At 62.0% G+C, this 57,671-nt stretch carries 53 protein-coding genes and 1 tRNA gene (1 of these 54 running past the window's edge); 23 read left to right on the top strand and 31 right to left on the bottom strand.

All coding sequences use genetic code 11. The features are described from left to right. Positions 1-131: 131 nt before the first annotated feature. The 18 genes from NZ740_01640 to NZ740_01555 all read right to left on the bottom strand — a co-directional run bounded on the left by NZ740_01640 (position 132) and on the right by NZ740_01555 (position 18,069). Positions 132-338, bottom strand: coding sequence for a hypothetical protein (locus NZ740_01640; protein ID MCS6770711.1), 207 nt, complete (start codon positions 336-338; stop codon positions 132-134). A 66-nt stretch (positions 339-404) separates the two neighbouring features. Then, positions 405-572, bottom strand: a complete 168-nt coding sequence (locus NZ740_01635) for a hypothetical protein (protein ID MCS6770710.1) — start codon at positions 570-572, stop codon at positions 405-407. Positions 573-1,387: 815 nt separating this feature from the next. Next, positions 1,388-1,819: a hypothetical protein gene (locus tag NZ740_01630; GenBank protein MCS6770709.1), complete on the bottom strand. Its 432-nt coding sequence runs from the start codon at positions 1,817-1,819 to the stop codon at positions 1,388-1,390. A 231-nt stretch (positions 1,820-2,050) separates the two neighbouring features. Beyond that, the gene (locus tag NZ740_01625) at positions 2,051-3,010 is read right to left on the bottom strand and encodes a magnesium transporter CorA family protein (protein ID MCS6770708.1); all 960 of its coding nucleotides are present in this window, start codon (positions 3,008-3,010) and stop codon (positions 2,051-2,053) included. A gap of 830 nt (positions 3,011-3,840) precedes the next feature. Continuing rightward, positions 3,841-4,893: a sigma-70 family RNA polymerase sigma factor gene (locus NZ740_01620; GenBank protein ID MCS6770707.1), complete on the bottom strand. Its 1,053-nt coding sequence runs from the start codon at positions 4,891-4,893 to the stop codon at positions 3,841-3,843. Positions 4,894-4,949: 56 nt separating this feature from the next. After that, on the bottom strand, positions 4,950-5,639 hold the full coding sequence (locus NZ740_01615; protein MCS6770706.1) for a hypothetical protein: 690 nt from the start codon (positions 5,637-5,639) through the stop codon (positions 4,950-4,952). 31 nt (positions 5,640-5,670) lie between these two features. After that, positions 5,671-6,675 carry a porphobilinogen synthase gene (gene hemB / locus NZ740_01610; protein ID MCS6770705.1) on the bottom strand — a complete coding sequence of 335 codons (1,005 nt, stop codon included), beginning with the start codon at positions 6,673-6,675 and terminating at the stop codon, positions 5,671-5,673. A 104-nt stretch (positions 6,676-6,779) separates the two neighbouring features. Further along, on the bottom strand, positions 6,780-8,516 hold the full coding sequence (locus tag NZ740_01605; protein ID MCS6770704.1) for an NADH/ubiquinone/plastoquinone (complex I): 1,737 nt from the start codon (positions 8,514-8,516) through the stop codon (positions 6,780-6,782). 1,166 nt (positions 8,517-9,682) lie between these two features. Further along, on the bottom strand, positions 9,683-11,200 hold the full coding sequence (locus NZ740_01600) for a monovalent cation/H+ antiporter subunit D family protein (protein ID MCS6770703.1): 1,518 nt from the start codon (positions 11,198-11,200) through the stop codon (positions 9,683-9,685). A 150-nt stretch (positions 11,201-11,350) separates the two neighbouring features. Further along, positions 11,351-12,847 carry an oxidoreductase gene (locus NZ740_01595; protein ID MCS6770702.1) on the bottom strand — a complete coding sequence of 499 codons (1,497 nt, stop codon included), beginning with the start codon at positions 12,845-12,847 and terminating at the stop codon, positions 11,351-11,353. Continuing rightward, positions 12,844-13,227: a cation:proton antiporter subunit C gene (locus NZ740_01590; protein ID MCS6770701.1), complete on the bottom strand. Its 384-nt coding sequence runs from the start codon at positions 13,225-13,227 to the stop codon at positions 12,844-12,846. The genes NZ740_01595 and NZ740_01590 overlap by 4 nt, the downstream gene beginning before the upstream one ends. After that, the gene (locus tag NZ740_01585; protein MCS6770700.1) at positions 13,224-13,958 is read right to left on the bottom strand and encodes a sodium:proton antiporter; all 735 of its coding nucleotides are present in this window, start codon (positions 13,956-13,958) and stop codon (positions 13,224-13,226) included. The genes NZ740_01590 and NZ740_01585 overlap by 4 nt, the downstream gene beginning before the upstream one ends. A gap of 1 nt (position 13,959) precedes the next feature. Further along, complete coding sequence (locus NZ740_01580) at positions 13,960-14,220, bottom strand: DUF4040 domain-containing protein (protein ID MCS6770699.1); 261 nt, start codon at positions 14,218-14,220, stop codon at positions 13,960-13,962. Next, positions 14,217-14,519 (bottom strand): monovalent cation/H(+) antiporter subunit G, encoded by a 303-nt coding sequence (gene mnhG, locus NZ740_01575; protein ID MCS6770698.1) that lies wholly within the window; start codon positions 14,517-14,519, stop codon positions 14,217-14,219. The genes NZ740_01580 and mnhG overlap by 4 nt, the downstream gene beginning before the upstream one ends. Then, positions 14,516-14,794, bottom strand: coding sequence for a monovalent cation/H+ antiporter complex subunit F (locus tag NZ740_01570; GenBank protein MCS6770697.1), 279 nt, complete (start codon positions 14,792-14,794; stop codon positions 14,516-14,518). The genes mnhG and NZ740_01570 overlap by 4 nt, the downstream gene beginning before the upstream one ends. Then, positions 14,791-15,321: a Na+/H+ antiporter subunit E gene (locus NZ740_01565; GenBank protein ID MCS6770696.1), complete on the bottom strand. Its 531-nt coding sequence runs from the start codon at positions 15,319-15,321 to the stop codon at positions 14,791-14,793. The genes NZ740_01570 and NZ740_01565 overlap by 4 nt, the downstream gene beginning before the upstream one ends. 72 nt (positions 15,322-15,393) lie before the next feature. Next, complete coding sequence (locus NZ740_01560; protein MCS6770695.1) at positions 15,394-17,658, bottom strand: heavy metal translocating P-type ATPase; 2,265 nt, start codon at positions 17,656-17,658, stop codon at positions 15,394-15,396. A 105-nt stretch (positions 17,659-17,763) separates the two neighbouring features. After that, complete coding sequence (locus tag NZ740_01555; protein ID MCS6770694.1) at positions 17,764-18,069, bottom strand: RNA-binding protein; 306 nt, start codon at positions 18,067-18,069, stop codon at positions 17,764-17,766. Between the two features lie 259 nt (positions 18,070-18,328). On the opposite strand from NZ740_01555, the gene NZ740_01550 reads away from it, so the two are divergent. From NZ740_01550 to NZ740_01525, 6 genes are all read left to right on the top strand, one after another. Then, entirely contained in the window at positions 18,329-18,787 is a 459-nt protein-coding gene (locus tag NZ740_01550; protein MCS6770693.1) for a hypothetical protein, read from the top strand. Continuing rightward, positions 18,784-19,968: a glycosyltransferase family 4 protein gene (locus NZ740_01545; protein ID MCS6770692.1), complete on the top strand. Its 1,185-nt coding sequence runs from the start codon at positions 18,784-18,786 to the stop codon at positions 19,966-19,968. Before NZ740_01550 ends, NZ740_01545 begins: the two co-directional genes overlap by 4 nt. 9 nt (positions 19,969-19,977) lie before the next feature. Next, positions 19,978-21,042, top strand: a complete 1,065-nt coding sequence (locus NZ740_01540) for a glycosyltransferase family 4 protein (protein ID MCS6770691.1) — start codon at positions 19,978-19,980, stop codon at positions 21,040-21,042. A gap of 115 nt (positions 21,043-21,157) precedes the next feature. Next, complete coding sequence (locus NZ740_01535) at positions 21,158-21,739, top strand: sigma-70 family RNA polymerase sigma factor (protein ID MCS6770690.1); 582 nt, start codon at positions 21,158-21,160, stop codon at positions 21,737-21,739. Position 21,740: 1 nt separating this feature from the next. Next, positions 21,741-22,016 (top strand): hypothetical protein, encoded by a 276-nt coding sequence (locus NZ740_01530; GenBank protein MCS6770689.1) that lies wholly within the window; start codon positions 21,741-21,743, stop codon positions 22,014-22,016. Between the two features lie 47 nt (positions 22,017-22,063). After that, on the top strand, positions 22,064-23,929 hold the full coding sequence (locus NZ740_01525) for a sugar phosphate nucleotidyltransferase (GenBank protein ID MCS6770688.1): 1,866 nt from the start codon (positions 22,064-22,066) through the stop codon (positions 23,927-23,929). A gap of 10 nt (positions 23,930-23,939) precedes the next feature. Here the strand turns inward: NZ740_01525 and NZ740_01520 are convergent, their stop codons facing one another. From NZ740_01520 to lysA, 3 genes are all read right to left on the bottom strand, one after another. After that, on the bottom strand, positions 23,940-26,297 hold the full coding sequence (locus NZ740_01520; GenBank protein MCS6770687.1) for a DUF2961 domain-containing protein: 2,358 nt from the start codon (positions 26,295-26,297) through the stop codon (positions 23,940-23,942). Positions 26,298-26,534: 237 nt separating this feature from the next. Continuing rightward, positions 26,535-27,254, bottom strand: coding sequence for a sugar phosphate nucleotidyltransferase (locus NZ740_01515; GenBank protein MCS6770686.1), 720 nt, complete (start codon positions 27,252-27,254; stop codon positions 26,535-26,537). A gap of 68 nt (positions 27,255-27,322) precedes the next feature. Next, a complete protein-coding gene (gene lysA / locus NZ740_01510) occupies positions 27,323-28,573 on the bottom strand; it encodes a diaminopimelate decarboxylase (GenBank protein MCS6770685.1) in 1,251 nt (416 codons plus the stop codon). A gap of 200 nt (positions 28,574-28,773) precedes the next feature. On the opposite strand from lysA, the gene NZ740_01505 reads away from it, so the two are divergent. The 5 genes from NZ740_01505 (at position 28,774) to NZ740_01485 (ending at position 37,741) form a co-directional block, all read left to right on the top strand. Then, positions 28,774-32,928 carry a carbohydrate-binding protein gene (locus NZ740_01505; protein MCS6770684.1) on the top strand — a complete coding sequence of 1,385 codons (4,155 nt, stop codon included), beginning with the start codon at positions 28,774-28,776 and terminating at the stop codon, positions 32,926-32,928. 117 nt (positions 32,929-33,045) lie between these two features. Continuing rightward, a complete protein-coding gene (locus tag NZ740_01500; GenBank protein MCS6770683.1) occupies positions 33,046-33,690 on the top strand; it encodes a hypothetical protein in 645 nt (214 codons plus the stop codon). Next, entirely contained in the window at positions 33,687-34,823 is a 1,137-nt protein-coding gene (locus NZ740_01495) for a cytochrome c biogenesis protein ResB (protein MCS6770682.1), read from the top strand. The genes NZ740_01500 and NZ740_01495 overlap by 4 nt, the downstream gene beginning before the upstream one ends. Before the next feature lies 1 nt (position 34,824). After that, on the top strand, positions 34,825-36,717 hold the full coding sequence (ccsA, locus tag NZ740_01490; GenBank protein MCS6770681.1) for a cytochrome c biogenesis protein CcsA: 1,893 nt from the start codon (positions 34,825-34,827) through the stop codon (positions 36,715-36,717). 88 nt (positions 36,718-36,805) lie between these two features. Continuing rightward, positions 36,806-37,741, top strand: a complete 936-nt coding sequence (locus NZ740_01485) for a radical SAM protein (protein ID MCS6770680.1) — start codon at positions 36,806-36,808, stop codon at positions 37,739-37,741. On the opposite strand, the gene NZ740_01480 is transcribed toward NZ740_01485, so the two are convergent. After that, positions 37,720-38,253, bottom strand: a complete 534-nt coding sequence (locus NZ740_01480; protein MCS6770679.1) for a putative molybdenum carrier protein — start codon at positions 38,251-38,253, stop codon at positions 37,720-37,722. The genes NZ740_01485 and NZ740_01480 overlap by 22 nt on opposite strands. A 139-nt stretch (positions 38,254-38,392) precedes the next feature. Here NZ740_01480 and NZ740_01475 point away from each other — a divergent pair, with 139 nt between their 5' ends. The 5 genes from NZ740_01475 (at position 38,393) to rsmI (ending at position 45,298) form a co-directional block, all read left to right on the top strand. Then, positions 38,393-41,017, top strand: a complete 2,625-nt coding sequence (locus NZ740_01475) for an extracellular solute-binding protein (protein MCS6770678.1) — start codon at positions 38,393-38,395, stop codon at positions 41,015-41,017. Next, positions 41,014-42,714 carry an ABC transporter permease subunit gene (locus tag NZ740_01470; GenBank protein ID MCS6770677.1) on the top strand — a complete coding sequence of 567 codons (1,701 nt, stop codon included), beginning with the start codon at positions 41,014-41,016 and terminating at the stop codon, positions 42,712-42,714. The genes NZ740_01475 and NZ740_01470 overlap by 4 nt, the downstream gene beginning before the upstream one ends. A 69-nt stretch (positions 42,715-42,783) precedes the next feature. Further along, complete coding sequence (locus NZ740_01465; protein MCS6770676.1) at positions 42,784-43,830, top strand: PAS domain S-box protein; 1,047 nt, start codon at positions 42,784-42,786, stop codon at positions 43,828-43,830. Next, positions 43,827-44,507: a response regulator transcription factor gene (locus NZ740_01460; protein MCS6770675.1), complete on the top strand. Its 681-nt coding sequence runs from the start codon at positions 43,827-43,829 to the stop codon at positions 44,505-44,507. The genes NZ740_01465 and NZ740_01460 overlap by 4 nt, the downstream gene beginning before the upstream one ends. Beyond that, entirely contained in the window at positions 44,504-45,298 is a 795-nt protein-coding gene (rsmI, locus tag NZ740_01455; GenBank protein ID MCS6770674.1) for a 16S rRNA (cytidine(1402)-2'-O)-methyltransferase, read from the top strand. The genes NZ740_01460 and rsmI overlap by 4 nt, the downstream gene beginning before the upstream one ends. Here the strand turns inward: rsmI and panC are convergent. Together panC and NZ740_01445 are read right to left on the bottom strand one after the other, a co-directional pair. Further along, positions 45,295-46,140, bottom strand: coding sequence for a pantoate--beta-alanine ligase (panC, locus tag NZ740_01450; protein ID MCS6770673.1), 846 nt, complete (start codon positions 46,138-46,140; stop codon positions 45,295-45,297). The two genes, rsmI and panC, sit on opposite strands and share 4 nt — an antisense overlap. Before the next feature lie 31 nt (positions 46,141-46,171). After that, entirely contained in the window at positions 46,172-47,299 is a 1,128-nt protein-coding gene (locus NZ740_01445) for a polysaccharide deacetylase family protein (protein ID MCS6770672.1), read from the bottom strand. A 206-nt stretch (positions 47,300-47,505) separates the two neighbouring features. Here NZ740_01445 and rpmI point away from each other — a divergent pair, with 206 nt between their 5' ends. From rpmI to nagB, 3 genes are all read left to right on the top strand, one after another. Further along, on the top strand, positions 47,506-47,700 hold the full coding sequence (gene rpmI / locus NZ740_01440) for a 50S ribosomal protein L35 (protein ID MCS6770671.1): 195 nt from the start codon (positions 47,506-47,508) through the stop codon (positions 47,698-47,700). An 18-nt stretch (positions 47,701-47,718) separates the two neighbouring features. After that, the gene (gene rplT / locus NZ740_01435) at positions 47,719-48,078 is read left to right on the top strand and encodes a 50S ribosomal protein L20 (protein ID MCS6770670.1); all 360 of its coding nucleotides are present in this window, start codon (positions 47,719-47,721) and stop codon (positions 48,076-48,078) included. A 128-nt stretch (positions 48,079-48,206) separates the two neighbouring features. Then, on the top strand, positions 48,207-48,989 hold the full coding sequence (gene nagB / locus NZ740_01430) for a glucosamine-6-phosphate deaminase (protein MCS6770669.1): 783 nt from the start codon (positions 48,207-48,209) through the stop codon (positions 48,987-48,989). A gap of 120 nt (positions 48,990-49,109) precedes the next feature. On the opposite strand, the gene NZ740_01425 is transcribed toward nagB, so the two are convergent. Together NZ740_01425 and thrC are read right to left on the bottom strand one after the other, a co-directional pair. Then, positions 49,110-49,832 carry a YdcF family protein gene (locus tag NZ740_01425; GenBank protein ID MCS6770668.1) on the bottom strand — a complete coding sequence of 241 codons (723 nt, stop codon included), beginning with the start codon at positions 49,830-49,832 and terminating at the stop codon, positions 49,110-49,112. Positions 49,833-49,837: 5 nt separating this feature from the next. Then, positions 49,838-51,217 (bottom strand): threonine synthase, encoded by a 1,380-nt coding sequence (thrC, locus tag NZ740_01420; protein ID MCS6770667.1) that lies wholly within the window; start codon positions 51,215-51,217, stop codon positions 49,838-49,840. A gap of 538 nt (positions 51,218-51,755) precedes the next feature. On the opposite strand from thrC, the gene NZ740_01415 reads away from it, so the two are divergent. The 3 genes from NZ740_01415 (at position 51,756) to NZ740_01405 (ending at position 53,948) form a co-directional block, all read left to right on the top strand. Further along, a complete protein-coding gene (locus NZ740_01415) occupies positions 51,756-52,067 on the top strand; it encodes a hypothetical protein (GenBank protein MCS6770666.1) in 312 nt (103 codons plus the stop codon). Continuing rightward, positions 52,064-52,468, top strand: coding sequence for a hypothetical protein (locus tag NZ740_01410; protein ID MCS6770665.1), 405 nt, complete (start codon positions 52,064-52,066; stop codon positions 52,466-52,468). Before NZ740_01415 ends, NZ740_01410 begins: the two co-directional genes overlap by 4 nt. A gap of 115 nt (positions 52,469-52,583) precedes the next feature. Next, positions 52,584-53,948, top strand: a complete 1,365-nt coding sequence (locus tag NZ740_01405; GenBank protein ID MCS6770664.1) for an MATE family efflux transporter — start codon at positions 52,584-52,586, stop codon at positions 53,946-53,948. Here NZ740_01405 and NZ740_01400 read toward each other — a convergent pair. From NZ740_01400 to serC, 3 genes are all read right to left on the bottom strand, one after another. Beyond that, positions 53,935-54,561, bottom strand: a complete 627-nt coding sequence (locus NZ740_01400) for an HAD family phosphatase (GenBank protein ID MCS6770663.1) — start codon at positions 54,559-54,561, stop codon at positions 53,935-53,937. The genes NZ740_01405 and NZ740_01400 overlap by 14 nt on opposite strands. 49 nt (positions 54,562-54,610) lie before the next feature. Next, positions 54,611-54,687 (bottom strand) — tRNA-Arg (locus NZ740_01395). A gap of 126 nt (positions 54,688-54,813) precedes the next feature. Then, complete coding sequence (gene serC / locus NZ740_01390; GenBank protein MCS6770662.1) at positions 54,814-55,899, bottom strand: 3-phosphoserine/phosphohydroxythreonine transaminase; 1,086 nt, start codon at positions 55,897-55,899, stop codon at positions 54,814-54,816. A gap of 134 nt (positions 55,900-56,033) precedes the next feature. Between serC and NZ740_01385 the strand changes: the two genes are divergently transcribed. Next, on the top strand, positions 56,034-57,125 hold the full coding sequence (locus NZ740_01385) for an FAD:protein FMN transferase (GenBank protein MCS6770661.1): 1,092 nt from the start codon (positions 56,034-56,036) through the stop codon (positions 57,123-57,125). On the opposite strand, the gene NZ740_01380 is transcribed toward NZ740_01385, so the two are convergent. Together NZ740_01380 and NZ740_01375 are read right to left on the bottom strand one after the other, a co-directional pair. Further along, entirely contained in the window at positions 57,102-57,521 is a 420-nt protein-coding gene (locus NZ740_01380; protein MCS6770660.1) for a DUF2752 domain-containing protein, read from the bottom strand. The two genes, NZ740_01385 and NZ740_01380, sit on opposite strands and share 24 nt — an antisense overlap. Then, on the bottom strand, positions 57,518-57,671 hold the final stretch of the coding sequence (locus tag NZ740_01375; protein ID MCS6770659.1) for a hypothetical protein. 443 nt of this gene lie beyond the right edge of the window; 154 of the gene's 597 nt are visible here — the last part of the coding sequence; its start codon lies off the right edge, out of view — the gene reads right to left on this strand; it ends in the stop codon at positions 57,518-57,520. Before NZ740_01375 ends, NZ740_01380 begins: the two co-directional genes overlap by 4 nt.

Raw genomic sequence — 57,671 nt, 5'->3', positions numbered from 1 at the left:
AGGCGCTTCATCGCGTTTTCGGACCGATGCGAATTGAAGACGGGATGCCGAATAAACGGCGACGATCGAATCAGATTTTATTGGAATGCAAGGTCTTGTGAAATCTCGACCCTTTTGATATCGATCATAAGTCAATTAAAGTCTTCTGCGGGCGCATCCACCACATCCTTCACGTCATCGAGCGAAATCATCTCATCGAATGCGACGCGTATACCCTCTTCCGATCTGCTGAACTGAAATTGATTTTTCTCTTTGCGGACGCCCGATAAATTCGGTCCGGATCGACGCCCTGCGGAACGGATAAAGAGGGTGCTAAAGAAATACGGTTTCGCATTCACAAATCCTAAATTTTGCCGCGAAGTTTAGGATTCGTGTCTTGTGATTTCTGTCTGAGGCTATTGATTTCAGCCCATCGGGTCCGTTTCGACCATCGCGCCAAACGCGCTGCGATCGAGTTCCGCTGTTCGGAATTCGCCGACCAGCAGCTCAATGACCAACGATACCGCGCGGCCTCGCAAGACATCCAGAGTCATGGGAAACACCGTATCCGCAACAAAAAATCGGCGGCCCATTTCTTCCCCTGACTTACGCTGATGAATGCGATGCAGCTTCGCCATTGCTTTTGCTCGGCCGTACATTCATCGAGCAATAAAGCATTATCGACCTTCATGCCGGTTATGTCGCATATTTTCATTTGAAAATTCAGCCGCGCTACTAGGCGCCATAGCGCGATTTCGGACTGGTGCGGCGTTAGATGTAACCAACTCGGATTTGACAGCACGCAGCGCAGGATGACCGGCAGAGTGACCGTGCCGTAGTATCCGAGTCGCATGTAGGAGGGATATAAAATGTTTTTGGGCGGCGCTGATAAAGCCGCGCAATTTATGTTGCTTCCGACTCACCCGAGTTTGGGCGAATGGGCTATTTGCATCGAATCGATTCTGGAATTGATTCCTAAATGAATTGATCGATGAAGAGACCACGACGGCCCTTAGCATCTCATCGATGTCTTGTAGTCGCGGCCCGATATTGCGCCGCGCATATAATCGAGACGAGATACGTACTTGTCGATAGACTGCGTCTCAATCCCAGATTTATTGTCAATAAAGTGACGGCGTTAGATCCGATCCTTTCGCCTCATTGATGGCTTATTTGCTTTATGCAAGGCCAACGGAGCCCACCAATCTAATTATAGTGCCGGAATCATTGGCGGTCTCCGTGTTTTCTGTAGCCCAGGCCGGTGGTATTCGAATTTGTTTGGATGCAATTTCCAATCGATGACGGATCTGACGGCAATAGACACTAGATTTTGAATTAGATTCCCAACATCATCGAAACGAAAAAAAGCATAGAATTCTATAGCTGAATACTCGACATCGAGTCACCGCTACTCGATAAAACCGGCGCTTTTACCGTTGACGCGGACCTCGTATCGCCCCGGCGGAGGATTCGGGATTTCAACACTCCCTTCGAAGTTTACGAGGACTTGGATGCAAACAACGTTGGGATCCACCAGGCTATAGACATCGACATCGATTTTCTGTGCCTCATTTGGCGGATTAACGACAGCGCGCCATGAATGGCAAGGCGTCGGCAGTGCGCCTTTGATTAGGACGTTATATTTGGGCGGATATGTCTTGAGCATCAACAGATCGGCGGAGTTGATATAAACAGGTCCTTTGGTGAGCTCTTCATCACCCGGCCTGGGTAGATAATCCCGTTCGTCAGCCGAATCATCGCTGTCCTCGCACCCTGATACCGCGAAGAGCACCGCTATACCCATCAGCATAGCAATTGTTCTAAGAATTATAGTTTTCATGATAACTGCCCGGTACAAATATCAGGAGTATTCCACAATAATATACGTATATTGGGAAAGCGCATTATCAACTTATCACAATACGTCACACTCAATCCAAGCACCTGAGCGGTTGAAGGCGGAACATTTGCCGGCCTGCCGACGGCCCGTCCGAGCTACGTGGCAACTAGATCCATCATACACTCAAGCGTCCAACCTGTATCATCCTGGCGATAGGATCCGACCTCTGCGTTACGACTTGAATCGGCGTTTATTCATATTTCCCCAGCGATCGATCGCCCTCACCAACCATAGCCACGTTAGAAGGCCGAGAACGATCATCGCAAGCATGAAGACAGAATACGAAATGCGCCAGTCGATGCCCTCCGTCATCATTGTAAATTCGGACATACCGCCGATGCTCGCGATAAGATTCAGCGGGAGAAATACTACATTAATTATCGTTAAATTTTTAAGAAGAACGTTCATATTGTTATTAATAATAGTCCCGCGAGCATCCATGAGCCCAGACAATACAGAGCTGTATATACGAGCCTGTTTGGCGGCCTGCTGATTTTCAATCATCACATTCTCAAGCTTCTCAATTTCATTCGAATTGAATCCCAGCCTCTCCGCCATCGCGCGCATTTTATGAAGAATCGTGTCGTTGCTCTCTAAAGCGTTGAGATAATAAACAAGGCTTTCACCGATGGCAAACATCTGTAGAAGATATCGATTCTCCATCGAATGCATCAGTTTGCTTTCCAGGTCATTCGCCATCATCTTAATCGTCTTCAAATGCCCATGATAATGGTGGATCGTGCTTAGCATCACATGGAGGCAGAAATCGAGCGGGCTTGACATCCGCCTGAATTCTTTCCCCATGAGAGAAAGCTCTGATTTTGGGGTCACTACCACCGCTTTGTCCTTCTTAAGGATCAATCCGATAGAGGACACCTCGAACTGGATGACCCCGGCCAGCGACACATTGTCGGGTCTTTTCCAGATAATGAAAGTGCGTTCCGGTGAATAATCGATTCGAGGTACTTCATCTGGATCAAATATTGCATCGACCTCTTCGGGTTCTAAATTCCATTCAGCTACGAGTTCGGTGCGCTCTATCTCGGATGGGTTGTTGTAGTGAATAATCACGGCCTGTTCGATGGCGGCCGCCTCCAGATTCCCGTTTGAGATGATGTAGGATGATTTCATTGTCTTGATCCCCTATAAGAATTATCAACAGAATATTGTGACTAAACATCTTGTTAATGATGTGTTGTCATGATGGTTCAAACGTCTCTGTAAGGCGTTTCATACGCATGTGGCATAAGTAATACTTCTGGAACGCTGCCACAAGACAGATGCGCTGAAAATACATCATGGCTAGGCCGCTAGAATCCTCCTCTCCAGCCCATTTTGAGCGAAGAAGGCGTAGATCCTTTTTTCATCAGGGAAAGTCTTTTATGTGTATCAGATTCGATTTGCGCGTGTTTTAAAAAACAGAGGTCGATCCCCGCGCGAGCGGGGAGACATTGTATTAATCACGATGACACATTGCTCAAAGGGTCGAGCTTCGCGCGAGGGACGCTGGATTTGTCCGCGGCCACTGGTGTCCCAAAACAGCTGACGTAAAGGTCATAGACAGAGGGTTCCCCCGGGATATGGCGGCATGATATCGATTTGGTGAGTCACCCTCTGCCAGATCGGTGTTACCGTCATGCTCTTCAGGGTCAGTTGGATCGACATCAACCAGCCATTCTGGTTGAATCACACACGACAAAAAAAATAAGGGATCTCCTGGTCATAACCTTTTTTGAATATCATTGGGTTTAACTCGCGAACCGATTTGTAGGTTACAAGAGTAGCATCAAGAGGTAGTGATCCGATTGAAACTTTTCGCACTCTGTCCCAAATTTGACTCCAACAGGCTATAAACTTTAGCTGAGGGCTTACTTGTCGAAGATTTCTCCGCGTGCTTTCCGCGAGTTCTCCGAGAATTTTTGACGGGCGCTCCTGATGAATTGCACCCGATGGGCTGGGAATCACGAGCCTTCTTTCAGCAGTGCTCGCAATTTTTTGAGGGCGGCGTCTTGGATCTGTTTGATCCGGGCGCGCGTCAGGTTCAACAGGCGCCCGGTCTCCTCCAAGGTGCGACCTTCGATGAACCGAAGCTTCATAATATAGCGCGCGCGCTCGGGCAGCTTCTCCATCGCTTTCCAAACCTCCGAAACCTCCGCGCCCTGCGAGGCTTCAGGAGCCAAGGGGTCCTCTACGACTTCATACAGACTTCCCCCGTCCTCCGTCATCAGCGCGTCGAGGGAAACCGGCTGATTCGGCATCCGCTCCCACTGGGACACGTACATCCGAACCTTAGCGACTCGCTCGACCGGCAGGTCCGCGATCTTCGCAACCACCTCGTCCGACGGCATCTCCCCATAGTCCCGTTTCCACGTGTCGATGATGTTTTTCACCAACTGCATCTCCCGGCTGGGCCGGATGCCAAAACTGCCCGACCGAACGTGGTCCCGGAAAAAATTGCGAAGCCGGTTCTGGATCGCCTTCTGGGAGTACGAATAAAACGGGGTCCCGCGCGTGTAGTCGAATTTGCGCACCGCGTTGGCTAGCGCCTTGGAGCCCTCCTGCAGAAAGTCAGAAACCCACACCGACCCGATCCAGAAATACGGCTTGATGCAGTTGACGATGAGCCGTCGGTTCGCAATGAACAGCTCCTCCTCCGCCGCTTCAATCCGCGAGATCAGACGTCGCGCCTCCACGAGGGCCGCTCGGGCGGCTGCGGCCGTCTTATACCGTTTTCGGCTCAACGCGCGGATCCTCGAACAGCACCAGTGGATTTCGACAAACAACTGTTGCGTCTGCTCAGCCCCAAGTAGCTCCACGGTGCCGCGCTCCACGAGAAAGCGGCCGACCGCCTGCATCGATTTGTCGGGATCAACGTAGGTTCGCGGCTGCCGCACACACGGGGGCACGAATTTCGGATCCCTGAATTCCGGCTGCTCGATGACCGGAAAAGGAAGGTTGTCAGCTAGCGCGCGAAGTTCGGCGACGAGGCTCGCAAGTTGTTCAGAACTGCCCACGACCGCTCGATCACACTGCTGCCCAGTTCCCGCTGGCCACGTTCGATGACATGGTTTCAGGGAAATTCGCGCATTGGAGGGTTCACCGCCGCAAAACGGACCCGCAAATTCAAAAGCTGCACCCGGCGCAACGCATCGGGGTCCCGATCGACGTCAAACATCCAGACGGCGCGGCGACCTTCCATCCGGTCCGCATTTGCCTCCAGAATGTCTGCCGGCGTCTCCACCGCCAGTTCCGCCCGGAAACCTTTCAAGGCCTCCCGGAGCGACTCCTGCAGATCCAGCGCGGCCGGCTGGATGGGCGGCGCAATCTGCGCGAACTCCATGGAGCCGTCTTCCAGGCGCCGCAAAAGAATCTGTCGATCCGACAAAAACTCGGTGCGTGCAAGGGCGTTGAGCGACTCAAACCAAATCCTCAATTCAACCTCCTTGCGGCCCTCTGTTTCGCGGACCGCGACATGCTCCAGTCTAATACCCTGAGCCTCATAATCTTTAAAATCCTCCCGTATCTGAGACTCATCGAACGAGAATTGAACCGGACCCTCGCCCTCTCCTGCCTCCGACCCCGCCTGCTCCTCAATCGCCCGAATGACCTCGAGGGGCGCGGAGTAAAAGGCGTGGAATTCACCGCTGCCATCCGCGTGAAGGGAAATCATCTGCCTCACATGGAAACAGCCACAGGTTCCGAAAAGAAGGATCCCCAGAGCCGCCCGGCGCCACAGCCGCGCAAAAATCGCCGCGTTCATGCAGCCAGTATCGCAGGGCGCAAAGGGTCGGTCAACTTGCGGACGCCTTTCGGGGTCCCTGCAGGAGCCGTGCTGCAACTGGCGCAAAATACGTGAAAATGATGTCGGCCCCCGCGCGCCGAATCGCCGTGAGCGATTCCACGATGCAGGCCTCTTCCTGCAGCCACCCGCGACGGGCGGCGGCCATGATCATCGAATATTCTCCGCTCACCTGGTAGGCAGCCACTGGCAGGTGGACCGCTTCCCGCACGGCGCGAATGACGTCCAGATAGGGCAATGCCGGTTTGACCATCACGATGTCGGCGCCCTCGGCGACATCGAGCAACACTTCGCGGAGAGCCTCGCGCGCGTTCGCCGGATCCATCTGATAGGTCTTCTTGTCGCCGAATCTTGGAGCGGAATCGAGCGCGTCGCGAAAGGGACCGTAAAACGACGAACAATATTTCGCCGCATAGGACAAAATCCCAACCGACGAGAAGCCCGCCTGGTCCAACGCGGAGCGGATCCGCCCCACCCGCCCGTCCATCATGTCGCTCGGCGCCACCATGTCCGCACCTGCGCGCGCCTGCGCAACGGCCATCTCGGCAAGGATGTCGAGCGTGGTGTCGTTATCGATGCGGCCCTTCTCATCCACATACCCATCGTGGCCTTCGCTGGAATAGGGATCCATCGCCACATCGGTGATCACACACAGTTCAGGGACCGCCTGCTTTAATGCGCGCACCGTTTGTTGAAGGAGCCCGTCCGGGTTGACCGACTCGGTCGCCAGAGGGTCCTTGAGTTTGGGCGGAATCACCGGAAACAGCGCGACGGCGCGAATGCCGAGGCGGAACGCGGCGCGGGCCTCCTTCACGACGAGGTCGCGGCTCATTCGGTAACACCCCGGCATGGACGAGATTGGCGAACGGCGATTTTTCCCCTCGCATACGAAAATAGGCCACACCAGATGCGAGGGTGTGAGTTCCGTTTCACGCACCAACGCGCGGATCGCCTCGCTCGTCCGGTTGCGGCGGGGGCGGATAGGCAACGCATTCATAATAAAACTATGCCATATCGCGCCGAAGCCCGCACGCCGGAAACGAGACTGACCGTATGCCCGAAGAACCTAACCTTGAGTGCGTCCCGAGCAGCTTCGGCAAGTCAGGGGGCCAGGCGCCAGATCGTCAGGGCCGCGAGCAGGGCGAGGGCAAAACCGGCCACGGCGAGAGTCCGCAGATACCGCTCGGCGCCCGCCAATCCGCGGAGCGCTCCCTTCATCCCATCGCGCGCGAGCGAACGCGCCTCCTCGGCCGCACGGATTCCACGGCCCAGCGAAGGCCGCTGAAGTCGGTAAAAGCTGGTCAGCCTGGAGACCGCCCACGCAGGTATCGCGAGAACATCGCCCGCAGGAATTTCCGGCGCGCGGCTAGAGAAGGCATAGCGAGCAGCCATCGCGGCCAGGGCGCCAACCACCACAGGCACAGCGAGCGTTCCGGCGTACTTCATCGAGAGCGCCTGCGCGGTTTTCTCCGCATGGAGAGCCTGCGCGAACCACCACGGCAGCAGGATGACCAGAGCCAACAGGGCCGTCCACGGCATCCAAATAGATCTCGACGCAGCATGATGGGAATCCGGAGTCGAGTCGATCGCTGCCCTCAATGTCCAGAGGAACCGCGCCATCAACAGGGTCGTGCCCACGGCTCCGCAGGGCAGCAGCCAGGCAAGGCGATCGGGCCACTCGCCGGGCGCAGCCGCAGCCACCGCTTTCAGGAAAACCTTCGCGACCGCTCCGCTCGTGAGCGGGGCGCCCGCCAGCGCCAGCCCACAGATCGCCAGTCCGATCCATAACGCGATGCGCCCGATGTTGGCGCGGGGAGCGCTCGCGGCCATGCCGACGCCTAGGAACAGCGCACACTTTGCGAGCGCATGGTGAAGCGCATACAGAAATACGGCAGGTAGGACGTAGCGCGTCGCCTCCGGACTTGCGAGGGCGATTCCTACTGCGAGGATCATCAGCCCCATTTGGCTGATACTCGAATAAGCGAGTACCGTCTTCGGCTGCCGCTGCGTGACGCCCACCAGAGCCGCGCCGAACACACCCAATAAGCCGGCAACCATCAGCCCCTCTCCCAATGCGGGTGCCGCCATTCCTCCAAGTGGGAGCAGATTCAGCCAACCCAAAAGGCCGGCCTTAATCATCGAGCCGCTCAACACCGCGCTGGCCGGAGTCGGCGCGACCGGATGCGCGAGCGGCAGCCAGACGTGCAGCGGTACAAGTGCGGCTTTGATGCCGAATCCCGCGATCACCATCCCGAGCAACCAGGGCCGGTAGGGCGATTCCGTCAACGCCGAACGCGCGGCCGGAAACGTCCATCCGCCCGCCTGAGAGGCGATGACCGAAAACGCTGCAAACTGAACGACCTCACCCAGCAGGGCGAGCGCAAGGTACACGCGACCGGCCCGACGCGAAATGGTACGCCCGTCGTGGATCACCAGCGGATACGACGCGAGGCTCATCAGCGCGAAAAAGAAGTAAAAGGTGGCAAGGTCCTGCGCGAGGATCAGGCCGATATTTCCGGCCATCGCAAGCCGGTGGAACACATGATAGCGATTCGCGTGCCCGTCGTGCGCCATGTAGTGCCGCGCGAACCACGTAGCGGCGGTCCAGAGGCAGCCGGCGATCAGCAGAAAGGGGGCGTTGACCGTACTCACGCCGAATCTCGCCCCCAGCAGGAGTTCGCGGAAACCGACCTCAAACGGCTCCGCAAACGCCAGGCCGATCGTGGGGAGTGGCGCGAGCGCGGCGAAAATCGTCGCTCGCGGCGCGGCCGCGGCCAGTAGCGGCGCAACCAGCGCCAAGGCAAGCAAACCGTGATTGACCAATTCTGAACCTATCATAGCCCCGCGGGCACCAAGGCCCGCAAACATAAACGACCCGTACCGCGAGTCAAATCCTCAAGATCCGCGTTCTCATCACGCTCTGAAAATGTCTCCTTGCACATCCGTAGGTAATGATCCACGGCAGAGGAGGGCGCAACGCTGTGAGCGGACAACTTTGAAGGCGTTAAAACAGGCGAACGAGGCTGAAGGTCAAGACACCGTTCTTCAGAAGATACAGATCACGAAAGCAGCGGTGACGCGGATCGGCACACAGAGGTCAGACATGTAGGAGTCTGCGTGATCCAATTCCCAACGAGGCCACGCAATCTCTGAAATGCTGGATTCAGAGTCCTGATCTATTCATCCGCTTACTCTCCTTGGGCGCACATGACCGTGCGCCCTTGATCAGGTGCGCGTTTGGGGCTGGAAAAGGGTGAATTTTGCAACTCCACGATTGGCGGACGAGGTGGAAGTTGCCCCTTCGCGATTCCAGGCGGGGCGGGACCAGCTTTTACAAAAATAATAAGGCGAGGTAGAACTCGCCCCTTCAAAAATTGAGCGCGGGTTGGAATTCGGACTTCCACATCCGAACGCGTTGAAGGGCGATGTTCATTCCGCACCTTTTGTGGAGAGCGCCGTTCCACCGGCGCCAAATTCATCCCTTCCTTGGAGAGCCCGCTTCCACGCGGGCCCCTTTGCAGCAGGCCAGAACCTGTCCTTCCGAAGGTCGGCGTGATAGCCGACCCCCAGATGGTAGGCCGTGCCCACGCACTCCTCTTACCCTGAGAGGGACTTTATAAATAGTTTCAACGATCCTTAGCAACTCAGCCCTTCACAGAGAATTTGAGCCGTTTGGGCCTACCACCCGGAGATCAAATCGCCCCGTTCGGTCAAAGGAGAAGGAGCTTGTTAGAGCCCTACTTCTAGCCGGGTCCGCGCTATCGGAAAAACACTCACTTTCCTCGATTTACACAACCGCCGTTTCGAATATTCGAAATTTCGGCAACTCTTAGATCTATACCAGATTTGAGTTACAAAAAATCATCTCGACTTTCTTAGTTCGCGCACAATGAACCGCCTCGCATGAGTCGGAGTAAAAACAGCCGCCACGGTGTTCTCCTGCTGTAGGCGCCGGAACTTCGTGTAGCCCAGCAGGGTTGTCAGACGTTTCGTGTTTCAAACCCCTAATCAGACAGCCCGGGGGCCGGGTACTCCTGGCGGGTGATGATCTGCACCCAGCTCAACGGGCTGAAGGGGTGGCCGGCAAAAAGTCCCGCGATCAGCACGAGCGCCGCCGTCGCCACCGGTGGGAATAGCAACCACCACGAGATTTCGAGTCGGCCAGAGTGGGGATGCTCATGCGGCCACGGGTGCCGCTGTGGCTTGAACCAGGCGCGGTAGAGGATGGGGAGGAAATACGCCGCGTTCAGAAGGCTGCTGGCGGCCAGAACGCCGAGCGCCCAATACTGTCCGGCCTCGGCCGCTCCCCAGCCGAGGTACCACTTACTCACAAAGCCCGCCAGCGGCGGCACGCCGATCATGCCGAGGGCGGCAATCGTGAACGAAGCCATCGTGCCGGGCAAACGGCGCCCCACCCCGTCAAGCTCGCTAATCTTGTGTACACCCAGCGCCTCTGCCGCGTTGCCCGCGGCGAAAAACATCGTAATTTTCATGATCCCCTGGTGGACGAGATGCACAAGACCGCCCATGGTTGCCATCGGCCCGAACAGGCTCACCCCGAGCGTGATGTAGGAAACCTGGCTCACCGTGGAAAAGGCGAGTCGTCGTTTGAAATCGTCCTGCGCGAGCGCGCGGAGGGATCCATAGAGGATGGTGATGGCCGCAAAGGCGGCGAGTGGCGTCAGCACGCCGAGGTCGCGCGCCAGTTCCGCGCCATAGACATCGTAGACCACGCGCACAATACCGAACGCGCCCGCCTTGACGACGGCCACCGCATGGAGCAGCGCGCTGACTGGCGCGGGCGCGACCATCGCGGTCGGCAACCATTTGTGCAGAGGAACGATGGCCGCCTTGACGCCGAGCCCGCCGACCAGTAGGGCAAAGATGGCGATTAGTTGGGGCCTGTGCGAGTCCCCGAGCGGGGCGAGCACGCCCGCGGCGCGAAAATCAAACGGTCCGGCGATTACATAGAGCCACAGCATGCCCGCCAGCATCGACGCGCTGCCGGCAAGGGTATACCGCAAATACATCGATCCCGCCCGCACGGCCTTCTCGGTGCCGCGATGCACCACCAGCGGGTAGGTCGTCAGCGTGAGCAGCTCATAGAACACGAAGAACGTGATCAGATTGCCGGCGAGCGAGATGCCCATCGTCGACGTCACGCAAAGTGAAAAATAGCCGAAAAAACGCCGCCGGTTCGGCGAACCTTCGAGGTAGCCGATCGCGTAAATCGTCGTCAGCAACCAAAGCCCCGCGGAGAGCGTTGAAAACAGGATCGTCATGCTGTCGGCGCGGAGCACAAAATCGAGCTGTGGCATGAACGGCCAGCGCGTTTCGAACAGGCGGCCCTGCGATAAGCCCCAGATCATGTAGCCCACGAGCGCCAGCTTCGCGACCGCGCCCAGCAGGTTCACGAACGTACGCGCGCGAATTCGGTCCTCCCCGAGCGCGAAAATGATCACTGCGGTGACCAATGAGGTCATCAGCACCAGCAGAGGCAGCAGGGAGTCGAAGGAGGTCATGGGTGTTCAGTTCTCCTGCCTTCCGCACGGCGATATCGAGGCGCGGCGCGTTTTCCATGCTCTGGAAAAAGGACCGGAAAATTTTCCATGGTCTGTAAAATTTTCACACAGGCTTTCCATGGCATGGAAGTTTCTTAAGCGCCGTCTTCCTTAGAAGGACTCCGTGAACCAGTTGGACGGAAAAGGCGCGCCGATGGCGGCGACGGCGAGGGGATACACCGAAGCGAGGCCGAGCGCCAGAGCGGTCAGCGCGAGGGCGAGCGCGGTGAATTCCAACCGCCGCGGGATCGGATGAAGCTCTGCGGCGCTCGCCGGCGGTTGGAAAAACATGAATTTCACCATGCGGAAGATGTAGGCGGCCGCGAGCAGGCCGCCGCCGATCATCAACGGCGCCCACCACCATTGGCCTGTGCGCACCGCAGCGACGAGCATCATCCATTTGGCGATGAAGCCTCCGCTGGGCGGCAGGGCCATGATCGAGACACCCGCCACCGCGAACGCGCTGGTGGCGACGGGCAGCTTTTCACCCAAACCGCGCAGCGAATTTTTGTCGTCGCGTCCGACCGCGTGGAGAATTGCGCCGGCGGCCATGAACATCGCGCCCTTGGCCGCCGCGTGCGAGAGGGCGTGGAAGATGCCGGCGATGTAGGCCTTGGACTGCCACGCGGCGTCGCCCGCACCGGGCATGGCGACCGGAAACAACAAGAAAAGGTAGCCGATTTGGGCGACGGTCGAGTAGGCCACCATCAGTTTCAGACGATCTTGCGTAAGCGCCTGGAGCGAGCCCCAGAGGACAGCCAACCCGCCGAGCACGCCGAGGAACGGGCCGATCGCAGCGAGCGCGCTGTCCGCAAACGAGCTGAACGAGGTGCGGAGCAGGATGTAAAAGGAGCCCTTCACGACGAGGCCGGAGAGCGCGGCGCTCACCGGCGCCGGCGCGCTCGAATGGGCGGGCGGCAGCCACAGATGAAGAGGAAACACCGCGGTTTTTGCGAGCAGGCCAACGACCATCAGCGCGAGCGCGGCCCGGCCCACCGGACCCACCCCCAGCCGCCCGTGCAGCAGGGTAAGGTCGAGTACTCCGTATTGGGAATAAATCAGGGCAACGCCCCCCATATAGACGAGCGACCCCATCATCGCGACGAACAGGTAGCGCGCCGCAGCGGTCAGCGCGAGCGGTCCGCCCTCCATCGCGACAAGGGCGACCGCAGACAGGCCGACCACCTCGAGCGTGACATAGAAATTGAACAAATCGGCTGTCAGGAAGAGCGCATTCAATCCCGTCCAGAGTACGAACCACAGCGGCCAGAAACAGCGACGCTCACGCGCGGTATGAAAATAGCCCGTCGCGTACACACTGATCGCTGCGCCGAGGACCGCGGTCATCGCGAGCATCAGCGCGGTGAGGCCGTCCGCATACAGATCAATTCCCAGTGGAGCGCCCCATCCGCCGAGATGGTGGCGTCCGGGACCGCCGCGTACGACCCCTGCGATGACGGCCGCGGAGGCGACAAAGGTGGCCGTCGCGCCGGCCAGCGAGGCCCGCACGCGCGCGCGATCCGGCAGGAGCGACGCGATCAGCGCCGTAAGAAGCGGCAGGAGGATCGGCGCAGCCAGCCACGCATCGTTGCGGAGGGTCTCGTTCATGGCCTCGCGTCCCGTTGCTCCGTTCGAGGGGAGGGGCGTTTGCCGGTCACGCTCTGCCTGTTCGCCGCAGTTCGCTCCTCAGGCTCCACGGCAAGCTCGGCGCGGCCGGTCACTTCCAGCACCCGACGAATCAACAGCAGCCCGAACGCGGTCGCGCTGACAGAGATCACGATGCCCGTGAGGACCATCGCGTGGGGCACGGGGTCCGGCGGCGCTTCCGGCCCGCGGTAGGCCACGGCGACAAAAATCAGAAACAAGCCGGCGCTCATCACATTCAGCGCGGTGATCTTCCTCAACAGATGCGGCCGGACGAGAACGCCATAGAGGCCCATGACCAGGAGAAACACCGCTGTGGACAGATAAAGCTGAGCAGTGCTCATCGTCCGGACGCCTCCCCGTCTATGGCCTTTGGCATCTCCCCGCCACGGCTGGATTCGGCCGGGTCCGCCGAGGCGGTCAAGCGATCGAAAAGCGCGAGGAGGATCAACGCGATTGACAGCGCGCTCGCGCTCTCAATCGCGAGAATGGCCCACTTGTCCGTAGCGGCCGGGAAATGCAGCAGCTCGCCGGTCAACGCCCACGACCATGCCGCCACACCGGCGAACACGGTCGTGCCCAGCGCGAGGCCCGCACTCAACGCCACGCCCGGCTGGACGGCAACTATTCCGCTCAACGAAGCGAGCACGAGGCCGGCCCCAAGAACCGATCCGGCCTGGAAGGCGCCACCGGGGCGAAAGCCCCCCGCCCATAGGATGTAGCCGGCGCTCATGACGAGCGCGGGCGCCAAAATCCTGATCAGACCGACCAGAGCGGCATGCGGCCTTCGGCGGCGGGCCGAGGGGCCGGAGGCGAGCGATAGGGCGCCCAGCGCCGCCAACCACAGCACCGTCATTTCCAGCAGCGTGTCATATCCGCGGAAATTGAGCAGAACCGCCGTCAACGGGTGTTCGACGCCGCTTTCGGGCATCCGCGCCATCAACGCCGCCGACAGATCGGGCGGCCGGGGTGGAATGGACCCTACGGCGTGAAGTAGTGCGGCCAACAGCGGGAGAAGTCCCAGCGCCAGGGCAATCCGGATGGGCAGGGGCGCGTAGGCGCGCGAGGCGGACATGTTAGCACTCCTCCTCGTCGCCGCGGTCCCGCAACGCGCGCACCGCACTGAACAACAGCGCTCCGGTGATCCCTGCCCCGAGGGCAGCCTCTGCCAGCGCGATATCCGGCGCGCGCAATCTCGCCCAGGCAAGCGCCATGACCAAGCCGAACACCACAAAGAACATGACGCCTTGGAAGAGGGTCCGGCTGAACAGCGCCCGCGCAGCCAGTCCGACCAGCAGCGCGCAAAGCAGCAAATCGAAAATCCAGGGAAACGTCATGGCTTTCTCCACGGCTTGATGCCGTTCCGCAGCGCGCCGCGGGCGATTAGCAGGCTGCAGGCCGACGCACTGATCAGCAGAAGGATCCAGATCAACAAGATTTTCGCCGCCACCACCCACGATTCGGATAGCAGAGCCAGGCCAGCTCCGGTTAGTCCGAAGCCGAGATTGTCCGCCTTCGTGAGCGCGTGGAGCCGCGTGTAAAAGTCCGGAAACCGGAGAAACCCAACGGTACCAGCGAAAAAGAAGAATCCGCCTACTGCCATGAGGGCTGCCGCGACCAGTTCAAGCGCTGTCATGGCTCCTCCTCGTCGCCGGCGGGGCGAGCCCAGATTCGCTGCGCATAACCGACGAGCGTCACAGCGGCCAGCAAGGCGCAGATAAGCGCCACGTCGCGCAAAGGCGGCTGCTGCTGCAGTTCGGCCAGCAGCAACAGGATTGCGGTGCCGGTTGTTCCAAAGATCTGGATGCCCAACATCCAGATCGGCTCCACGCGCCCACGGAACACGACCAAGAGCCCCGCGGCCAGATTGGCGAGGAGAAACAGGCAGAGGCCGTAGCCGAACGCCGTCATCGGGCGTCGCCCCCGGCGAGCGGTTCGCCGAACAAGTCCGCCACCCGGCGCTCAAGCCCTGCGGTCGCGTCGAGGAGCTCCTCTTCGGAACCGGAGATGGAATGCACAACAATGACGTCGCGGCGCAAATCCGCCGAAAGGGTGCCGGGCAACAGGCTGATCACATGCGTGAAGAAGAGCCGAGCGGTGGGGTGCTGGAGACGAGGCCGATACTCGATCAGCCGTGGGTCCAGTGGCATGTCAGGCCGCAGAGCAATGCGCGCAACGTCCCAGCCGCCTCGGATAGACTCTCGGAGGAAATACGGCACGAATCGCGCCAAGCCGGCTGGCCGCCACCGCCAGGCGCAAGGCGCCTGGGGAATGAGGGCCGCTATCGCGAGCGCGCCCGCGATGATGGCCGGCGCAAACCACCAGCCACTGAGCCGACCCTCGTCCAATATCCACCACAGCGCAGCAAAGATCGCTGTCCGCCGCAACCACGCTGCGGACGTGCTCGAACCTTGTGAGTTTAGCGCCCGATCGATCATGCGCGCTACACGTTAGGGCGGTGAACGGGATTGTCAACGATGACTGGCCGGGCATCCGGCACAGTCACACGCTCACGCGGCGTGGTCTCGGTCCGAGGGCAGGTGCACAAACAGCAGGCGAAGGCTGTTGAGGACCACGAGTAGCGTGCTGCCCTCGTGGCCGATGACTCCGACGGTCAGTGGAATCACCCCAGCAAAGGCCGCCATGGAGAGCAAGACCACGGAGCCCAGCGAGATCGCCAAATTTTGTTTGATGATGCGGTTGGCTGCCCGACTCAGTTCGTAGGCGACGGCAAACCGGTCGAGTCGGTCCTTCATCAGCACCACATCCGCCTGTTCGAGCGCGGCGTCGGCGCCGCGCATGCCCATGGCGACGCCCACGTAGGCCGCCGCAAGGCTGGGCGCGTCATTGACACCGTCGCCAATCATCGCAGGGCGTTCGCCACGTTCGGACCATTCGCGAATCCGCCGCACCTTGTCCTCGGGCGCGAGGCCCGCGTGGACCTCGCTGAGCCCCACCTCATCGGCCACCGCCCGGGCGGCCTCGGGGCGGTCGCCCGTCAACATGGCGACCGCGAGGCCATGCTGGCGGAGGCGTTCCAGGAGCGGTTTGCTGGCGCGTCGAATCTCATCCTGCAGCAGGAAGCGCGCCCGGATCTCGCCCCACTCGAAAAACGATTCCGTCATGCCGATGGGCGGTACCGGATAGGCGGAGGCCCAAGTCCCCATCAGACGGCGCTGCCCCAGTCGCGCCTCACGGCCTTCGATGACCCCCATCACGCCGCTGCCCGCTAGAGCTCGGAATCCGTCGACCGGCGGCAGCTCGAGTTGCGCATCGAGCGCGTGCCGATGAATGGCGGAGGAAACCGGGTGGTTCGCGTGGGAGGCCAGCGCGGCCGCGCCACGCAACGCCTCCCGCACGTCTGTTTTCCCACAGGGTTCAACGGACACCACCCGCAGGGTTCCGCTGGTGAGCGTACCGGTCTTGTCCATCGCGACGCGGCGGATGCTGGCAAGTTTCTCAAGCGCGGCCCCGCCGCGGAACAGGATGCCCCGCCGCGCCCCTGCGGCGATGCCCGCCAACACAGCGGAAGGAATCGAAATCGCCAGCGCGCAGGGCGAGGCGACCACCAGCAGGGTCATCGCCCGATAAAAGGCCTGTTGCCAGGGCAGCGCCGCTGCCCAGTGCCAAATCAGAAACATCGCGGTGCAAACAACCAGAACCGAGATGGTGTAGCCGCTGCCGAATCGGTCGGTAAACCGCTGGGCCGGCGCCTTGGATTCGCGCGCCTCCTGGATCATTCGGATGATTTTGGCCAGCGCGCTTTCAGCAGCCGGGCGGAGAACGCGGCAGTCCATCCGGCCCCACAAATTGATGGTTCCAGCAAACACCGTGTCGCCGGGCTCCTTGTCCACTGGCGTCGATTCGCCGGTGAGATTCGATTCATCGGCCGCTGAACGACCGTGGACCACCTGGGCATCCACCGGCACCACGTCGCCCGGCCGGATGGCAAGCAGCATTCCGGGCCGTAGGTCATCGACCGGAATCTCGCGCTCGGCGCCGTTTTCAAGGACCGTGGCGGTCTTCGGCGCCTCCTTGAAAAGGCTGCTGATCGCCCGCTCCGTCCGTTGCTGCGCGAGGTCCTCCAGCGCGCCGCTGATCGAAAAGAGGAAGAGCAGCACGCCTCCCTCCCACCAGTGGCCGATGGCCGCCGCTCCGGCGGCAACAGCGAGCATAAGGAAATGGATGTCGAGCACTCGCTTTCGCAGCAGTGCCAGGGTGTCGACCGCCGCGTCCCAGCCGCCGGCCACGTAGCCTGCTGCATAGAAGAGCCGCGCAAGCCATGCGCGATCCGGGTCGATCCGTTCCACCCACCAACCGGCCAATGTGCACAAGCCGCAGGCAACCGCCAGCGCCATCGGCAGCTTCCAGGGATGGGTGCCGATCGATTCGGTCGCGAGAGGTTGCACGCGGACCCAGGGAAACTGGCTCCATCGCCAGAATCTCGGCGCCGTGGCGCAAGATTCGCGCTCGATCAGCAAACCTCGGTCTGGGAGGTAAACCAGTCGGATGCCCTTTGGCGGCGCCGGGGGCGGTCCCAGACCACAACGCTCGCACGAGCCTTTCCATGGGGGCTGCGCGCAACGAGCAATCTGGTCCGGCTCCAGATCCCCGGCGATGGCCCGGACCTCGCTTTGCGCGGAGCCGCGTTCGGGACCCGGCAATCGCGCGATTGAGATTTTCTTCGCGCGGGCGTCGAGAAAGACCGCGCGAATATCCTCGCGCTCTGAAATTTTGTCCGCCAGTTGCCGGACGGGACAAATCCCTGCATTCACCATTTCATACCTATCGAAAATCGCCCGGGTTTGGAAAGTGCGCGGACGAAGAAAAAAGCCCCGTCGGGAGACGGGGCTTTTCGAACTGAGATGACGCGGAGCTTCTTACCAGCCGCGCTTGCCGCCGCGGCGGGGGCTGAATTCCGAGTGGCGGGGCCGATCCTCCTTCGGCCTGGCCTCGTTGACCGTCAAGGCCCGGCCTTCAAACGACCGACCGTGCAGCGCCGAAATGGCCTTTCGCGCGTCGGCCTCGGTCTGCATCTCGACGAACGCGAACCCGCGGGATTTGCCTGTGAATTTGTCGGTAATCAGGTGGCAGCTCGCCACCGCACCCTGTCCCGCGAACAATTGTTTTAGTTCCTCCTCGGTGGTTTGGAACGACAGATTCCCCACGTAGAGTTTTGTTGTCATGCTTCGTTTTCCTTCATTGCCGGCGAGAATCCCGTGATTGTCCCGAACTGTTCGGACGAAGAACCCTCACCGCTTCACGCGAAGCACGCGCAGGCCTGCCACATCACGCTGACAATCTCACAACGGACGGATCCTTTGTCTCACAGCCCCGCCCGTCTCACAACAAGAATCTGCAACTATTTTTGACGGTGGCCCGACCCGCGCCTCCCTTGCACTGGCCACGGTTGACGGGGGAACGGCGGTTTCCGATACTGCACCCATGAGCATCCCGGTCGAAATCCATGCACCCGGCGTCGACGTCGAAAAAATCATGGCCGAGATCGAGGAGGCGGTCTCGCGCAAGGCCGCCGAGGGCGCCTACGCCGATCCGCGTGTGGCTCGGGCGGAGCGATTCAACCTGGCCAACCTCCGCGGCGATGAGGAGTTCTTCGGCTTCTTTCTCCGCTCGCTCCGCGAGGCCGCCGCTGTCGACATCAACGACTTCGAAATCCGAGAACGGCGGGCCGCGCTGGCGCCTCTGCTTGTTGCGCTCAAAAAGCTGATCTGGAAACTGCTTAAATTCTACACCTATCGGCTCTGGTCCCAGCAGAACACCGTCAACGGCCTGCTGGTCACCGGGATTGAAAGTCTCGACGAACAATACCGCGAGCGGATCGCACGGCTTGAAGCGCGCATTGCCGAACTCGAGGCGCGGGTCGGGACCCGAGCGGCCCCATGACGGAAGCGCGACGCCTCGCCTTCCTCGCGCCGCGGTATTCAGAGAAAGGTACCATCGGCGGTGCCGAAACCCTTCTTCGCGCCCTCGCTGAGCGTTGCGCGCGGGCGGGCCGATCGGTCGACCTGCTAACCACCTGTGCAAGCGACCATTTCACATGGAAAAACGACCGCCCGGCCGGCGTAAAAACCGTCAACGGCGTAACTATCCACTTCTTCCCGGTCAATGAAGACCGCGATGTGGCGACATTCCTGCGAATCCAGGCGGCGATCGACAAGGGTGTCCCCCTCTCGCCCGAGGAGGAACGCCTGTGGATCACGAACAGCGTCAACAGCCGCGCGCTGATGGATCACTTGGCGGCGCATGCCTCCGGGTACGATCGAATCGTCGCCGGACCCTATCTGTTTGGAATTACGTGGTCGGCAGTCATGCGGTATGCGGACAAGGCGATCCTCGTCCCCTGCCTCCATGACGAGCCCTTTGCGTATCTCGGCATCATGAAAAAGATGTTCCTCGCCGCGCGCGGGATCATGTTCAATTCCGCGCCGGAGCGGGCGCTTGCCGCGCGCCTTTACGGCATTGACCTCGCCAAAACCTCGGTGGTCGGCATGGGACTGGATCCCTTCGACAGCGACCCACGCGCCACGGCGGAAACACTGGGAATTCGCGCGCCCTACGCCATGTATTCCGGCCGCCGAGAACCATTGAAGGGAACGCCCCTGCTCTGTGAATACCTCAACGTGTTCCGCGAGCGAACCGGCATCAACCTGCACCTTGTCCTCACCGGAAGCGGGCCGATCGACGCGCCCGAATCGCTCCGCCCCGTGATCCACGATCTCGGTTTTGTCTCGGAGAAGGAGAAACACGACGCGATGGCGGGCGCGGCGGTCTTCATCCACCCATCAGTCAACGAAAGCTTCGGGATCGTCCTGCTGGAGGCGTGGCTGGCCGGCACGCCCGCGCTGGTCCACGCGCGGAGCGAGGTGCTTCGGGATCACGTCCGCCGCTCGAATGGCGGCCTGTGGTTCAAACACTACGCTCACTTCGAAGAGGCCCTCTCCCGCCTGCTGGCCGACGAACCTCTCCGACGCGCGCTCGGAGAAGCCGGCCGCGCTTATGTCCTGCGGGAATACAGTTGGGCTGCCGTCGAACGCCGCCTGTTCGAGGCGCTGGACCGACCCTGACCCGCCCGCATGCGCGGCATCCACCAGATTACAGCGGGATACGCCAACGGCGACGCCATCAGCAACGAGGCGCGCGTGCTGCGGGCGATGTTCCGTTCCTGGGGCGCGCCATCCGACATCTTCTGCGAGACCCGGCGCACCCTCCCCGAGTTACGCCGCGACGCGCGCGACCTCGCCGAGCTCCGGTCCGCTGTTCAACCCGGCGATACAGTCATCCTCCACCTGTCCATCGGCTCGCCTGCGAATGAGGCCTTCGCACAACTAGCCTGCCGAAAAGTAATCCTTTACCACAACATCACCCCGCCGGATTTTTTTCGAGGCATCCAGCCCGAGATCGAGTCGCACCTGAAGCGCGGGCTGGAACAGATTCGCGCCCTCCGGAATGCAGCCGACATCAACCTTGCAGTCAGCGCCTTCAACGCGCGCGAGCTGGAGGCGATGGGCTACCGCGACGTCCGCGTGATGCCGATGCGATTGGACCGCGCTCAGTGGGAGGGACCCGCGGACCCCTCCGTCCTCCGCCGTTTTCGGGATGGCAGGACCAACGTACTGTTTGTCGGACGCGGCGCCCCGAACAAACGGATCGAGGATCTGCTACTCGCACATTTTTTTGTCCAGAACTACGTCGACCCCGACGCTCGGCTGATCCACGCCGGTTCCTTCGCCGGACTCGAGCGGTATCATGCCCTGCTGCTTGCGCGGCTCGCCGAACTCCAGTTGCGCAACGTGGTCTTCGCCGGCTCTATCCCGGCCGCCGCCCTGCGCGCATACTACCAGTCGGCGACGGTCTTCCTGTGCCTCAGCGAACACGAGGGGTTTTGCATCCCGCTCATCGAAGCGATGGCGCATGGCATCCCTGTAATCGCCTACGCCGCAGCCGCTGTCCCCGAAACCATGGACGGGGCCGGCATCCTCCTCCGCGAAAAACGATACGAGGTTCTCGCCGAACTCATCGGCCGGATCGCCCGCGACTCCCGCCTCCGGCAGGCGATCGTCGAAGGCCAGAACCAACGGCTTGCGCGTTATCTCGGCCAGGACTTTGAGGGCCGCTGGCGTTCGATTCTCGCGGCGTGACCGGTGCGAAACCGACCGTACGGCGCCCAGGTGTCGCTTCCAAAGGATCCGCACGTTCCAAATCTTGACCTCCCCGATGTTGCAAAACGACGGCGCGATGGATTACCAAAGCGGCATGACTGAATCGACCGGGTTGAATCCTGAACGATGGGTGGATGAGCACGCGGATTTCCTTTACCGGTACGCCCTGACCCGAGTGCGCGACCACAGCCTCGCGGAGGACCTCGTTCAGGAAACCTTCCTCGCCGCCATGAAATCCGCACCGCGCTTTCGCGAGGGACTTTCGGAGCGCGCCTGGCTGATGGGCATATTGAAACACAAGGTGGTTGACCACATCCGCCGCGCCGTACGGGAAACCATCGTGGACCAAACCGAAGTGCTGGAGCTGGAAAAAAGCAAACTTTTCCAGTGGGCCGGCATCCCGACTCTGCGACCGGAAAAATGGCACGTCAACCCCCGGCGCGCCTTCGAGCAGAAAGAGTTTTGGGCGGTATTCCAGGAATGCCTCATGAAGCTCAAGCCCCGCGAGCACCTCGCATTCACCCTCCGCGAGCTGGAAGACCAGGACACGGACACCATCTGTAAGGAGCTGAAAATCACCCCGAATCATCTCTGGGTTATGTTGCATCGAGCAAGAAATTCACTGAAGGCGTGTATCGAAGCCAAGTGGACCCGAAGAAATCAGGGCTCTCGCTAACATGTGGCGCTGCAAACAGGTTGCTGATGCGCTTGCGCGATACCACTATTGGGAATTGCCGTGGGCGAAAAGGGTCGGGCTCAAACTGCACGTCGCCCTCTGTATCATTTGCGGCCGCTTCCATCGCGACGTGATGATGATGCAGGATGCGGCCCGCCATTTTCACCATCATGAGCAGGACGATGATCCCGCCCTGCGGATCCCAATGCCGGAAGAGGCCAAGCGTCGCCTGAAAGAAAAGATCCGCAATCCATCCGATCCGTCGCTGCAATCCTGACTGCGCTTCGAGCTCTAAAACTGGACGATCCGCCCGCAATCTGCCCCATGTCGATTTGCCCGTCCGGTTTTCCTTCGAAAGCGTTTATCCTGGCCGCGGGCTTTGGTACTCGGCTCCTGCCCCTGACGCGGACTCTCCCCAAACCTCTCATCCCGGTCCTACAGACGCCCAACCTCGAGCGGCTGCTCGCCATGCTGCGGAGATGGGGCGTTCGGGATGTTCTCATCAACCTCCACCATCGTGCGGACCGCCTCTTCGAGCATGTCCGCGCGCGCAAACCGGACGGGTTGCGTATCGCGCTCTCGTTCGAGCCGGTAATTCTTGGTACCGGCGGGGCGCTGCGCCGGGCCGAGTGGTGGTTTGCCGGCAACGAACCGGTCTGGGTCCTCAACGGCGATGTTGTGATGGAACTCGACCCCGCACCACTCTGCGCGGCATATGATCCCGCGCGCACCATCGCCGTGGCGTGGGTCCACGGCGCGCTGGGCCCTCGAACGGTCGAGGTCCGCGAAGGCCGGATCGTGAACTTTGCGTCCACCGCTCCAGGCTCGCCCGGCACCTTTACGTTCTGCGGCGTCCAGCTCGTCAATCCCCGCCTGCTCGATCGCGCAAAGGGCTATCTCGCCGCGGATGAACGGTTCGAATCGATCATTTCCGCCTATCAGCGCGCGCAAGCCGACGGCTGGACGGTGGCGGCGGTGGAGTCGCCCGGCTCATTCTGGGCGGACATTGGCACTCCCCAGCAATGGATCGCCTGCACCCGCGCCCTACACGGTGACTCGGATTTCGTGGACGCGCACCCCACGGCGCGCATCCATCCGCGCGCGATCGTCCGAAACGCGATTATCGGACCCGACGCGATTCTGGGGCCCAGCGCCCGTGTCGAGGGCGCGATTGTCGCCGCCCGCGCGCGTGTGGATGTAGCCGTCCCCCGCATGGCTCTGCCCGCGGCGGACGCATTCGATCCCCCCGCGCTTCACGCGATCCAGTCCCTCGGCTGGGATCCATCGACGGTCACGGCGCTGCCGCTCTCCCCGAGGGGCTCGGCGCGCTCATTCACACGCCTCGCCCGCGGCCGTGAAACAGCGATTCTCGTGCAGTACGACCCGGCCCGAATCGAAAACACCTATCACGCCCGGCACACCCGCTTTTTGCGTGCCCTCCGAATTCCCGTCCCGCGTGTGCTCGTGGATCGGCCCGCCGATTGCATCGCGGTGTTTGAAGACCTCGGCGATTGTTCTCTGCTGGACTGGCAACGCGGACGTCCGCCGTCCGAGGTGGCCGGGATGTACCAGCGCATACTGCGAATTGCGGAGAGATTTCATCGGCGCGGCGCGGCCGCCGCGCGGGAGCGAGGCATTCCGCTGATGCCGGCTTTCCGGCCGCGACTGTATCGCTGGGAGCGCGAATATTTCGCCGAGGAGATGCTCCGAAAACGGGAGAGACTCCCGCCGGAACGGATCGCGGAAATCCTGCGCGAACTCGCCGGCATCGCCCGGCGCCTCCAGCGCGCATCTTCTGTGTTGGTCCACCGGGACCTGCAATCCAGCAACATCCTAATTCGCGACGGCGCCCCTTGGCTGATCGACTACCAGGGTATGCGGTTCGGACCCGCGGCCTACGACGTCGCCTCTCTGCTGTGCGACCCGTACGTCGAGCTACCGGAGGCGCTCATCGGGGAGCTGCTCGAAGACTACGCCCGCCGCAGCCAGGAACCGGAACAGGTGCGCGAGCTGTTCTGGCACGCCGCGATTCAACGCCTCGCTCAGGCGCTTGGCGCCTTTGCGAAACTCGGATCACAGCCCGATACGCGGGAATTCGCCGCGCACATCCCCGCGGCAAAACGCATGATGCTTCGCGCCATCCGCCACGCCGGCGGGTTTCCCGCGCTGCGCGCGTGGTGCGAGACGTAATGCAGAGCGCTCATTCCGGCAGGCCGGTCAACAGCGGCGCCATTGGGGGCAGACCGTTGACGGGCAGCCGAATGTCCTGCCGGAAATACCCCCTGCCCTTGTGATAGCCCCAATCCTCGGCGCGTCCCGAGAAGGTCTTGCTGCCGAACCACACGAATGCGTTCGGCACACTGCCGATAAACGGCGCATCCGGCGTGCCCCGGAGCAGGTCGCGGTTCAGCATCGGCTGCCAGGCCGTCGTATCCCCCTCCAACTGGTTCCACGCGCCGGACACGCGCCGGGCACGCTTGGTTTCCAGTCCAGATCCGGTAAAGCCCGTATGCGTGCGTAGCCCGAACTGGACCCACGGCTCCTGGCGCACCATCGTCGCGTCCACGCAAACCACGGCCGTGTCGCCCGTCAGCTCCACCCCCGCCACCTGCCAGGCGATCGGATGATCGGTCCGCGCCACGAGCCGCCCGTTGAACCAAAGCTGGGCCTGCGCGTTGGCATTGATGCCGACGAGCGCGCGGTTCGTCGCGGCGTAAAACCAGGCCAGCAGCTCGGCCTGCCGCTTCGCTTCCTCGCCCTGTTCGCCCGCAAGAAACGGGCCCAACACATCGTCCGCCACCGATTCGCCCATCAGGCGCCGATACTCGAGATCGCGCAGCGCGTAGACCCCGCGGTCCAGCGCGTCCGGAAACCGCTCCAAATATTCGGCGATCAGCGCGCGGGCGCGCGATAGGTTGTTCATCCGCTCCAATTCCGTAAGCTGCAGCATCAGGTTCGCCCATTCGAACCGGTTCGGGACTGCGCGGCGGTCCTCTCGCCGCGCTGGAACCGGCTGTACGGCCGCGGGCTCGTCAAGATAGGCAAACGCCACGCTCTGAAACCACGCGCGGCTGACATTCTGGTCGCCGCGCTCAATCACCATCCGCAACGACGTCGAAAAGCGGACCGGATCAACCAACTGATGCCGGTACTGCGCGACGCGGAACGGCGCGCGGTCGAAGATCCCGTGAAACGCAGAAAACGCCGCGCAGCGGTAGTACCATCCGCCGTTGAAGTAATCTTCGAGCCCGGTACCGCGCCAGGAAGGTCTAGGCTCATCATCCACAAAAATCGACTCGTCCCCCTCCAGCAGCCACCAGGAATCGTCCTGCGGCGTTCCCTGCGCGCCGGTCACGCCGAGAAACGCCCCCGCGAACAATCCTGACCCGGCGAACGACGCGATTGTGTGCGGCAGCCCGGCATCGGGGCCGGTCCGCCGCCACTCCGCATGGAAATATCGCGGCTTTACGCCAGGCGGCAACGGCTGCGGCTCGGCGCGGAAGCCGGCCCGGATCACGCGGTCCGCGCCGTTGAACACGCTGATCGAGGCGGATCCCGTAAAGGCCAGGGGAAATCCGCAGCGGAAGGCATCGGGCCCCGCGCCGATCAGCAAAGCTCCGTAGTCGCGACGCCGCCACGCGCACCCAAAAAAGTCGCCCACCGGCGACTCGACGCTGGGCGCGGAGCGGCCGTCGTATCGAATCCGCAATACCGCGTCCTGCAGAAGCGCCTCGCGCTCGGCCTGAGTCCACCCGCTATCCTCCGCCGGTCGAATGTCCAGAAACCATTCCTGCGCCAGCGCCGGACCCTGCAGCGCGGCCACCTCCACCTCCTGCCCCGGGTCAACGCGGACCCACGTGAGCTCTCCATCCGGCGCCGGCCATTCCACTGCGCGCCTCCACTCAGCGGCCACCTGCGCCCACGCAGCGCGATCCTCCTCGGAAAGCGCGCGCGGGAAGGTTTCCACCCTCGTCCCTTTAGGCAGGTCTTCCACATTGAGTTGAAAGAAAATGCGGCGCGGTCCCCAAAACGGATGCGTATTTGGCGCCTGCGTCTCGATCCGGAGCGAACGCTGATAGGTCAGCGGCACATAGCTGAACCAGCACAAATTCAAGTACATCGCCAGCGGAGGCTGGAACGGGAACTGCCCGCCGAACACGGAATCCACATCGCCCTCGATCCGCGGCGTTTTCTCACCGTCGAAATAAAAACGATACCGGTGGCCCGGGTCGGCTCCCGTTGTCCAAAACCGCCGCACGACGCCCGGCCCTCTAAGCTCGGCGATGGTGACCCATCCCGGTTCGGTGCCCGGCCCGGCGAATTGATTGAAATCGTCATTGCCGCCGCGCGGGTCGGCGGTGGAAATCAGTCGCGTTCCTCCTGCATCGCCCAGCGCAAGCCGGAGCACATTGGTCGTATCGGCCAGGAACTCGCGCCAGGGCCGCTCCGGGGCCGCCGCGCGCGGCCCGCAGCTCGACACCGACAGGGCTGCCGCCAGCGCCAACGCCAGACGCACCACAGCCGAGCTCAGGTCCACTCCGCGAAATTTACAGAGCATGGAAAGCCTCCTCATGCATGTTTCCATACGATGGAAATTTTTTCGGCGAAATTTCCATGGCATGGAAATTTTTCCCGCGAATTTTCCATGGCATGGAAAATTTTTTGGCCGATTTTCCATGGCATGGAAAATTTTTCCGCGAATTTTCCATGCGATGGAAATTCGGCGCGGCGCCTCCGCCGCGAACGCGATGGTTTTCCCTCGCGAACGGGTCGCTCAAGGGCTGGCGAGATCGGGTCAGCGAGCATGGAACCGTTCGGGGTGAGCGGCCATCCAGCGTTCGAGCGTTTGGAGGCCGTCGGGTGTGCCCATGTCGAGCAGCGGCGGGTCGACGGGGCGCGCGCGGAGACGGCCGGCGGCGGACAGCGTGGGAAAAAAGTCGGTTTCCATTGAGAAGGGAACCCCGGCTGGGCGAGCTTCGAGGGCGGCGCGCCGGAGCCGGTAGACGCCGCCGTTGACCCAGCCGGCGGGGCGGTCGGCTTTTTCGAGGAAAGCGAGGATCCGGCGGGTCGCGGGATCGAATTCGACCGTTCCATAACGGCCGGGGGCGTCGATTCGGGTGATCGCGATTTCGCCGTCGAGGTCTGGTGACAGGGGCTCGCGGAGCCAGGCGGCGAGCTCGAGGGCGGGGAGAAAGCTATCGCCGTTGAGCGCGAGGATTTCATCGCCCGGGACGTGGTCTAACGCGAAACGGAGCCCGCCGCCTGTGCCGAGCGGCGTTTCCTCGCACGATACGGAGAGGCCGTCGCCCAGGCGAGAAGCGGCCCAGTCGAGGATCTGCTGAGCGCGGTAGCCGGCGGCCAGATGAATGCGCGTGACGCCTTGCGCGAGAAGCCAGCCGATCATCCATTCAAGAAACGGGCGGCCGCGAACCGGGACCAAGGCCTTGGGGCGGTCCGGGTAGAGCGCGCGGAGCCGGGTCCCAAGCCCACCGACGAGGAGGATCGCGGGAAGCATGGGCGGACTATATCTGCGGAGGCGGCGCGGCGAAAGGGGAGAAAGGAAAGGCGCTCAGCCCAGCGACCTTACCACTGGGGGATCCGTTCGCCCCGAATGAGGTCGTCGAACGTCTCTCGAGCGCGGATAAGCTCGGCGCGGCCGCCTTCGACCATGACTTCGGCGGCGCGGGGGCGGCTGTTGTAGTTGGATGACATGGAGAAGGCGTAGGCTCCAGCACCACGAATGGCGAGGAGATCGCCCTCCTCCACGGCGGGCAGCTCGCGGTCCAGCGCGAAGAAATCGCCCGATTCGCAAACGGGCCCGACGACATCGCCGAAGACCGTTCCACCGGCCTGGCGTACAGCTTCGATGTGATGGTAGGCCTGATAAAGTGGAGGGCGGATCAGGTCGTTCATCGCGGCGTCGACGATGATGAATTTTTTGGAGGGGCCGTTTTTGACGTACTGCACTCGGGTGACGAGTAGGCCCGCGTTGCCGACGAGGAACCGGCCCGGCTCCATCATGATTTGCAGGCCGAGCGGGGCGAGAGTGGGCGCGACGGCGGCGGCGTAGGCTTCTGGGGTCAGAGGGACCTGGTCGGACCGATACTGGATGCCAATGCCGCCGCCGATGTCGAGCAGGCGAAAGGTGGGATAGCGCGCCTTGAGTTCGGCGCAGAGTTCGGCGGCCTTTCGCGCGGCTTCGGCAAACGGCTCGGAGCTCAGGATTTGCGAGCCGATGTGCATGTGAAGTCCTGCTATTTCGAGGCCGGGCAAATGCGCGGCGCGCTCGTAGAGGGCGCGCGCGCGAAGCAGGTCGACGCCGAATTTGTTCTCTTTTTTGCCCGTACTGATGTAGGTGTGGGTGCGGGGGTCGACATCCGGATTGACGCGGATGGCGATGCGTGCGGTGGCGCCCATCCGCGCGGCGCGCGCTGAGATGCGGTCCAATTCCGGTTCTGATTCGACGGTGAACAGGAGGATCCCCTCGCGAAGGGCGGCATCGATTTCGTCAGCGGTTTTGCCGACGCCGGCGAAGGAAATTTTTTCCGGCGGTATGCCGGCTCGTCGCGCACGGAAGAGTTCGCCCGCGGAGACGATGTCGGCGCCGGCTCCCTCCTGGGCGAGCGTGGCAATGACCGCGAGGTTGGAGTTGGTCTTGACCGCGTAGCAGATCAACGGGTTGAGCGGGGCGAGGGCGCGGCGGAGGGCGCGGAAGTTTTCGCGGATGGCGGAGCGGCTGTAGATGAACAGCGGAGTGCCATAGTCGCGGGCAAGTGCCGCAACGGGGATTTCATCCGCATGCAATTCGCCATTCTGGTATTCAAAGGGATTCATCGGCCTTGTTCACGAGGTTCGCCGCGCCCGGCGGGCGTTTACACGGCGGTTGGTTTTGTTTCAGATCATGTTGGATCGGCGTTGGATATGCCAATTTTTCGGTTTGGGTCAAGAAATGGCAAAAAATTTTTTATAATTACCTTTACGGTAGAACTGAAGCTGGTGTAGCGTTTTACTAAACAAATTAAGTCGGAGCAGACATGATCGATTCTCGGTTGGCAGCAAAGTATACATGGGCAGGTATCATCATTTTTGTCGGTCTGGTTGCCGGAGCGGCGGCCAATCCGAATGTGCATGTCACCCGCTTTTGGCACAATCATCAGCCCTTGTACTGGCCGGACTGGAACCGGAACGGATCTCAGACGAATCGTGGGCAGTATGCATGGGACTCGATCGTGCTGAAGCCGACCCAGAATTTCAATGGTCTGAGCACCAAGCAACATCCGGAAAACAATCTCACGGATATATTCGGCCTGGACGACCGCCGGAACGCCTATCAGAACCGGCCGCGCGATTCGCTCGCCACGTTCAGCAGCCAGGGCGGGTTCGCGCTGAGTTACTCGGGGTCGCTGATTGACAACGTTCGCCAACTGGGCGCGGGGGGCCATCTCGGCTACAGCAGTGGCTGGTGGAACGGGAATCGCGAGGCGCGGACGTGGCTGACTCCGTCGGGGTCGAGGCGGCTGGACCTGGTGGGGTTCACCTACCACCATTCGCTGGCGCCGCTGCTGCCCAAGCCGGTGTTGCGCAAGGAAATCCAGATATTCAAGCAGGCTTGGTGGAAGGCGTGGAATGGGAACCCAAATCTCAGTGACCACTCGAAGGGTTTTTTCCCGACGGAGATGGCGTTTTCGCGGCACCTGGTGGATGTGTTGGTCGACGAGGGCTACGAGTGGGTGATCGTGGCGAGCCACCACTTGAGCCGCACGTGCCCGACATATTTCAACGTCGTGAACCCGACGGGGACATGGAACATTTATTCCAGTCCCCCGAACCGTGCCGACCTTCTGGGTCCTTCGCCGACGACAGGATGGTGGTATTCCGAGCCGAACCCGGGGAACGCGGCATGGAATGTCGCGCCGTATGCCTACCAACTCCACCGCGTGCAATACATAAATCCGGAAACCGGCGCGCAGAAGACGATGATCATGGTGCCGTCGGATGACGTCCTGAGTTACCGCTATGGGTACGCGAACGAGGGGATCGGCAAGATTGGCGCGTTCATCTCGCCATTCGCCACGAATTCGGCCCGGCCCGTGATCGTGATGCCGGCGACGGACGGCGACAATGCGTGGGGCGGCGGCTACTCGTCCTGGATGGAGGCGACGCCGCAGTTTTTCAACGACAGCGCGGCGGCGGGCTACAAGCGGACCACGCCACAGGATTTCGTGAACCAATTCGGCGCGGCAGCGCCAATCGTTCACATCGAGGACGGCGCGTGGATCTTTCCCGAAATGGATTATGGCTCACCCTATTTCCTCAAATGGATCGAGCCGCCGCTGCTGGGAACCGGCGCGACGAATCGCTTTGCAAACACCGGCACGGATTTCGAAACGCCGGGCTTCTCGCTCAAGTTTTTCAGCTATGCGCCGCTGATGGCCGGCGCGAACTGGGTGGAAACCGCCGAGCAGATTCACAAGCAGCTCTACGGCGCCAACTCTGTCCAAGCGTGGAAGATTCAGGCGCCCTACGACTGGGACGGGACCTGGACCGGCGCAAACGTCGCCGAGCTCGGTTGGCACATTTACCTCAAGGGTCTGGATTCCGGCTTCAATTACTATGGCGGCCTTGGGAATGACGACGAGGTGAAACCGGGCCTGGCGACGAAGAACGCGATTCAGATGGTCAAGCCGTTCGTCGACGCGAACATTAATTTGGATCAGACGCCGCCGACCGTGCTGAAGCCTCAGCGCTTTCCATGGAATCCCGGCGGCTGGACGTTTGGATGGTTCAACCGGTTCGGCTCAGGGACGAATTTGAACTTCCTCAAGAAGATGTCGACCTCGGAGTTCTATATCTGGACGCACGCGTATGACGTGAGCGGGATCACCAGCATCGTCGTCAAGGTGCGCAAGGATCATGACGGCACCAATTCGATGGCGACAACCCATAACGAAACCTATGCCGGCGGGCCAGATGTCGGTTCGTGGCACACGATTCCGATGACGAAACGTGAACTGCCGAAGACCCGCTCAGCGCTCAACGCGCGCGCCGCCAACAGCGAGATCGATTATGTCGTGTTTGACCCGGCCTACTGGCCGTCCCCTATTATCGCGGACTACTATTTCGTGCGCATCACCGACGCCAACGTGCCGGGTTTCCGCGGCAAGCTTCTCGATTACTACATCGAGGCGATTGACGGGCGCGGCAATGTCCACAGGTCGGAAATCCAGCACGTGTTCGTCGAGGACGATGGGGCTGGCGCTCCCGCGGCACCCGAAGTTTCCTTTTCCGCCGATCCGCGAGATTGTGCACCACTCACGGTGACGTATCGCGCAAATGAAGGCCCGCTCAGCAATGTGGCGCCGGTGATCCTTTGGAGCCGCTTCTCAAACAGCGGTCCGTTCACCTCCGTGACGATGACGACGTCCGGCGGCACGTCCACCTACACCTTCGCCACCGTGCCGGACAACGCCCCCGTTTTGCAGATCTATTTTCAGAACAGCTCCGGCACGCTGACAGACAACAACAACGGGGCGAACTACTCTACCTCGATTCGCGACTGTGAGGCGCCGACCGGCCCGTCGACGGTTGTCTTCTCGAATGCGCCGGCGTGCCAGCCGGTGACGATCTCCTATTACCCGAATGCCGGTCCACTCCAAACTGCGACGCAGGTGTTTCTGCACCTCGGCTACAATCAATGGAGCACCGTCATCCAGAGCCAGGCGATGACCAAGATCACCAACAACCTCTGGCGCATCACGGTCACGCCACCGGCGAGCCGGACAAACATTAACATGGTGTTCCATAACGGCCTCGGCGTCTGGGACAACAACAACGGGCAGGATTGGCACTTCGCGCTGAATCCCTGCAACCCGCCGACCATCCCCAACGGCCTGGTGATCACAAATCCTCCGGCCACCACGACTGTCAGTTACGACGTCACCGTGTTCACCGTGCAGGGTACGGCGGGGCCGGATCTGCAAGGGTTTCTCCGCTGGAGCAACAGCCTGAATGGCGCGACTGGTCTTTTCTCGCACGCGTCGCAATGGTCGATTGCGAATGTCCCGCTAGCCGTGGGGACGAACCTCATCACCGTCACGGGCACCAATTCCGGCTTTTCGTTGACGACGAACGCGGCTGACCGCGGAGCAAATGCGGCCTACCAAGACGGATGGCAGGCCGGCGACAATGGCGGTTCCGGATTCGGGCCATGGTCCTTCCACAACAGCTCATCGGATCCGAACCGCAATGGCCAATTCATGGCCACCAGCGCGGCGGTCAACATCGGCACGCCCGCCTGGGGTCTCTATGCCAACAACGGCCATGTGGCCGACGTCCGTCGGCCGCTGCCGGTGCCGCTCTCCGCGGGCCAGACGCTGCATGTGAAAATGGACAACGGGTTCATCAACAACGGTGGCGGGGTTGGAATCGCTCTGTGGAACGCCCAGAGCAATCTGTTGTGGGAGTTTTATTTCAACGGCGGTGACCAAAACTACAGTATTTCCGGCGGTTCTACCGACGTCGGCTGGACATCCGGCGGTATCGACATCGAACTGACGCTGACCGGCCCGACGAGTTGGGTCGCGCGGATCACGCCGCTCGGCGGCTCCACGCGCACGAATATCGGCCATTTCGTCCCCCAGGCAAACATGACGGCCGCCCTTTTCCGCGCATGGAACTATAACGCAGGCTCCGGCTCGGATTACGACTTCTTCCTCAACGACCTCCGCATTACTTCCCCCGGCTCTGGAAGCGGGTCGAGCACGAGTGCCACGGTGGCGATCATTCGGCTGCCTGGAATTTCCGATGCGGATGGCGACGGGCTCTCCGATGCATGGGAGACCGCGCACTTTGGGTGCGCAACCTGCGCAGTCTCCAATGCCGACTCTGACGGCGACGGCGCAAGCAACCTTGAGGAATTCATCGCCGACACAGTGCCGACGAATTCGCTCTCGGTCTGGATCCCGGTCATTCCTGCCATCGCCGGAACCAGTGAAATGCAGATCTGGGTGCCTAGCCCGACGACAAACAGCCGCATCTACGAGGTCTGGTGGTCGACCAATTTGCTCAACGACCAATGGGTGCCGATGGGCTTCCACGCGTCCGGCCAGCCGAATGGCTCGAGTTTCCCCTTTACGGTGACCAACACTCAACCGATGCGCGTATACCGCATTGGGGTTCGGCTGCCCTGACATTCGCTTTACGCTATTCGCCGGCGGGCCCCTTGCCAGCCTCCAGAGGCTGGTCCGAGCAAGCGGGATCTCGGATCCCTTGACTTAGGGCTCTGCGAAAGTACGTTTGCCGCGGACATGAAAAATCGATTCCTGGCCGCGGTGGCGGCAACTGTCATGGTCGGGTGCACTCGGGAAAACGACCTGCAGCCGCGGCGATATCGCGAAATCTTCGTCGAAGCCCCAACCCGCACTGAACGCCTCGCGGACGTGGCGGCGATGGCTCGCGCACAACCGACCGAGTCCGCGGCGCCATCCCCTGCGGACCGCGACGCGCCGGGCGCCCCGACTGTTGCTGCCGCTCCTGTCGCAGTCCGATGGACCTCTCCCGAAGGATGGGTAGAGAAACCGGGTCACCCGATGCGTCTGATGACCTTTGCGGTCGGTGCGAACGGCGCGGAGTGCACGCTCACCGCATTTCCAGGTCCCGTTGGTGGATTGGAGGGCAATCTCGCGCGCTGGGCCGGCCAGATCAATGTATCGATCCCGGCCGACGAACTTGCCCGCTTCGCGCGCTCACCTCAAACATTTGAGACGGAAGGTGGGTTCCCCTGCCTGGTCTATGACTTCGCGGCGGTCGCGCCGGAGGCGGATCCCTCGATGCTCGCCGCGATTCTGCCTGCGGATACGCACACGATTTTCGTAAAACTGACGGCGCCTCGCGCGCTGATCGCGGAACAGAAGGAGGCGTTTCTCGCCCTCTGCCGCTCATTGAGGCCATGAAGGGCTCCTCCCTATCCCTGCGCAGCGGCCTCTCCCTGGAGTGGCTCGGCTCGGCGAAAATCACCGTCTACGGGCTTTCCGTGTTGATGGTGCTCACATTCTGGGGAACGCTCTATCAGGTCGAACACGGTCTGTATCAGGCGAAGTCGCGTTTCTTTGATTCATGGATCGTCTGGATCGGGGGCCTGATCCCCTTTCCCGGCACGCAACTGGTGTTGACCATCCTCGCGGTCAATCTGGTCGTCTATCTCGCGAGGCTCCTTGCGCAACGCGCGATGCCGTTCGGCCTTTTGCTCACGCACCTCGGCCTGCTTCTGCTTCTACTGGGCGGCGCGGTGACGCGTTGGTTTGCCTCCGAATCGCAACTGACGCTCAAGGAGGGCGAGGCCAGCAGCGCTGCCGCGTCCTACCAGCATTGGGAGCTTGCCGTCTGGTCGAGCGATGGCATCGCCCGCGACGTGGTCGCCTATCTGGCGGACGGGCTAAAGCCCGGCGACGTCCGCCGCTTCGAGGAGGCAGGCCTTACGATCGAGGTCGAGGAATATCATCGGAACGCCCGCGCCTTCCAGTCGACCGCGCCTATCGCCAATCCACCGTTGAGTCGTCAGGGGATCACCTCCCTTCGACCCGCGCGACCGGCTAGGGAACCGGGCGAAAATATCGCGGGGGCAATCCTTAGGATTCGCCCGGATGACGCGCCGGAGGTGCGGGCCATTCTATTTGGCGAGGATGAAGTCCCACGCGCGTTCGAGCGCAACGGAACGGCGTTTCGGGTCGGCCTTCGTCGGGCGCGAGAGCCCTTGCCCTTCGTCGTGCGACTGATCGATTTCCGCCGTGAAATGCATCCGGGCACCGAGATGGCTCGACACTTCTCGAGCTTCGTTTCGGTTTCCGCAGAAGGGGTCGAACGAAATGTGCTCATTGCGATGAACAAGCCTTTGCGCGAGCGGGGTTACACCCTCTACCAGGCTTCCTACCGCGAGGAGTCGGATGGCACCCAATGGTCCACGTTTGCGGTCACGTATAACGTCGGCCGATTGATTCCCTACGTGTCAACCGTCGTCATTGTGGCGGGGTTGGCCTGGCATTTTGTCGCGATGATGGTACAGCAGGTCCGAAAGAGCCATGCGTAACATGACCCAAATCGCTCATTTCGCCCGCGTGGTGGGAGCGGCCTCCGTTCTGCTCGCTCTTGCGGCGGCCCCGGCAGGCGCGCAGGTGTCCGACTATGACGCCTTTTCTCGGATCCCTGTACAGGACGGCGGCCGCATCATGCCGATGGACACTTACGCCCGGCTGCGGCTGCTTCAGTTTTCAGGTCGAAGCACCTACCAGGGAATGCCGGCGGTGGAATGGCTCGCCCGCCTAATCTTCGACCCCAACGCCGCGCAGACCGACCGGGTCGTTCTGGTGAATAATTCCGAACTTCTCGAGGCGATAGGGCTCGACCACTTGAGGGGACGTCGGTTTTCCTACGCGGAACTTCGGCCTGGCCTGGAAAAGCTCGGGGAATTGGCGAGGGCGGCCGCGGAGCATAAGTCGGAGGACCGCACGCCACTGGAGCGCGAGTTTATCCGGGTCTATCAGAACCTTTCGGCGTTTGGCGCGCTGGCCGCCAGTTTTCGCTTCGCATTGCCGCATCCTGACTTCGCAGTCACCAACCCGGCCCTCCGCGCCCGATTGGGTCTGCCTCCAGACGGAACCAACGCACACAGTTTTCTCGACATTTATTTACGTGCAGGCGCCACCGCGGCGGAGGTCCAGCGGCTCGCTGCCGTTCCGCCGGAAGAGTGGTCGCCGGAGGAGTCGGAACTATTTACGTTGACCTCGACACTGTTCAACTGGAACCGCTACTACAAAGGACTTCCCATCGCGCTGATGCCCGTTTCCGCGCACGGAACGGAGCAGTGGGTCAGTCCTTGGGATCATCTCGCACTCGGCCGGCTGGATGAGGATTCTCGCCGCGAGCTTGTCCGTCTTCAGGATATGGCGCGGGCGTGGCTCGAGGGGCGGACAGTCGATTTCAAATTGGCGGCTCAGGACGTCGCCCGTTCTGTCCGTGCGAGGGCGCAAGAATCGCGGGGCCTGCGCTATCTAGACCTCGAGGTGCTTTACAATCGTCTGAATCCGTTTCTTCGCGCCCAGATGCTCTACGGGATCGGCTTCCTCGTGAGCCTTGCCGCCCTCTGGCGTGGGACGCCGGCGTGGCGACGCGCCGCGATCGCCGCCGTCGCGATCGCCATGATCCCCCACACGCTCGGGTTAATCTGGCGCATGCAAATCATGGGCCGGCCGCCGATGACGAATCTATACTCCACCTTCCTTTTCGTCTCGTGGGCGTGCGTCCTGCTCGGATTCGTCGTCGAGTGGTTCCAGAGGAACGGACTGGGAGGCTTCCTCGGCGCGGCAGCCGGCCTGTTGCTATTGACGGTTTCAAAACGCTTCGAAATCCAGGGCGATACATTGGGCGTGGTCATCGCTGTTCTCGACTCGAATTTTTGGCTGTCCACCCATGTGGTAGCGATCACCGTAGGTTATGCCGGAGTCCTCGCAGCGGGCATTGCGGGCCACGTCTACCTCATCCAAGCGCTGAAATGGCCGGCATCCCACCCGCGGCAGCGTGCGGCGCAGCGCGCGATTTATGGGCTGCTCGCATTCGGCCTGATCTTTTCGTTCCTCGGTACCATGCTCGGCGGCGTATGGGCGGACCAGTCCTGGGGTCGCTTCTGGGGGTGGGATCCAAAGGAGAACGGCGCGCTGCTGATCGTATTGTGGTGCGCGATCCTGTTCCATGCGCGGTGGGCGGGAATGATCGGCCCCATTGGACTCGCCGCAGGCAGCGTGCTGGGCATTATCGTGGTTCTGTTCGCTTGGATTGGCGTCAACCTGTTGGGCGTGGGCCTGCATTCCTACGGTTTCACCACCGGAGCCGCTGCCGGGCTGTGGGCGGCAGTGATTGCTGAGTTGCTCTTTGCGGGTGTGCTCACCCCCCTCGCCCGTCGGCGCGAGGTCGCCGCGCGGGCGTGATCTGATCTCAGCGATCGGTGCTGCGTGTTCGATGAGTTCTCGCACGCGAGCCGGCCGCTCGTTATCTTCTATGCTCGGAGCGGTTTGGATGCGCAGCCGATTCGAACATCTTCCCGCCTATTTGGCGCTCCGCGAAGCGAATGAGTTGGAACAGCGTGCACGCCAAGCCGCCGAAAGGCTCCAGGCGTGTGATCTTTGTCCTTGGCAATGCCGCATCGACCGTCGCCGTGCGCAATTAGGGCGTTGCCGGACGGGTTCGCGCGCGCGCGTCGCATCCTACGGACCGCACTTCGGCGAAGAGGCCCCCCTCGTCGGACGGGGCGGGTCCGGAACGATTTTTTTTGCACGCTGCAATTTGAAATGCCTGTTCTGCCAGAACCACGAAATCAGCCAGGCGGACGAGGGACCGGAAGTCGACGCGGAACAGCTCGCGGCGATCATGCTTCGACTCCAGTCGATGGGATGTAGCAACATCAACCTTGTCTCTCCAAGCCATGTGATAGCGCCGATCCTCCAGGCCCTCGTGATCGCGGTGGATCAGGGCTTGCGTCTCCCGATTGTGTACAACACGGGGGGATATGATTCGGTCGACGCGTTGCACCTGCTTGACGGCGTCGTGGACATCTACCTGCCTGACATGAAATTTGCCGATCCTGAGATTGCGCGCCGCCTGTCCGGTCCACCCGATTATCCGGCCGTCAATCGGGCCGCCGTTCGCGAAATGCATCGGCAGGTCGGCGATCTCCAAATCGGCGCAGACGGCCTGGCGCGCCGCGGACTGCTCGTCCGGCACCTTGTTCTTCCCAATGGCCTCGCCGGAACCCCGGATATAGCGCGGTTCCTTGCATCTGAAATTTCCCCCGACACCTATATCAACGTCATGGCGCAGTATCACCCGTGCTACTGCGCCCGCATGGACCCGTCCCTCTCACGGCCCATCACGCGCGGCGAATACTTGGAGGCCGTGCGCGCCGTGCGAGCCGCGGGTCTCCATCGCCTGGATCAGCCGGCGCCGGAGGACTGACGCGGCAGGCGCCGACGCTCGGCGCAGTCGGCCAACAGCCGTTCCACTGTTTGTCGCGCCGGGCCGTACAGGTCGTCCTGCGAGGCGCGCGGGCCGGCAATATTCAGGACTATCGGGCGGTTCCGGGCCACACGCGCCAGCCAGCGAAGGATCCGCGGAACGGGGTCGGAAGTCCCCGTCGGATCCACCACGAGAAGCGGACGCCGCAACGCCCGCGCGCACTCCGCGGTATATCGCGTGCCGCCAGTCAGCGGACCCCGCGCTAAGATGAGGGTGGCGTCCGAATCCCGGACGTTTGCCAACGTGCGAACCGAAGGGTCCGGAGACTTCACCTGACGCAAGCGGTACCGCCGCGGGATCGCGCCATCCTCAGCCAGGCGCCCTTTCGGGCACCAGCCCCCGTGCGGGACACCCAGCGCGAGGGCCGCATCGAGGGCGGCTCGATCGACACCCGTCTGGCCGCCGGATACGATTCTGGCAATGCGCGGGACTGGGGGTCGTACTTTAGCCATATTAGACACTTTATGAGCGTCGCATGCGGGCCTCAACGGGTTTGCTGACGGAGCTTCTACCGGTTGTGAGCACATCCGTTTTTGTACCCTTCCGGGATTCCGATTGCGCGCACCGAAACGGTTGAGGCAGACTCATGGTGTGCCGAACTGGGTCAAAGGCGGTTTATGGGGCGCCCTGCTGCTCACCGCGCTATGGTTGCTCGCTCCGCAGCGCTCCCTGCAGGTCGAGGAGGGGGTTATTGAGATCCGCTACATGGGGCGCGGTGGCCCGATCCAGGGCGCGCTGGAAGACGCCATCCGCGAATTTGAACGCCTGTCTCGGGAACGCCATGCAGTCGATCCGACCTACCCGATTTACCGCGTCGTCTCCGGCCAGGATGCTTCCCGCGGCCAGACGGAAGACCCTACGCGGTTTTTAGTGAGTTTGGCCGGCGGGACACCACCGGACGTGATCGATTTCGACCGCTTTGCCATCAGCGAGTGGGCGGCCCGCGGGGCGTTTACGCCGCTCGATGACTTCATCCAGCGCGATCGCGAGGCATGGGCGATGTGGGAGTCGGGCGGTCGACAGGGCCTGCCGCCATGGCCCGGGGCGGCCGAGGAGCCGCCGCGCGCGCAGGGTGGCCGCACACAACCGGCGATTGAGCCGCTGCGCGCGGAGAACTTTTACGCCGCCTGCTGGGATGAGGCGGTGTATCGGAATCCAGTCACTGGCGAATCCGCGATCTACGGCATCCCGTCCGACGCTGACAACCGCGTGCTGCTCTACAACAAGGACATTCTGATTCGTCACGGCTACACGAACGAATCCGGCGATGCGCGTCCGCCGCGGACCTGGGAGGAGCTTGAGGAGATGGCCGTCCGGATGACGGAGCGTGACGAGCGTGGTCGAATTCGGACGATTGGTTTTATTCCCAACTACGGCAATTCGTGGCTGTACATGTACGGCTGGCAGGCGGGCGGCGAGTTCCTCAGCGCCGACGGCCGCCGCGTTACCCTGAACGATCCGCCGATCGTCGAGGCGCTCGACTTCATGACGCGGATCTACAACAAGCTCGGCGGCGCCCAGGAAGTCTACGCGTTCCAGTCCACATTTCAGGGCGGAGAATTGGACCCGTTCATCCTCGGCCGCGTCGCGATGAAAATCGACGGCGTTTGGGTCATGTCTTCGCTCGCGTTCTACGGGCGCGACCTGAATTTCGGCGCCGCGCCTGCCCCGATGCCGGCCCGCGAGCTCGCGAAAGGCCGCAAGCCCATCTCGTGGCTTGCGGGCTGGGCATACGCCATTCCATCGACCGCGCGCGAAAAGCGCGGCGCGTGGGAACTGATCCGGTTCCTGACCAGCCAGCGAGCCATGGAGATCATGCGCGAGTCCGAAAATTTCATCGCAATGAGCCAAGGCCGGCCCTTCATCCCGCGGCAATATCCTCAGCGCTCGCAAAACGAGTGGGTCTTCCGCACCTATGTCGAGGCCAACCCCGCCCTCGAGCCGAAATTCAAGGAGGCGATGCGCGTTTTCAACGACCTGCTCGATCATTCGCGATACCGGCCGGTGACGCCCGTCGGGCAGAAACTTTGGAACTGCCAGATCTGGGCGATGGAGGACGCGATCTTTGGCAAAAAGACGCCGCAGGCCGCTCTCGACTATTACACAGCCATCGCGCAGCGCGATCTTGATGAAATCCTCAACCCACCCCGTGGAATCGTCATTCGAAATTGGTCGTGGTTTTTCGCGCTGTATGTGGCGCTGATTGCCGCCACAGCCGCTTGGGTTTATTGGCGCGAGACGCGTCCTGTCGAACGGCGGCGGATCCCGCGTTTTTCACTCTCGGCGCTCTTTACGGGGGAAAAACCGGACGCCGCTGCGCTCGAGGGGAGCAAGGGCTCCTATTTCCGGTCCGAATGGCGGGACGGCGTGCTGTGCGCGCTCCCGTGGCTGCTCGGCTTTATCATCTTCACCGGCGGGCCGATGTTGTTTTCGGTGGTCATCAGTTTTTGCCGGTTTGACGTGCTGAACCCGGCGGTTTTTGTCGGCCTGAAAAATTACGCCTTCATGGTTACCGGAGACGAGCTGTTCTGGACGTCGATGAGGAACACGCTGTTCATGGTGATCGGTGTTCCGCTCGGCATGGCAGTGAGCTTCGGGCTGGCGTTACTGCTCAACGTCAAGGTACGCGGCATCGCGGTCTGGCGGACGCTTTTCTATCTGCCGAGCATCGTGCCCGCAGTCGCCTCGAGCATCCTTTGGATCTGGATCTTCAATCCGCAGAGCGGTCTTTTGAACACGACGCTCGCCGCGCTCGGCATCGAAGGACCGAACTGGCTGCAGGACGAGGACACGAGTAAATGGGCGCTGATCCTGATGGGCCTGTGGGGGGCCGGGGGCGGCATGATCATCTGGCTGGCCGGACTCAAGGGCATCAGCCGAAGTTACTACGAGGCGGCGGAGATCGACGGCGCGAATGCGTGGCAGCAGTTCCGCTACATCACGGTTCCGATGATGACGCCCTATATCTTTTTCAATCTCGTGATGGGCCTCATCGGCACCTTTCAGATTTTCACACAGGCCTTCATCATGACTCAGGGCGGCCCGGTGAATTCGACGCTCTTCTTCGCCTACCACCTCTTCAATAACGCCTTCCGCTACCTTCACATGGGGTATGCCGCCGCCATGGCGTGGTTCCTGTTCCTGATCGTTGTACTGATCACGGCATTTCAGATGCGGACCTCGAAACGATGGGTCCACTACGAGGAGGACGTGTGAACGCTTCGGCGCGCCATTCCGAGGACCAGGCGGAAGCGCGACGAGCGCGGCGGCTGCGGGGGCTCGCATGGGCGCTCGTCGTCTACGGCTTGCTGCTCGGAGGCGCAATCCTGTTTTCGATGCCGTTCCTCTGGATGATCGGCACCAGCTTCAAGGTGGATCGCGAGATGTTTGGCGAACGCATCACGTTCTGGCCGATGCGCCCTGTGCCAGCGCGCGCCTCGCCCTATCTGGACCCCAACTATTTCCCGCAAGTCGGTGGGGACGCCTACCGGATTGCCGAGCCGATTCTTCGCGAGGCAATTCGCGTCCACCGCGACCGCATCCCCGGATTAGCCGCCAACGCCGATCAAGCCGCGGACATCCTCGCCCCGGGACTTTTCCAGCGGCTGCGCGGCACGCTGCCGGCGACCCTCTGGCAACTGCCGCACGAAGCGCTCGCCCAAGAGCTTGCCGCGCGCGTCACGCCCGAATGGATCGACGAGGCCGTACGCAAGGTGTACCGCCGCCTGAGCTTCGCCGGCGTCCGCGTGCGCAGCCACGACCTGCAGGAAATCGACCTGACCGCCGGCAGACCGATCTCCGACTTCTGGACCGTCGAGGGCGGACGACTGGTCGATGGGCGCGAGGATGCAGCGGCGATCGCCGACATGGTCTACGCGTTTCCACACACGGATGGCGGCGAAGTTCGACTGTCCGCCACCCTCAAGCTGCCCTTCCCCGTTGAGCGGCTGCACCGCATCCAGCTCTTCCTGCGACCCGATGATTCCTGGCATGCGCTAGAGTTCATGGTCGAAAAGCAAGGCCGCGTCTACCGGGGCAAGCGTCCTGAATACCTTGGGAACTTCCAATGGACGATGGTCACGCTGCAGGATTACGGTCCGGACGACGAGTCGACGAAAATCCGTCTGTGGATTCCGCTGGTGGAGCAGCGCGGCGCCGTATCCGCTGTTGATTCGCCCGATGAGGTGAAGCTCACGATTGTTTTACGCCAGAGCGACCAGCTCGATGCATGGTGGGCGAAAATCCAGCGCAACTATCGCGGCGCGCTGGATTACATCCCCTTCTGGCGGTATGCAGCGACAAGCGTTTTCCTCGTGACTCTGAACATCGCGGGCACTTTGCTGTCCTGCTCGCTCGTCGCCTTCGCGTTCGCGCGACTGCGCTGGCCGGGCCGGAACCTCAGCTTCGGCTTGATGATGGCCACCCTAATGATTCCCGGGCAGGTGACGATGATCCCCTATTTCCTGATCGTCAAATCGCTCGGATGGTACAACACACTGACACCGCTCTGGGCGATGAGTTTCTTCGGCAACGCGTTCAATATCTTCCTGCTGCGGCAGTTCATGAAGGGAATCCCGCGCGACCTCGAGGACGCCGCGCGCATCGACGGCTGCAACTCGTGGCAGGTTTACTGGCATGTGATTCTCCCGCTGGTCCGGCCGACCCTCGCCTGCATCGCCATCTTCACCTTTATGGGCACGTGGAACGACTTCATGGGGCCGCTGATCTACCTTAGCGATCAGCGCCTGTATCCGCTGTCGCTCGGCCTTTACGCACTGAATGTCCAGGCCGGCGGCAACTTCGGCATGATGATGGCCGGCTCGGTGTTGATGACCCTCCCCGTGATCGCGGTCTTCTTCTTCGCGCAGAAATACTTCATTCAAGGCGTCACACTCACCGGCATGAAAGGGTGACAGCGGCACGTTGGCACGCGACGGATTTCCATGGGTACAGCCCGAGTTACACGCAAAAATAACGTCGTGATGAAACACGGCCCCGCCAACCGCGATGACGCGGAATCCGCCGCGAAGCTGGCGGCGATCTTCAATACGGTCGTTGATGGCATCATCACCATCGACGAACGCGGCATCATCGAATCCGTTAATCCGGCCGCCGAGCGCATTTTCGGCTGGAGCGCCAAGGATTTGATCGGGCGCAGCGTGAACGTCCTGATCCCTGAACCTTGGCGGCGCCACCACGACGGATACATCCGGCGCTATCTGCGGACCGGCCGGCCTCACATCATTGGCATCGGCCGCGAGGTGCGGGGTCTTCGCAAAAACGGAGATACCTTTCCGATGGATTTGGCTGTTAGCGAGGTGCGGATCGGCCGCCGGCGCCTGTTCACCGGAATTGTGCGCGACATAACAGAACGCAAACGTGCCGCGGAAGCCATCGCCCGCGTCAGCGAGGAGGAACGCCGCCGGCTCGGCCAGGAGCTGCACGACGGGCTTGGCCAGCAGTTGACCGGCCTGGCATTGATGGCCAAGGCGCTGCACGGCCGGCTCGCCCGCGAGTCCCACCCCGCGGCGGAGGAGGCGGACGAGCTGGCCCGCATGATGGGCCGCATCCTCGACGACATGCGGCGGCAAGCACACGGGCTCTACCCCGTCGAGTTGGAGCGCAGCGGGCTGCAGGTGGCCCTCGAAGAATTAGCCCTTGCAAACCGACAGCTTTACGGCATCCGATGCAGAGTGCAGATCCGGGGATCCTTCCCCGCGCTCGATAAATCGCACGCGCTGCATCTCTATCGCATCGCCCAGGAAGCTGTCCATAACGCCATCCGGCACGGCGGCGCAAAACAGATTTGTATTCGACTTGCCCGATCGGCTAATGAGATTCATCTGGAGATCGAAGACAATGGTCGGGGATTTCAGGCCCGGCAGATACGTTCAGGTATGGGGATTCAAATCATGCGCTATCGTGCGGGCGTCCTGGGGGCCGAGCTAGCCATCGAACGGCGCGCTCCCCGCGGAACGTTGGTCCGCCTCGTCTGGCCCGTGGCGCTCGCAGTCCCTTCAAAGCCATGAAAACGGCGGGCCCAAAATTCGAGTCCGGAACGGCGAAAAAACGCATCTTGATTGTGGACGACCACCCCATCGTGCGACAGGGGATACGAGCGCTCCTGGAACAGCAGCCAGATTTGGTGGTCTGCGCGGAGGCGGAGTCCGCCGGCGAGGCGCTGCAGGCACTTCTGAAGCACAAACCCGACCTCGTCATCGTGGACATCTCGCTCAAGGGCCACGATGGGATCGAGCTGACCAAATGGGTCCGTGCGCAGGACAAGCGGCTGCCTGTCTTGGTCCTGTCAATGCACGACGAGAACCTCTATGCCGAGCGCGCCCTTCGCGCCGGCGCGCAAGGCTATCTGATGAAGGTGGAGGTGGGCGAAAAGATCGTCGAGGCCGTGCGCAAGGTGCTCGCCGGTGAAATCTATTTGAATGAAAAGCTCGGCCAGTCGCTGCTCCACGAGATGACCGTTCGCGGGGCCGTTTCGCCGGAGGAATCGCCGATCCGACTGTTGAGCGATCGCGAACTCGAGGTGTTCCGGCTGATCGGCCAGGGCCACAGCACGCGCGAAATCGCCCAGATGCTGCACCTCAGCGTCAAGACCATCGAGACCTACCGCGCGCACATCAAGGAAAAGCTCGGCTTGTCCACTGCCGCGCAACTGGTGCGCAGCGCCATCCGCTGGGTCGGCACATGACCGCGCGCGCGCCGGCGGACACGGGCGCCGAAGACGGGGCGCTGGCGCCGGGTCTTTACGTCGTGGGTACGCCGATCGGCAATCTGCTGGACATCACGCTGCGCGCCCTCGACACGCTCCGCCGCGCATCGCTCATCCTCGCGGAGGATACGCGACAAACCCGCATTCTGCTCGACCGACACGGGATCCGTGTGCCGCTGCTCAGCGCCCACAAATTCAACGAAGCGGCCCGGATTGACAGCGCGCTGGCCCGCCTGCGCGCCGGGGCGGCCGTCGCGCTCGTCACCGATTCGGGGACACCCGCAGTTTCCGATCCCGGTGCGCGACTCGTTGCAGCCTGCCGCGCCGCCGGCTTTCCGGTCTTCGTGGTGCCGGGGCCTTCTGCGGCGACAGCCGCTGTCTCCGCCGCTGGCATCGCGACGCGCGGCTTCGTGTTTGGCGGATTTCTTCCGGCGAAATCCGCCGCCCGCCGCCGCGCCCTCGCCACGCTCGGTCAGCCCGGGTTACCCCTTGTGCTGTTCGAGTCGCCCCACCGCCTGCTCAAGCTGCTCGATGACCTCGAGGCCGTGTGGGGCGCCCCCCGTGTGTATATAGGCCGAGAGCTGACCAAGCGATTCGAGGAGCACCTGGTCGGAACGCCCGCCGAACTCCGCGCCGCGTTGGGTTGTCGCTCGATCCGCGGGGAGCTGACACTCGTTGTCGTTCCTGGTCCGATGCCAGAGACTGAAGGGCCGGAACTGGACGCCGATGAGGCGGACCTACCGTCCGGCTCCGGGGACGAGATGGACTAGACCTTGAGCACGGTATTGTCGATCAGTCGCGCGGACGGGAAATGGACGGCCAGCGCACAAAGCGCGGGCCGTTCGATTAGCAGGACGGGCTCAAGGGATTCATCGTCGACAATCTCGATGTAATCCACGCGGGCTAGAGGCGCGTGCTCGATGACTCCGCGCGCGATCTTTCTCAGCGCGTCCGCGTCGCGCTCGCCAGCCGCGAAGGCCCTCTCCACCGCGTCAAGCGCACGCCGGAGGCAAACGGCTTGGGCGCGCTCCTCGGGCTTCAGGCGCGCATTCCGCGAGCTCATCGCCAGGCCGTCCGGTTCGCGGACGATCGGGCCGGCGACAATCTCTACGGGAAAATTCAGGTCGCGCACCATACGGCGGATCACACGGAGCTGCTGGGCGTCCTTTTCGCCGAAGACCGCTACGGAGGGCTGGACCAGATTGAAGAGCTTGGCGACGACCGTGCAGACACCGGTAAAGTGGCCCGGACGCGACGCGCCGCAGAGGCCGGAGGCCAGCCGTGACTCCGTCACGCTGACGCTGGCATCCACCGCGTACATGTCTTCCGCAGCCGGCGCAAACACCACGTCGACACCCGCCTCCCGGCACAACCGCTCGTCTCGTTCAAGGTCGCGCGGATAACTGTCAAAATCCTCGTTGGGGCCGAACTGCGTCGGATTGACGAATATGCTGACGACCGTCACATCCGCGCGGGCACGGGCGAGCCGCACGAGCGAGAGGTGCCCTTCGTGCAAATAGCCCATCGTGGGCACGAAACCTACGGATACGCCCGCCTGGCGCTGCGCAAGAGCCCAGGTTTGCATCTCGGCCGGTTGATGGATGAGTTTCATGTTCGCTCCTTCCAAATGGGGGTCGACGGCGTCATTGCTTTGAAAAAAGGCTCCAGAAACTGCGCCGTCCTCGGCCCGGCAGGTTGAAGATGAATTTGCTTTTGAGGCGCATAATCCGGTATGGGTTCCCGCCGCGCCGCGGGGCGCGAAGCGAGCCCAGTGCATCGGCGTAGGCGCTCTCATAGCCGACTTCTGCGGAGATCCGCTCTGCCGCTGATCCGGCGATCGTCCAGGGAAAACACAAATGGCGGACCGGCTCTCGGCCGAGCCGGCTTTCCAAGATATCTTTCGCAGCGGCAAGGTCTTCGCGAATCGCCGCATTTCGCTCCGCGGGAGTTTCCGTTCGCCCGCGCCGCTTTCGGGCGATTCGGGCAAGCCGAGCCTGCCAGTCCGGCCGTTCGAAGAACGCCGCGCCGCCCTCCGCGCGCACCAGCGACAGGCACTCCTCCCGCGCCTCCTCGTCGTCATAACGGAGCGCGTCCGAAAGACGAGACCGCATCGGGTGCAGCGGTGCGCCGAGATCGGCAGCCGTCAAGAACCGGGGCGATCGCGCGCTGCCCACATTCGGCGACAGATGGATATGGGGGGAATAGGCCGGTGTCACAAAACCCGTCACGCGGCTGTCGAAGAAAATCATCGCGTGAGCGTAGCTGTGCGCCTGGATGTCCCAGCACCCCGACGCGCGCATCGCGCGGAGTTCCGACCATGTGCAGAACGGGGTGTCAGAACGGTCTACATCGGCGGGTGGGCCGCCAGGATCGTCGAGCGTGGGTCGGAGCCCGCTGCCCTCCGGCACGCGGCCCGGCGCAACAAACAAAATCGCCAGCATCTCGTATCGCCGCAACAGCGGTGTGGCCACGGTCCACGCACTGGCCCACGCGTCGTCGAACGTCAGGGCGACTGCGCGCGGCGGCAGACGTCCGTTGCCGCGGACAAAACGAGCGACGTCGTCCGCGAGTACGGTGCGGTATCCGTTCTCCCGCAGATACGCGAGGGCGGGTTCCAGCAGAGCGGGTGTGACCTCATGGAAATGGAATGTCGGCAGAATGTCCCGGGAGACTGGCAGGCCGAAGATGAACCCTGGATAGGCGCCGCACGCCAGTTCGACGGCCCCGCGCAGCGGAGATTTTTGTTCGGCAAACGGAATGCGCGCGCTCATAGACGGACCTCACGTTAGCAAACCGAAGCGCCGTTCGACAAACCGCGATGCAGATGCCGGTCGCGTAGCGGGCCGCCCGCCTGTGCGTCTTCCGCGTGGAAAATGCTGGACGCCGTGTCGGGAATCTCCTACATAACGCCGCTTCGCACCGGATATCCGGCCGCCCCGCGTAGGGGATGCAAGAGAAAGAAAGGAACGCGGAGAAGATGCCCAAACACAAGACCAAAAAATCCGTGCTCAAGCGATTTCGGCGCACGGGGACGGGAAAGCTGTTGCGCATGAACGGCGGCAAGAGCCACCTTGCAACGAGCAAGTCGCGCAAGCGCAAACGCCAACTGCGGAAACCCTCGTTGGTCCCCGCGCCGTTTGCCACCAAACTGTCCGCACTGATGGGCGGCTGATCCGAGGAGACCGACACCATGCCGCGAGCGACCAACGCACCTGCATCACGTAAACGCCGCAAACGCCGTCTTGCGCTGGCGAAAGGTTTTTACGGTGGCCGAAGCAAGCGGTTCCGCCAGGCGACCGAGGCCGTTGACCGCGCGATGGTCCTGGCGACCAAGCATCGCAAAGAACGCAAGCGCGAGTATCGATCCCTGTGGATCACTCGGCTCGCCGCCGCCTGCCGTCCGCATTCGCTATCCTACAGCCGCCTGATTGAGGGGTTGACCAAGGCCGGCGTTGCGCTGAACCGCAAGATGCTGTCCGAAATCGCGATCCACGATCCGCAGGGATTCGCGTCCATCGTGGATCTCGCGAAGGCGCACCTGAAGGCCTAAGCGGCTGCGGCTGCTCTCGGGTCCGCTGCGCCAGCGCACTCGAGATGCCCGTGTTTACACCCGTTTCGAAGCCCTCTGGGCCGGAATGTCCATTGACAAGCGTTCTAACAAAAAAATAATGATGACACATGGAAGTGATCATCCAGCCGGACGCGCACTCGGCCAGCATCGTCGCTGCCCGCTTGGTCTCCCACCTGCTCCGCGAAAAGCCCAACGCGGTCATCGGGCTGGTTGCCGGGCAGTCCCCACTGCTGCTGTACAGCGAGCTGGTGCGTAAATACCGGGACGGACACATCGACTTCAGCCGTGTCACCGTGTTCACGATGGATGATTTTGTCGGTATTCCTTCGAACCATCCGGCATCCCATACGACGTTCATCCGGCGACACTTCCTCGACCACGTCAACGTCCGGCCGGAAAACATCCACGTCCCCGACGGCATGGCCCCCGATATTCCCGAGCACTGCCGCGCCTACGAGGAGGCCATCCGCCAGGCCGGAGGCATCGATTTGCAAATCCTGGGGATCGGCACGGAGGGGCACCTCGGTTTCAATGAGCCTACCTCCTCCCTCGGGTCTCGGATGAGGACCAAGACCATTACGCCCCGATCCCGCCGCGACTTCGCGCCCCAGTTTGGCGGCGAGGACCGAGTGCCGAAGTATATTATGACCTTGGGCCTTGGCACCATCATGGAAGCTCGGCAGTGCATGCTGCTCGCCTTTGGGAAGGCGAAGGCCAACGCCATCGCCCGAACCATCGAAGGGCCCGTCACTGCGATGATGCCCGCGTCGATTTTGCAAATGCACCCCGTTGTCAAGGTGTTTCTTGACCACCAGGCCGCCTCGCTACTGCAGAACACGAGCTATTACCAGTGGGTGTACGACGACAAGCCGGAGTGGCAAAAATTTTAGCTGCGCCGCGAGACCCGCACCGTCGTCATTCTCAACGGGCAATCCTTTATACCGATCGGCTGATTCGCGATCATCGGCTCAGTCCAAATAGATACGGTCGCTCAGCCCTGCGGGCCTGCGTCAAATCCACCCTTTGAGCTTGTAGTACGCGAGGGCCGCGAGTTCGCGCGAAACGCGGACAGTAAGCCCGAGGTTGTCCCAGATCCGGTAACGGATCGTCAGACTTTGGCCTACAGCGTCATCCAACGCAGACAAGGGGTCGCCGGCCTGCGAGGTCCGCGTGAGGTCGGCCATCACCGGTACGGGTTCAACCGAACGGCCGCGCACGTGACGGAATCCCGCCTTGCGGAAGGAAAGAATGCTGCGCCGCATGTGCTCTGGCGAGGTCACGATCAGTAGCCTCAGGCTTTCGTGCGAGCCCTCGAACATTTGTCGGATTTGCAGGGCTTGTTCGCGCGTGTTGCGCCCGCGGCCCTCGCGCAGGATCCGCCGTTCCGATACGCCCCGCAGAATCAGTTCCTGGATGACCGGGTTGAGCATTTTCTCGTTCTCGCCGGCTTCGATCGGGTGCGCCACGAGCACACGCGCCTTTGGAAAACGGGAGGCTTCCCGCGCAGCCTGCCACGTCCGCATCAACCCGGACTCACTAGGGATACCTCCGCCTCCCATCAGCACAATGATGTCCGGAGCGCCTTCGAATCCGCCCGGATCGCGCCCAAGCCAGCCGTAGACATGCCACGGCCAGCCCAACGCCGCGCTGACCCACAGCAACAGGAAGAGAGCTCCTAGCATGCGGAGGGTGAAATCAAGGGCACGACGTAGCGGGTCAAATAGTCGGTTCATCCTGGTTAGACAGCGGCATGCTCGGCAACAAATGCCCGCACTGCCCGTTCATCGTTCGCGATCGGATACACCCGTGTTGGCGCGCCCTCCAGGGCATCGATCGCGGGGTGCCGCGCCACATTCCGGCCGAGCGCCCGCTCGATCGCGTTGGCAAATTTGGCTGGATGAGCGGTCGCCAGGCAGATGACAGGCACGCCGTCTTCCAGGTGCTCCTCGGCCACGGAAACGCCCACCGCCGTGTGCGGGTCAAGAAGATAGCCGTGCGCCCCAAAGAAGCGTCGGATCGTCTCGAGGACCTCCTCCGTACCGCCGACGCCCGCGCGAAACAGCGGGTCGCTGCCTTCGACGCGCAGACGGCCCGTCCGCCCGAATTGATCCATCATGCGTCGGACGGCTTCCGCGTCTTCGCCCAAGCGGTAGTACAGATACCGCTCGAAATTGCTTGCCACCTGGATGTCCATCGAGGGGCTCAAGGTCGGAACAACCTGCCCGAGGCTGTATTCGCCCGTGTTGAAAAAGCGCGTGAGAATGTCGTTCTCATTGGTTGCCAGGATCAGCCGGCGGACGGGCAGCCCCATGCGTGCGGCGTACCAACCGGCGAGGATGTCGCCGAAATTGCCGGTCGGTACGGCAAAGGCCACCTGCGGCGCGCCGGTCTGCGCGATGACGCGCAGCCCGGCGTAAAAGTAGTACACGATCTGCGCGACGATCCGCGCCCAGTTGACGGAATTGATGGACCCGAGCGAATAGCGGCGCTTGAAGTCGACATCGCGGAAGATGGACTTCATCAGGTTTTGGCAATCATCGAAGGTGCCGTCGACCGCAAGGTTGAATACGTTTGGGTCGAGCACGGAGGTCATCTGCCTTTCCTGGGCAGGTGAGACGCGTCCGCGCGGATGCATGATGAAAATGTGCACGCGAGACTGCCCGCGGACGCCGTGGATGGCCGCGCTGCCCGTGTCGCCGCTGGTGGCGCCGAGGATGTTCAGCCGGGCGTTCCGCTTTTCCAGCGCATAGTCAAAAAACGCGCCGAGAAATTGCAGCGCGACATCCTTGAAGGCCAGTGTGGGTCCGTGGAAGAGCTCCAGGACCCAAAGCGGACCCACGCGCACCACTGGGGTCACCTCGGGCGAGGAAAACGTCCTGTAGGCCCTGGCTACCAGATGTTTCAAAACTTCTTGCGGAAGGTCGGCGAAACGCCTGAAGACCTCGAGGGCGAGGTCCGGATAGGAGAGTTGCGCCCAAAAGGATAGCTGGTCACGAACGTCCGGGATCCGGTCCGGCACGAGCAGCCCGCCATCCGGCGCGAGGCCTTCCAAAGCGGCGTCCTCAAACGACATCGGCGGCGTTTGACCGCGCGTGCTGATGTAATGCACGATGGGCATGGGCCGGAACATATCGAAACCACCATATCAGTAAAGATCCCGCCAGCGGCCGGCTGAATTCAGAATCGATGTCGGGCGCTGCTTCGTATCCGGCATTTTCAGGCAGATCCCCGTGCTGCGGATGAGACAACGCCTATCCGCCGGAAACGTTCCCGACGATCGCTCCTTCGGCCCTGCCCACCGGAACCCAAGGGTTCGAGGTCGGACTGTGCACGTGGGATTCGACTGGCCTCAAGCGCCATGAATACGCGATGAACGTCTTCCCCTTTAGGATCTCCTCGAACACGATTTGGATTTATCACCGTTCGGCAGAAGAACACCTCAGGACAACGCCGGCTCGACGACCCCACAACTTGACCAAGGAACGCAAAACGGTATTCCTCGGGCGGTCTTCAGCCGCTGGTGACGTCCGCAGGGGTGTTCGATCGCGCTTGAGGACCGGCCGAATCCTCATTATTGGATGACAGCGATCAGCCCGAGATGGCAGTCGGCAACCACATTGTCAGGAATCGGGCGGATCATCGATAGAATGGATGCCATGATTAGTGCAGTTGCATTGATAGGATTTGTCATGATTGGGGTCGCCCTAGCCGGCGGTCTCTACGCGTCCTATGTAAACATCCGCAATGCCCGGGGACCGCGAGAGCGCAAATTCGTGATTCGCGCCTGCGCAGTGGGCTGGGCGCTTATCTTGTCCATGCTCGCCGTGATCTACTGGCTCCCAGCGCCGTACCGGTACGTCGCCGCGCTCATCTATTTCTTAGCGATACCGGTGCTGATTTACCGATGGGCGCTGACACACCAGATGATCCGGCTGCTGGATGAGCGCGATCGGGAGGCCACCACGTGAGCTTCCGCGACGCGCGGGCGGTCGAATTCGAACAGCAGCTCAAGCGCGTGTTTGATCGGATCGACTCCGTGTTGGAAGCCCGCTACGGCCGGCTCTATTCCCTACATCCCGCGCGACCCGAGAGAGGATCGACCGGGAACCCTGAAATGGATGGCCTCTTCAACATCGGGGCCGCCTTCTCGCCCGGATTCGCCTCGCTCCACGGCCCCGGCTATCTTGTCGAGGTTCGAATGGCCACGCTCGACCACGTCCCGCCGGATGTTCAAGAGCAGATGGAGCGGGAAGTGGCTGATATGCTTCGCCGCTGGCTCCCCGAGGCCTTTCCCGGACGAGAGCTAAGGGTCGACCGCGACGGCCACTCCTTCAAGATATACGGCGACCTTTCGCTCGGCGTGTTGTGAGTTTGCAGCTCGGCAACCTCCGCGCCAATTCCATGCGATGGAAAAATGCCGCACGCGGACTTCCATCGCATGGAAATTCTCCCCGATTGAATTCGGCGCCCAGCCCTCTGCTGCCATGAACCTGCAGGACCTGACCTCAGGGCCCATCCGATCCCAAATTCGCCGGATCGCAATTCCAGCGGCCGCTGGGATGTTTTTCAACACGCTGTACAACCTCACGGACACATTTTTTGCTGGGCGCATCTCGACCTGGGCGGTTGCGGGGCTTTCAATCTCCTTCCCCTTGTTTTTCGGCATCATCGCGGTGGGTGCCGGGCTTGGGGCCGGCGCCACGGCTCTCATCGCTAACGCGCTAGGGCGCGGCGACCGCGATGAGGCTCGAATGCTGGCGGCGCAGGCGCTTTCGGTCGGGCTAGCGCTCTCGGCGGCGCTGAGCGTGGTCGGGTGGGTTGCAGCTGAGCCACTCTTCTCCGCGCTTGGGGCGCAGGGAGAATATCTCCGGTCGGCGGTGACCTACATCCGCTGGATCTATGCGGGAGCCGTGTTCTTCATTGGCAGCTATGCGGCCAACGCCGGGCTCGTCGCCGGGGGCGACACGCGCGCCCTCCGCAACGTGATGGCCATCGGCGCGGCGGCGAACGTGGTTCTAGACCCGTGGTTCATATACGGAGGCCTGGGTGTCCCGGCGATGGGTTTTGTGGGGATCGCTGCGGCGACCCTGGTTATCCAGGCGGGCGGTTTTCTTTACTTGTGCCGCCGCGCGGCAAAGGTCGGTCTGCTGGGTAGGTTTTCAATTCGGCATATGTTTCCCAAGCCGCCCTACGTGCGACTGCTGTTGGGGCAAGGTGGACCAGCCGCGTTGAACCATCTGACCATCGGCATTGGGATCTTTGTCATCACCGGCGTGGCCTCGCGGTTTGGCGAAGCCGCCGTGGCGGCATATGGGGTGGCCACTCGGATCGAGCAACTGGTGCTACTGCCCGCGCTAGGGTTGACATCCGCTACGCTTGCGATCGCGGGGCAGTGCCATGGCGCAGGCCTCGTTGAGCGAATGGCCGTGGCATGGCGGGCCGCTCTCCGCGACGGTTTCGTCGCGATGGCGGCCGGGGGCGCGGTCGTCTGGGCATTTGCCCCGGAGTTGATGTCGCTGTTCGCCCGCGACGCGGGTGTGGTTGCGATTGGCGCGGGTTACCTTCGGATCGCCGTGTTCGTGCTCTGGGCGTATGTAGTCTTATTCGTGACCGTCTCGCTGCTGCAGGCGGTGCGTCAGCCGATGTACGCGCTCTGGATTGGACTCTATCGGCAGATCGCCGCGCCGCTCGCGGTGTATCCCGTGCTGGCCTCCGCCCTTGGCCCGGTTGGACTATGGCTCGGCATCGCGGCGGTCACTTGGTCGGCAGCGCTCTTCACGCTGTGGTGGGGGCATCGAGTGCTCCGGCAATTGATCCGCGCACGAGATCTCTCCTCTAAGCCCCGATGAGCATCGCGCGGACATCCGCGATCGTCTGCTCCGGCGACTGGTAGAGCACGCATCGGAACCCTAGCGCGCGCGCCCCCTCGATGTTCTCCGGCCGGTCGTCGATGAATAGGCTTTCCCCGGCGCCCACGCCGAATTGCGCGAGGGCACGGCGGTAATATTCCGGGTCCGGCTTCGCGGCGCGAAGGTAGCAGGAACAGGCGACGTCCCGAAAAAACGCAAGCCGCGGAAAGCGCGAAAAAATCCACGGCACGTGCAGGTCGCTCGCGTTGGTCATAAAATAAATCGGATACCTCGCCGACAGCTCGCGGCCGAACTCGATCATCGGCTCGTTCTCGCGGAAAATGCTACGCCAGATCTCCACAAACGTTTCAAACCCGCCGGAAAAACCCGTGTGCTCGACGAAATAGCGGTAAAATTCGCGCGCCGTAAGTTCGCCCCGCTCATAGGCATCGACCACTGGCGAGCGGCCAAGCAGCCTCAAGAAATCGGCCGCCTTGCCGATGCGACGCGGATCGCAATAGGTAAGGCATCGTTCGCGCGCCGATTCGTACTCAAGGTGCACCAGCACGACGCCCAAATCGAACATCACATTTCGAATCAGATCTTGGTTCATGGCTTGATCTGGTCGTCCAACTCCAGAGAGGACGACGCTTCGAAAAAGATGGTGCGCTCGGCGGGGGTCGAACCCACAACCTTCGGCTCCGGAGGCCGACGCTCTGTCCAATTGAGCTACGAGCGCACGGGCACGCGATCGGGTCGAGGCCGCACTCCCTCCACGGGTTTTCGAACGGCAAGAGCCGATATGTTCATCACGCGGAACTTTTCTCTGCGGCTTCTGCGCCCCAGAAGTTTTATGGAATCAAATCTACCCGTTCCGCGCGAGAAAATCACGCATAAACGACACCAGTGCCTCGACGCCCTCCCGCGGGAAGGCATTGTAGATCGACGCGCGAATCCCGCCGACGGACCGATGCCCCTTGAGTCCTTTCATGCCCTGCGCGGACGCCTCCTTCACGAATTTTTCCTCGAGCTCCTCGCTGGGCAGGCGAAAGGTGACATTCATGTCCGAGCGGTCTTCGATGGCCGCTGTGCCGCGGTAAAAGCCGCCGGAATTGTCGATGGTCTCATAAATGAGCGCGGCCTTCTCGGCGTTCCGCCTCGCGAGGGCCTCCAGCCCGCCCTGTGCCAGAATCCAGCGGCTGACAAGCATGACCATGTAGATCGCGAAACAGGGCGGCGTGTTGTAGAGCGAGTTTTCCGCGATGTGGGTCTTGTAGCGAAAGATGGCCGGCAGCGTGGCCGGCGCGCGCTCGGCGAGATCTTTGCGGATCGCCACGACCGTCACGCCGGCCGGACCGATGTTTTTCTGCGCGCCGGCGTAAATGAGGCCGAATTTCGAAAACGGCATCGGGCGGGATAGGAAATCGGACGACATGTCTGCAACGAGTGGGGCGTCGATCTCCGGGACGTACTTCATCTGGGTCCCTTCAATCGTCTCATTCGTCGTGATGTGCAGGTAGGCGGCGCCAGGGGTCAGTCGAAGCTCGCCGGGGGCGGGCATTCGGGCGGGCTTTGCCTTTGAGGTGTCGGCAGCGACGTTGACAGAGCCGACAATCTTCGCCTCCTTGATCGCCTTGGCGCCCCAGGACCCCGCGTTCACGTAGTCGGCGGTTTGACCGGGACCGAGCAGGTTCATCGGGACGAGCGCGAATTGCGCGCTAGCGCCGCCGGTCTGGAAAAGAACAGCATGTTCATCGCCCAGGCCCATAAGCTGCCGAAGATTGGCGATGGCTTCGTTGTGGACCGCCTCATATTCCTTGCCGCGATGGCTCATCTCCATGATGGACATCCCGGCGCCCTGATAATCGACCAGGTTCGTCTGCGCTTCGCGAAGGACAGGTTCTGGCAGGATCGCTGGACCTGCACTGAAATTGAACACGCGCGCCATGATTCGCCTCCGGATAAATAGAGCGCCAAGATACAGATGTGCGCCAAGAGTGCAACCGCGATCCATATCCGCATTTGCGCGAGTTCCAGCCGCATTCCGTCACTGGACGCGATTCGGCGCGGCGGTATGGTAGGTCCATGAAATTGATCCAACCTCGTCGATTCGAGCCGCTAAAGGCTCTTTGGGTTCTGGCCGTCCTGGTAGCGCTGTTTGTTTACACGACCCGACGGGACCGCCCCCCACAATTGTGGAGAATGTCGGGAGAGATTTTCGGCTCGACGTATAGGGTCCAGATCGTGGACCGGCGCCTCAACGAGCGCGAGGCCGCTGCCCTGCACGGGGAAATCCAGCGGCGGCTGGATGAGATCGACGCGGAACTGTCGACCTGGAAGACCAACAGCGCGCTTTCTCGGTTCAACGCCGATCCCTCGCTTGCGCCGATTGAGGTCACACCTCGGATTGCGGAACTGGCTGCCCTGTCCCTGGAAATCAGCCGGGCTTCGGGCGGGGCGTTCGATGTCACGTTCGCGCCGCTGTTCGACGCATGGGGGTTTGGCAGAACGGGACCGAAACGGGTGCCCGACCCAGATACGGAAGCGGCAGCGAGGGAGTCGTGCGGATATCATCTGTTGACGGTATTGTCGTCGAATCACCTACAAAAGGCGAAGCCCGGGGTTCAAATTGTGTTCAATGCCATCGCCCCGGGCCATGCAGCGCAGGAAATCTCTGACTGGTTGGCCTCGCGGGGGTTTACCAACACGTTCGTGGAAATCGGCGGGGAGATCGTTGTGCGAGGCGTGAATCTCGCCGGGCGCCCCTGGCGGATCGGGATCGAGCGGCCGGTCCCCGGTTCTGAACCCGGCAAGGATCTTGCGGCCGTCCTAGAGGTCACGGACGCGGCAGTGGCGACCTCCGGGGATTATCGTAATTTCCTGCTGGGCGAGGATGGGCAGTCCTATTCGCACCTGTTCGACCCGAGGATTGGCAGGCCGGCGAAAGGGCGCGTGGCGAGCGTCACGGTGGTCGCTTCGAATGGCGCGCTGGCCGACGCGCTGGCGACGACGATGTTCGTCATGGGACCTGAGGAAGGCATTCCGTGGCTGCGCGAGCATTCAGAGGCCGAGGCGCTCTTCTTTGTTCGACAAGGGGCGACCGGTCTCACGGAAGTGGCATCGCCCGGTTTCGCGGCGCGCGCCGGCTACCGTTCAGCGCCAACCCCAGCCGAGTAGGTAGATCCAATTGGCAGCAACCGCAGCGCCGATCGCAATCCAAACGGCGCCGGAGATGCGCATCGGTTTGGGGGACTTTTCAAAGGCCCGCGCGGTCCCCAGCAACATAAGCGCCACGACGGCTGGATAGAGAAGAGCGCCCAGCGGCGACCAGCCGAGTGCGGTCACCCAGTCGCCAGCACCGGCGCTGAAAAACGCGCGGCTCATGCCGCAAAACGGGCAGGGCTGGCCGGTCAGCCTGAAAAACAAGCACGGCGTCGGCAACGCGCTCCATATCTCCGGAGGAATCCACCTACCGGCGAGCGTGGCCATCGCCCCGCCCGCAGCCATCGCACCCCACGCTATGCGCGCCCCTCGTGGTCTTTCCAGCGCGACAGGACCCGGGGTTTGTGTCACGTCCGGGCGGGGAACAGGTCGCGGTACGCAATGGCGATCCAGCATGGGTAGAGCGGCAAGGTGAGGAAGATGCCGATCAGGCACAGAATAACACCGAGCGAGCTCAAAACGGAGGCAATGATGTAGAGGCCGAAGAAGATCCAGAAATTC

This window comes from Kiritimatiellia bacterium, from assembly GCA_025054615.1.
Taxonomy (GTDB): Bacteria; Verrucomicrobiota; Kiritimatiellia; order CAIVKH01; family CAIVKH01; genus JANWZO01.
The sequence above is the reverse complement of the archived record's forward strand: the minus strand, read 5'-3'. Positions and strand labels throughout refer to the sequence as shown.

Excerpts from the sequence above, each read along its gene's own strand:
- panC (MCS6770673.1), bottom strand. The coding sequence starts at position 46,140 with ATGAAACTCATCCATCAACCGGCCGAGATGCAAACCTGGGCTCTTGCG.
- NZ740_01570 (MCS6770697.1), bottom strand. The coding sequence starts at position 14,794 with ATGACGGCGTTCGGCTACGGCCTCTGCCTGTTTCTCCTCGCCAATCTG.
- NZ740_01545 (MCS6770692.1), top strand. The coding sequence starts at position 18,784 with ATGACGGAAGCGCGACGCCTCGCCTTCCTCGCGCCGCGGTATTCAGAG.
- NZ740_01535 (MCS6770690.1), top strand. The coding sequence starts at position 21,158 with ATGACTGAATCGACCGGGTTGAATCCTGAACGATGGGTGGATGAGCAC.
- NZ740_01525 (MCS6770688.1), top strand. The coding sequence starts at position 22,064 with ATGTCGATTTGCCCGTCCGGTTTTCCTTCGAAAGCGTTTATCCTGGCC.
- NZ740_01400 (MCS6770663.1), bottom strand. The coding sequence starts at position 54,561 with ATGAACCAAGATCTGATTCGAAATGTGATGTTCGATTTGGGCGTCGTG.
- mnhG (MCS6770698.1), bottom strand. The coding sequence starts at position 14,519 with ATGACAGCGCTTGAACTGGTCGCGGCAGCCCTCATGGCAGTAGGCGGA.
- rsmI (MCS6770674.1), top strand. The coding sequence starts at position 44,504 with ATGACCGCGCGCGCGCCGGCGGACACGGGCGCCGAAGACGGGGCGCTG.
- NZ740_01445 (MCS6770672.1), bottom strand. The coding sequence starts at position 47,299 with ATGAGCGCGCGCATTCCGTTTGCCGAACAAAAATCTCCGCTGCGCGGG.
- NZ740_01600 (MCS6770703.1), bottom strand. The coding sequence starts at position 11,200 with ATGACCTCCTTCGACTCCCTGCTGCCTCTGCTGGTGCTGATGACCTCA.
- lysA (MCS6770685.1), bottom strand. The coding sequence starts at position 28,573 with ATGAATCCCTTTGAATACCAGAATGGCGAATTGCATGCGGATGAAATC.
- NZ740_01460 (MCS6770675.1), top strand. The coding sequence starts at position 43,827 with ATGAAAACGGCGGGCCCAAAATTCGAGTCCGGAACGGCGAAAAAACGC.
- rpmI (MCS6770671.1), top strand. The coding sequence starts at position 47,506 with ATGCCCAAACACAAGACCAAAAAATCCGTGCTCAAGCGATTTCGGCGC.
- NZ740_01580 (MCS6770699.1), bottom strand. The coding sequence starts at position 14,220 with ATGACGTTTCCCTGGATTTTCGATTTGCTGCTTTGCGCGCTGCTGGTC.
- NZ740_01530 (MCS6770689.1), top strand. The coding sequence starts at position 21,741 with ATGTGGCGCTGCAAACAGGTTGCTGATGCGCTTGCGCGATACCACTAT.
- thrC (MCS6770667.1), bottom strand. The coding sequence starts at position 51,217 with ATGCCCATCGTGCATTACATCAGCACGCGCGGTCAAACGCCGCCGATG.
- NZ740_01515 (MCS6770686.1), bottom strand. The coding sequence starts at position 27,254 with ATGCTTCCCGCGATCCTCCTCGTCGGTGGGCTTGGGACCCGGCTCCGC.
- nagB (MCS6770669.1), top strand. The coding sequence starts at position 48,207 with ATGGAAGTGATCATCCAGCCGGACGCGCACTCGGCCAGCATCGTCGCT.
- NZ740_01625 (MCS6770708.1), bottom strand. The coding sequence starts at position 3,010 with ATGAAATCATCCTACATCATCTCAAACGGGAATCTGGAGGCGGCCGCC.
- NZ740_01465 (MCS6770676.1), top strand. The coding sequence starts at position 42,784 with ATGAAACACGGCCCCGCCAACCGCGATGACGCGGAATCCGCCGCGAAG.
- NZ740_01565 (MCS6770696.1), bottom strand. The coding sequence starts at position 15,321 with ATGATCGATCGGGCGCTAAACTCACAAGGTTCGAGCACGTCCGCAGCG.
- NZ740_01505 (MCS6770684.1), top strand. The coding sequence starts at position 28,774 with ATGATCGATTCTCGGTTGGCAGCAAAGTATACATGGGCAGGTATCATC.
- NZ740_01415 (MCS6770666.1), top strand. The coding sequence starts at position 51,756 with ATGATTAGTGCAGTTGCATTGATAGGATTTGTCATGATTGGGGTCGCC.
- hemB (MCS6770705.1), bottom strand. The coding sequence starts at position 6,675 with ATGAATGCGTTGCCTATCCGCCCCCGCCGCAACCGGACGAGCGAGGCG.
- NZ740_01480 (MCS6770679.1), bottom strand. The coding sequence starts at position 38,253 with ATGGCTAAAGTACGACCCCCAGTCCCGCGCATTGCCAGAATCGTATCC.
- NZ740_01495 (MCS6770682.1), top strand. The coding sequence starts at position 33,687 with ATGAAGGGCTCCTCCCTATCCCTGCGCAGCGGCCTCTCCCTGGAGTGG.
- rplT (MCS6770670.1), top strand. The coding sequence starts at position 47,719 with ATGCCGCGAGCGACCAACGCACCTGCATCACGTAAACGCCGCAAACGC.
- NZ740_01385 (MCS6770661.1), top strand. The coding sequence starts at position 56,034 with ATGAAATTGATCCAACCTCGTCGATTCGAGCCGCTAAAGGCTCTTTGG.
- NZ740_01590 (MCS6770701.1), bottom strand. The coding sequence starts at position 13,227 with ATGAGCACTGCTCAGCTTTATCTGTCCACAGCGGTGTTTCTCCTGGTC.
- NZ740_01635 (MCS6770710.1), bottom strand. The coding sequence starts at position 572 with ATGGGCCGCCGATTTTTTGTTGCGGATACGGTGTTTCCCATGACTCTG.
- NZ740_01500 (MCS6770683.1), top strand. The coding sequence starts at position 33,046 with ATGAAAAATCGATTCCTGGCCGCGGTGGCGGCAACTGTCATGGTCGGG.
- ccsA (MCS6770681.1), top strand. The coding sequence starts at position 34,825 with ATGACCCAAATCGCTCATTTCGCCCGCGTGGTGGGAGCGGCCTCCGTT.
- NZ740_01585 (MCS6770700.1), bottom strand. The coding sequence starts at position 13,958 with ATGTCCGCCTCGCGCGCCTACGCGCCCCTGCCCATCCGGATTGCCCTG.
- NZ740_01605 (MCS6770704.1), bottom strand. The coding sequence starts at position 8,516 with ATGATAGGTTCAGAATTGGTCAATCACGGTTTGCTTGCCTTGGCGCTG.
- NZ740_01550 (MCS6770693.1), top strand. The coding sequence starts at position 18,329 with ATGAGCATCCCGGTCGAAATCCATGCACCCGGCGTCGACGTCGAAAAA.
- NZ740_01540 (MCS6770691.1), top strand. The coding sequence starts at position 19,978 with ATGCGCGGCATCCACCAGATTACAGCGGGATACGCCAACGGCGACGCC.
- NZ740_01615 (MCS6770706.1), bottom strand. The coding sequence starts at position 5,639 with ATGAACGCGGCGATTTTTGCGCGGCTGTGGCGCCGGGCGGCTCTGGGG.
- NZ740_01425 (MCS6770668.1), bottom strand. The coding sequence starts at position 49,832 with ATGAACCGACTATTTGACCCGCTACGTCGTGCCCTTGATTTCACCCTC.
- NZ740_01595 (MCS6770702.1), bottom strand. The coding sequence starts at position 12,847 with ATGAACGAGACCCTCCGCAACGATGCGTGGCTGGCTGCGCCGATCCTC.
- NZ740_01630 (MCS6770709.1), bottom strand. The coding sequence starts at position 1,819 with ATGAAAACTATAATTCTTAGAACAATTGCTATGCTGATGGGTATAGCG.
- NZ740_01520 (MCS6770687.1), bottom strand. The coding sequence starts at position 26,297 with ATGCTCTGTAAATTTCGCGGAGTGGACCTGAGCTCGGCTGTGGTGCGT.
- NZ740_01555 (MCS6770694.1), bottom strand. The coding sequence starts at position 18,069 with ATGACAACAAAACTCTACGTGGGGAATCTGTCGTTCCAAACCACCGAG.
- NZ740_01485 (MCS6770680.1), top strand. The coding sequence starts at position 36,806 with ATGCGCAGCCGATTCGAACATCTTCCCGCCTATTTGGCGCTCCGCGAA.
- NZ740_01405 (MCS6770664.1), top strand. The coding sequence starts at position 52,584 with ATGAACCTGCAGGACCTGACCTCAGGGCCCATCCGATCCCAAATTCGC.